Origin of the sequence: Sphingomonas pruni NBRC 15498, assembly GCF_001598455.1 — a bacterium.
GTDB lineage: Bacteria > Pseudomonadota > Alphaproteobacteria > Sphingomonadales > Sphingomonadaceae > Sphingomonas > Sphingomonas pruni.
Genome location: NZ_BCYZ01000008.1, coordinates 1 through 56,064, shown reverse-complemented (window position 1 = coordinate 56,064; position 56,064 = coordinate 1). Strand labels below are relative to the sequence as shown.

Sequence of the window (56,064 nt, the reverse complement as noted above, 5' to 3'; positions counted from 1 at the left end):
GGCGCGTTGGCACGCGCAACGGGGGCGAAGGACGACCCCCAAAAAGGGGCCGTCGTGTCGCGTCTTGTATCGCATTGTTGTCTGGCTATCGCGGCATGCGCAGTTGTTCCAGGCGCGCTGGTCGCGCAACAGGTGCCTCCCTCGGCCCGCACCGACGGCGCGCGAACCGATCCATCGAGCCAGGATCAGGCGAAGCAATCGGGCGAGCCCAAGCCGGTGCCGACGCCGACCAGCGATCCGCTCGGCGACAAGCCGATCGTGCCGGACGATCAGTTCGATAAATCGCTGCCGCCTTTGTCGAGCGACATCAACGCCCCGCTGGAGCCGATCCCGCAGGAAGCACCGTTCACCCCGCAGACCGCGGACAAGGCGCCGCCCAGCGTCACGCCGCCGGCCACGCCCGCACCCGACGTGCCGCCCGGCACGCTCCCGCCGGCGCCCGAGCCCGCGCCCGAACTCGCAGCACCTCTTCCGACGCTCGACAGCTACAATACGACGCCGGTGACCGAAGTCGCTGACATACCAAACGGGAAAAGTGCGGAGATACGCTACGACACCGTCGTCAACGGTCTCGGCGACCTCGGCCTCGACGGCGACTTCAAGACCTTCTCGTCGTTGAAGAAGGGCGGCGGCAAGGCGGCCAATGCGGCGATGGTGGCGGCGCGCGGACGCGAGGACGAGGCATTGGCGGTCAGGCTGATGCACTCGCGCGGCTATTACGATGCGACGGCTTTGTCCTCGGTCGAGAGCATCCCCAATCAGCCTGGCCGCGTCCGCGTGGTGGTGAACGCGGTGCCCGGCAAGCAATATACTTTCTCATCGGTCAACGTCGATTCACAGCCGGTGGTGCCGGGCGACCTGATCACCAGCAACCTGCCGCTCAAGGTCGGTGAGCGGATCGACACTGTCCGCGTCCAGGGGGCCGAGGCCAATGTCACGCTGGAGATGGGGCGCCATGGCTACCCCTTCGTGCGGCTTGGAACGCGCGACATCCTGCTAGACGAGAATGCCTTCACCGGCGACTATACCTTGCCGGTCGATACCGGACCGCGATCGAGCTTCGGCAATGTCAGCACGAGCGGCCGTCTTGCGTTCGGACCCGATCACATCCGCATCCTGCGGCGGTTTGAGGAAGGCGAGCTCTACAATACCGACAAGGTCGACGATCTTCGCAAGGCGTTGGTCGCGACGGGGCTGTTCTCCACGGTGACGGTCGAGCCGGTCGATACCGGCAAGGATGCGGCCGACGGCACCCGTATCGTCGACCTGGCGGTGACGCAGCGAGTCGGGCGGACGCGTTCGATCGCGGCGACCGGTGGCTACAGCACGGGTGAGGGGATCAAGGTGGAAGGCACGTTCACCGCGCGCAACGCCTTTCCCCCCGAAGGCGCGTTCGTCGTCGGCGCCGTCGCCGGGACGCAGGAACAGAGCGGTACTGTCACTTTCCGTCGCTCGAACTGGAAGCAGCGCGACCGCACGCTCGCGTTCGGGCTGAGCGCGGGGCACAACAATTACGATGCCTTCGATGCGGCGACGCTGTCGCTGTACGGCCGCGTATCGTACGATTCGACACCGATCTGGCAGAAGCGGATCACTTATGCCTACGGCTTCGAACTGACCGGGACCAACGAGAGCGTCTACGACTTCAACCGCGGCAAGCGCGAACGCGGGACCTATTTCATCGCCGCGCTGCCGCTCAATATCCAATGGGATACGTCGGACGACCTGCTCAATCCGACCAAGGGCTATCGCCTGAAATTGACGCTGAGTCCGGAAACGTCGGTACGCGGGCCGATCCGCCCCTATGCCCGCACGCAGATCGACGCGAGCGTCTATTATCCGATCACCAGCAGCATCGTCATCGCCGGGCGCGGCCGGGTCGGATCGATCCTGGGCATCGCGCGCGACGACCTGGCGCCATCGCGCCGTTATTATGGCGGCGGCGGTGGATCGGTACGCGGCTATGGCTATCAGCGGCTGGGGCCGTTCGATCCCAATGGCGACCCGGTCGGTGGGCGCAGCGTCAACGAATTCGCGCTGGAGGCACGCTATCGGTTCGGCAATTTCGGCATCGTGCCGTTCGTCGACGCCGGCAATTCCTATGAAAGCTCGATGCCCAAATTCACCGACTGGAAATTCGGGGCGGGCATCGGCGGGCGCTTCTACACCAATTTCGGCCCGATCCGCATCGACGTCGCGACGCCGCTCAACAAGCGCAAGGGTGACTCGCGCATCGCGCTCTACATCTCGATCGGTCAGGCATTCTGATGGTCGAAGAGACGCCCGCGGGGGACACGCCCGAGACCCAGGTCGTCTTGGTCAAGCGGCCATGGTGGCTGCAGCTGGCGCGCGGCGTCGTTTTCGTTTGTGTGGCGATCATCGCGCTGTTAGCGATCGTCTATTTCGGGCTCGATACCGCGCCCGGACATCGCTTCATTGTCTCGCGGCTGGAAAGCTACAAGACTGAGACCGGCCTCAACATCAAGGTCGGGCGGATTCGCGGCTCGATCTACGGCAAGATGGAATTGCTCGACCTTCGGGTCAGCGATCCCCAGGGCATCTTCCTGACCGCACCGACGGCGACGATCGACTGGAACCCGTTCCAGTTCCTGTGGAACCATATCGACGTCAATTCGATGGCCGCGCCGACTGTGGTGATGCACCGATCGCCCTCGTTGCTGCCCAGCGCGCCCAACACGCCGATCCTGCCCGATATAGATATCGATATCGGCAGCCTGAAGGTCGACCGGCTGCTGCTCAAGGCGCCGGTGACCGGACAGCAGCATATCATCCGGCTCGACGGCATCGCGCATATCGCCGACCGGCGCGCGCAACTGATCGCAAATGCCGACGCGGTACGTGGGCCTGGGATTGCCGGCGGCGACAGATTGCGGCTGGTGCTCGACGCGCAGCCCGACGCAAACAAGCTCGGCATCCGGGTCAAGTTCGACGCGCCCGCCGATGGCGTCGCCGCGAGCATGACCGGGATCAAGGCGCCGATGGCGATTCGCATCGGTGGCGCCGGCGACTGGAAATCGTGGAAAGGGAAGGGCGTCGCAGCGCTCGGCGGGCAGTCGCTCGCCAATCTCGATCTCGGCGCGCAGAACGGCACGTTCACGATAAAGGGCGTGACTCATCCCGGCCTATACCTGAAAGGACCGGTCGAGCGCCTCACCGCGCCCGGCCTGAATGTCGACATCGTCTCGACCCTGGAGAAGCGCAAGGCGACGACGCGGATGATGCTCAAGTCCGACGCGCTGGCGGTGGCGGCGAGCGGACTGCTCGATCTCGGCGAGAATAAGTTCGGCAATTTCGTGATCGACGCGCGCCTGCTGACGCCCGGCGCGATGCTGCCAAATCTGTCGGGCCGCGACGTTATGACCCATTGGACGCTCGACGGGCCGTTCGCGACCCCGACGATCGGCTACAATCTCAGCGCCGCCGCGATCGCTTTCAGCGGCACAGGCCTGGAAGGGCTGACCGCGTCGGGCAAGGCGACGGTCGACGCCAGGCATGTGCTGATCCCGGTCAATGCGCGGGCGCGTCGCGTCACCGGGTTGAATGCCGCGGCCGGCATGTTGCTGATCAACGTCAGCGCGGTGGGCGACTTCGCTTATTCGAACGGCAAGCTGCTGTCAGACAATCTGAAGCTGAAATCCGACAAGATCGACGCGACCGCGATCGTCGTCGCCGACCTGCCGAGCGGACATTATACCGGCGCGCTGAAGGGGCGGGTCAACGATTACACGATCGACGGAATCGGTATCGTTGACCTGACGACCGACGCCAAGCTCGTGTCGATGCCCAAGGGCGGTTTCGGCATCACTGGACGGATTGCGGCTCGGACGCGCAAGATATTCAATTCAGGTGCGGAAAGTTTCCTCGGCGGCCAGGCGATCGTCACCAGCGATATCGGCTATGGCACGGACGGGGTCTTCACTTTCTCCAACGTCAAGCTCGCCGCGCCGCGGCTCAGCATCTATCGCGGTTCGGGCAGCTATCGCCCCGACGGCCAGATTGCGTTCATCGGGGACGCGAATTCGAAGGATTACGGCCCGATCAACGCGCGAGTGACCGGAACCGCAGCCGCGCCGGTGATCGTGATCCATGCGCCGCGACCGGGTGTCGGCGTCGGTCTCGCCGGGCTTGAGGCAACTATCCGCGGCAAGGGTGAGGGCTATGCCATCGTCGCCAAGGGCACGACCAATTACGGCCCGTTCGGCGCCAACATATTGGTGCGCAGCGGCAAGACGCTGGCAATCCAGGTCAATCAGGGCAGCACGTTCGCGGGCATGAACCTGACCGGCGCGCTGCAACAGACCGCGGCGGGACCGTTTGCCGGCAAGCTGCAATTCGCGGGATCGGGGATCAACGGCACGGCGACGCTGGGCGCGGAGGGCAAGGTGCAGCGCGCCGACATCGCCGCGCGCGCCTATAATGCCACGATCCCGGGCAATCAGGATTTCACCATCGGCCGCGCGATCGTCAGCGCCAGCGTCGTCCTCTACCCGAACGCGCCGCGCGTGCTGGCCGATATTCAGATCGGCAACATGCGCTACGGCGCCACCGTGTTCCAGGCGGCGCGCGCCAAGATTAATTATTCGAACGGCAGCGGCACAGCACAGGCGGTGCTGGCGGGATCGTCGGGCGTGCCGTTCAGCATGGGTATCAACGCCCGGCTGCAGCCGAAATTGTGGCTGGTCGCAGTGTCCGGCAAGGCCAATGGTATCGGCTTTCGTACGCCGCACGCGGCGCAGATTGAGCCGCTGAACGGCGAATATCGCCTGCTTCCGACGCAAGTCGATTTCGACAAGGGCAGCGCGCGGATCGCCGGCACCTATGGCAAGGGGATGTCGCTGCAGGCGCGGCTCGACAAGCTCGATTTGTCGGTGGCCAACGCGCTGGTGCCGAATCTTAATATCGATGGCAGTGCCACCGGCAGCATCGACTATGTCCAGCCGGCGGGCGTGGCGGTGCCGAGCATCGATACGCGCCTGGCGATCGCCAACTTTACCCGGTCGAACGCGGTGATCGTCTCCGAGCCTGTCGACATCCAGGTGGTCGGCCGGCTGACCGAGGCCGGCGCGGACGCGCGCGCGCTGGTCAAGCGTGGGGCGACCACGGTCGGCAGGCTGCAGGCACGGTTGGCGCCTTTGGGCGGCGGCGCGAGTTGGATGGATCGGCTCTATGCCGCGCCGCTGTCGGGCGGCATCCGCTACAATGGCCCGTCTGACGTGCTGTTCTCGCTCTCCGGTCTGGCGGGCCAGCAGGTCGCGGGCGGCGTCGTCGTCGCGGCGGATTTCTCCGGCCGGCTGGGCGCGCCGCAGCTCAACGGCATCGTGCGCGGCGACAATCTGACCTATATCAATTCGAATTACGGCACCAAGCTGACCCAGATGAAGCTCGCCGGGCGATTCACCAACGACCGGCTCGAGATCAGCCAATTGAACGCCAAGGCCGGCGACGGCACGGTCGAGGCGAGCGGTTGGGTCGGACTGTCCGCCGAGCAGAATTTCCCGATGAACCTCAACGCCAAGCTCAACAATGCGACTTTGGCCAGCGGCGATTCGCTCGGCGCGACGGCGACGGGTACGCTTGCGGTGACCAACGGCCCGCAGGGCGGGCTGATCAAGGGCGACTTGAGGATCCCCAATGCGCGCTACGAGGTCGTCTATCAGGGGCAGGCCGAGGTCGAGGAACTGAAGGGTATCCGCCGCAAGAGCGATCCGCCTCGCCCGCACATCGCGCCCAAGCCGCCGAGCAGCTATGCGCTCGATATCCGCATCCGCGCCGACGACCAGATCTTTGTCACCGGCATGGGCCTCGAGTCCGAATGGCGGATGTTCATGCGGGTCAGCGGCACGTCGACCACGCCGATCGTATCGGGCAATGCGACGATCGTGCGTGGCACATACAATTTCGCGGGCAAGCGCTTCGACATCGATCGCGGCACGGTCCGCTTCAACGGAGGCGCGCTGTCGGACCCGACGATCGATATCTCGGCCTCGACCAACACCAACGGCATCAACGCAATCATCAACATCACCGGTACCGGACAGCGGCCGCAAGTCGCCTTCACCTCGTCGCCGGCACTGCCGCAGGACGAAGTGCTGAGCCGGTTGCTGTTCGGATCGAGCCCGCAGAATCTGTCGGCGACCGAGGCGATCCAGCTCGCCGCCGCGCTCAACTCGCTGCGCGGCGGGGGCGGGGGACTCAACCCGCTCGGCAAGCTGCGCAGCGCGGCGGGGATCGACCGGTTGCGCATTCTGAGCGCCGACCAGGCATCGGGCCGCGGCACCGCTCTGGCGGCGGGCAAGTACATCACCGACAATATCTATGTGGAGATCATCACCGACGCGAAGGGCTTCACCGCAACCCAGCTGGAGATCGCGCTGACCCGCAGCCTCAGCATCCTGTCGCAGACCGGATCGTTCACCGGATCGGGCGCGAGCATCAAGTATCAGAAGGATTTCTGACCGCTTCCCCGCCCGTCATGCCGGGCTTGTCCCGGCATCCACCGTGCAACAACGCCTCAGCTTGGCTGTGGAGGAGTGGACCCCGGCACAAGGCCGGGGTGACTGAGGAGTATTAACCACCTTCGCCCAGCTAACTGACACCTATGTCAACAAGCCTCTTTGCAACCCGCGCAAAATCGAATATCCGGTATGGCGGAGAGGTAAAGCATATGGAGCATTTCGACGTCCTGGTCGTGGGCGCGGGCATTTCGGGAATCGGCGCAGGCTATTATCTGCAGTCGCAGAGTCCCGACCGCAGCTATGCGATCCTGGAAGGGCGGCCGCAGATGGGCGGGACGTGGGACCTGTTCCGCTATCCCGGCATCCGGTCGGATTCGGACATGTACACGCTGGGCTATGCGTTCAAGCCGTGGACCGAGGCGAAGGCGATCGCCGACGGGCCGGCGATCCTGAAATATCTCAAGGAAACCGCGGCCGAATACGGCATCGACAAGCACATCCGCTATAACCACCACGTCAAGAAGGCGTCGTGGTCGACCGAAGACGCGCGCTGGACGGTGGAGGCCGACACCGCCGACGGCCCGGTCACGCTGACCTGCAATTTCCTCTTCATGTGCTCGGGCTATTACAATTACGCCAAGGGCCATTCGCCCGACTTTGCCGGCGCGGAGGACTTCAAGGGGCGCATCGTCCACCCGCAATTCTGGCCGCAGGACCTCGATTATTCGGGCAAGAAGGTGGTGGTGATCGGCTCGGGCGCGACCGCGGTCACGTTGGTCCCCGCAATGTCCGACACAGCCGAGAGCGTCACCATGCTGCAGCGGTCGCCGACCTATATCGTCGCGCGGCCGGCCGAGGATAAATTGGCCAACTGGCTGCGCGCCAAGCTGCCGGGCAAGCTGGCCTATAGTCTGGTGCGCTGGCGCAACGTGTTGTTCGGGCTGTTCTTCTTCAATCAGGCGCGGAAGCATCCGGCCAAAGCAAAGGAGCGGATCATCGACATGGTCCGCGCCGAACTGCCCGGTCAGGACATCGAGACGCATTTCACCCCGCGCTACAATCCCTGGGATCAGCGCCTCTGCCTGGTGCCCGACGGGGACCTGTTCCGCGCGATCCGCGAGGGCAAGGCCGATGTCGTGACCGATACGATCGAGCGGTTCGTGCCCGAAGGACTCCTGCTCAAGTCCGGCAAGACGCTTCCGGCCGACGTCGTCGTGACCGCGACGGGGCTGGAGCTGCAATTGCTGAGCGACGTCCAATTCTCGGTCGACGGCGAGGTCAAGGATCTGTCGCGGACGATCAATTACAAGGGCATGATGTATTCGGGCATCCCGAACATGGCCTCCTCGTTCGGCTATACCAATGCGTCCTGGACGCTGAAGGCGGACCTGACCTGCGCCTATGTCTGCCGGGTGCTCAACACGATGCGCAAGCGCGGCCTGCGCCAGGCGACGCCGCAGCCTTCCGCACCAGTGGGGGAGGAGCCGTTCCTCGATTTCACCTCGGGCTATGTCCAGCGCTCGATCGACAAATTCCCGCGCCAGGGCGACCGCAAGCCGTGGCGAGTCCACCAGAATTACGTCCGCGACCTGATGGCGCTGAAATTCGGGTCGGTCGACGACGAGATGAAATTCTCCAATCCGATGCCGAAGCCGGCGAAGAAGGCGGCTTAGAAAAGAGCCGTTGGAAGTGGCCGTCACCCCAGCGAAAGCTGGGGTCTCAGGCCGTATCGCGATATCGCTTGAGATCCCAGCTTGCGCTGGGATGACGGATTATTTTCGCCGGGGGTGATGATCTGACCTGCGCCGGGGCGACGATCATATTTGCCTGAGCAACGTCACACGGGCCTTGCCATAGATCTTGTCGGCATCGACTTCGAACCCGGCGAGCTCGACCTTTTCGTTCTTCGCGGTTTCGATACTCACCCAACTCGCTGGGCCGATCCAGCCCAGCCGGGCAAACTTGTCGAGCGCCACGATGCCGGCGCCAGTGTCGTACGGCGGGTCCATCAGGATCAGATCGAGCGGCGCGCGCGCCGGACCGAGCGCCAGGACCGATTGTGCGCGGATGTCGGCCTTGGCGCCGAGCTTGGCGATGTTGGCGCGCAGCGCGTCCAGCGCGGCCTTGTCCTGCTCGACGAACAGGCAGGATGCTGCACCGCGCGACAAAGCTTCGAGCCCCAACGCGCCCGAGCCGGCGAACAGATCGGCGACGGCCAAGTCCTCGAAACTGCCGAGCCGGCTCGTCAGCATCGAGAACAAGGCTTCGCGCGTGCGATCCGCGGTCGGGCGAGTCGCGTCACCTTTGGGTGCGACAAGCGGGCGGCCGCGCCACTGTCCGGCAATGATCCGCATCTATCGCGGCTTTCGCGGCGGGCGCGGTCCGCCACGCGGGCGGGAAGGGCCGCGCGAATCCGACGCCCCAGAGGGACGCGCCGGGCCTGAAGGACGGGCAGGACCACGTGAGGAAGTCCCACCGGAAGGGCGAGCGGGACGCTCTGGCCGTTCGGCCGCATCACGATCCCCGCGGTCGTTGCGAAAATTGCGGGAGCGATCGCTGCGCGCGCCGGTCGAGCGTGTCGCCAGCGTTCCGTCGGCGCGCTGGCGCGGGCCGGCTTTGGGTTTGGGCGGGCGCTTGCCCGCTGCCGAGCGCGGCACGTCGTCGGACGAGGAATTGCGTGCGCCACGTTCCTTGAACGGCACTCGGTCGGTCGCATCGCGGGCATGGTCCGAACGACGCGGGCCGTCTTGCGACGGTCGCTGGTGCGTCTCCGAAGAGACCGGGCGAGCGGCGGTGCGAGGCGCCGCAGCCTGCCAGCGTGGCCGCTCTGGTTCGGTACGGGCTCGGGGATTTCCTTGCCGGCTTGGCGGAGCGGGGCGTGGCGCGGCTGAAGGCGTCGGGTTCGAAAGCGCGGCGGTTTGCTTGCGCGCCGGTTGCGGCAGATCGAGCCTCGTCGGATCCTTGCGGAACGAATCGATATCGTGCGCGCGCACTTCGCCGATCGCCCCGACCGGCAGGTCGCCGAGCACGAACGGGCCATAGCGCGTGCGAAGCAGGCGGCTGACTTCCAGGCCGAGATATTCGAGCACGCGCCGCACTTCGCGGTTCTTGCCTTCGGTCAGCTTGAGCTCGATCCAGAAATTTGCGCCGGTGCGACGCTCCATATTGGCATCGATCGATCCATACCGGACGCCCTCGATCTCGACGCCATGGATCAACTCCTCGAGTTGGACCTGGGTCACATTGCCATAAGCGCGGGCACGGTAGACGCGCTCGACGCCGGTCGCCGGCAGTTCGAGCTGGCGCTTGAGCCCGCCATCGGTGGTCAGCAGCAACAGCCCTTCGGTGGCGAGGTCGAGCCGGCCGACCGGGACCAGCCGCGGCAACCCTTTGGGCAAGCGATCATAGATCGTCGGGCGCCCCGCCGGATCGCGTTCGGTGACCAGCAGGCCCTTGGGCTTGTGGTAGAGGAACAGCCGCGCGGCTTCCGCCTCGCGCACCGGATTGCCGTCGACGGTGACGCCGGCGAGCGAGGTCAGCAAAGTCGCCGGCGTCTCGACGACGACGCCGTCGATCGCGATCCGGCCTTCGGAAATCATGCGTTCGACTTCGCGGCGCGAGGCGATTCCGGCGCGCGCCAACATTTTTGCGATCCGTTGATCGTCGGGAGTCTTGGAGGGAGGCATTGGCGCGCCAATATACCGATTGGCAGGGGAACGGGGGAAAATTTACACCGGACCCGTTGCCGGGCGTTAAGCCACGCACACGTAACGACGCGCAGACGAAACGATCTGCGCGCGACTGGGTTGAACGATCATGGTGTTCGGACACGCAAAAAGAGTCATCACCCGCCTCCTCGTCTGCGAGGACGAGCCGCTGATCGCATTCGAAAACGAACATTCGCTGATCGAACAGGGGTTCGAAGTCGTGGCCACGGTCGATCGTGTCGCCGACGCCGTCGCGGTGCTCGGTTCGGGTGCGGACGTGCACCTCGTTCTTGTCGATATCACCCTGGCGGATGGCAGCGGCATCGATGTCGCCCGGGTAGCTCATGCCCGGGGAGTCGCGGTCGTCTTCGTCACCGGCGAATGCCCGGAAGGCGGCCGAGCTTTCGCCCGCGGCTGTCTCGCCAAGCCCTATCGGCCGGTCGACCTGATCGCCGCGATCGCCGCGATCGATGGGCAGATCCAGGGACGGCCGCGCCCGCGCCGCCTGCCGCGCGGCTTCTCGCTGTTCGATCAGGAAGCGGCTGCCCAATAGCCCGTCGCCCCAGCGAAAGATGGGGCATCATGCCGCATTGCGCCATCGCTCGAGATCCCAGCTTTCGCTGGGATGACGGAGTCGGGCTTGATGCGTGGTGACCCAAACGTCTATCTGCGCCGGCATGACCGAACCGCTCAGCACTGCCGCTCCTTCGACCTACCGCATCCATGGCGCCACCGGCGACTGGGAAGTGATCATCGGGCTCGAGGTGCACGCCCAGGTCACCTCGCAGGCCAAATTGTTCTCCGGTGCGGCGACGGCGTTTGGTGCCGAGCCCAACACACAAGTGTCGCTGGTCGACGCGGCGATGCCCGGCATGCTGCCTGTGCCCAACCGTGAATGCATCCGCCAGGCGGTGCGCACCGGCATGGCCATCGATGCCAAGATCAACAAATGGTCGCGGTTCGACCGCAAGAATTACTTCTACGCCGATTTGCCGCAGGGCTATCAGATCAGCCAGCTCTACCATCCGCTGGTCGGGGAGGGTGCGATCGAGATCGAGCTGGAAGGCGAGGCGGAGGCGACCAAGAAGATCGGCGTCGAGCGCATCCATGTCGAGCAGGATGCCGGCAAGCTGATGCACGACCAGCATCCGACGCGGTCCTATGTCGATCTCAATCGCTCGGGCGTCGCGTTGATGGAGATCGTCAGCAAGCCCGACATGCGCTCGCCGGCCGAGGCGGGGGCCTATCTGACCAAATTGCGCTCGATCCTGCGCTATGTCGGATCGTGCGACGGCAATATGGACCAGGGCTCGATGCGCGCCGACGTCAACGTGTCGGTCCGCAAGCCCGGTGACGATTTCGGTACGCGGACCGAGACCAAGAACGTCAACTCGATCCGCTTTGTCATGCAGGCGATCGAGCATGAGGCGTCGCGCCAGGTCGACGTGCTCGAATCGGGCGGCCAGATCGTCCAGGAAACGCGGCTGTTCAATCCCGACACCGGCACGACGCGGTCGATGCGGTCGAAGGAAGACGCGCACGATTACCGCTATTTCCCCGATCCCGACCTGCTGCCGCTCGAGCTCGACGATGCGTTCCTGGAGGCATGCCGCGACAGCCTCCCGGAACTGCCGGACGCCAAGCGCGCGCGGTACGAAGCGCAGGGCATCACGCCTTATCAGGCCGCCGTGCTGACCGCCGAGGTCGAGACCGCGCGCTGGTTCGACGCCTTGCTCGACGAAAGCGCCAAGCCCGTCGCGGCGGCGAACTGGGTATCGTCCGAATTGTTCGGCGCGCTCAACCGGCTGGGCAAGGACATCACCGAATCGCCGGTGACGCCGGGTCAGGCGGCTGAATTGCTGGCGCTGGTCGACAATGGCACCTTGTCCGGCAGCCTTGCCAAGCAGGTGTTCGAGGTGATGCTCGAAACCGGCGATGCCCCCGGCAAGATCGTCGAGGAGCGCGGACTGAAGCAGACCAGCGATACCGGCGCGATCGAGGCGGTGATCGCCGATGTGCTGGCGAAGAATCCGAACCAGCTGGAGCAGTATCGCGGCGGCAAGGAAGCCCTGTTCGGTTTCTTCGTCGGCCAGACGATGAAGGCGATGGGCGGCAAGGCCAATCCCGGTGTGGTCAATGAATTGCTCAAGAAGGCGCTGTCCTGAGAGACGGCGCCGTTTTGAGCCGTAGGAGCTTGCCGCTGAGGGCAGTTGCCGCCGTCTGCCCGGCGAAATAGGCTGACTCTCAAAAGGAGCGAGAACGATGCGGCGACTGATTCCCATGACGCTGGGCCTGTTGGCGACGCCGGTACTAGCCCAGACGAGTCCCGCACCTGCGCCGCAGCCCGCGCCGGCGCCTGCCGTCGCGCCGACGCCCGTGCCCGCTTTGCCACGCGTGAAGATCGACACGACGGCCGGCAGTTTCACGGTCGAGGTCGAGACGGCCAAGGCGCCGGTCACCGCCGCCAATTTCCTGCATTATGTCGACCAGAAGAAGCTCGACGGCATCACCTTCTACCGGACCTGCAAGGTCGCCGACAAATTTGGCTTCGTGCAGTTCGGGACCAACGGCGATCCCAAGCGGACATTGCCGCCGATCAAGCACGAGCCGACCACGATCACCGGCCTGAAGCATCTCAACGGAACGCTGTCGACCGCGCGGCTGGCGCCGGGCTCGGCGCGCGGAGACTTCACCATCAGCGTCGGCGACCAGCCGTCGTTCGATGCCGACCCGACCAAGCCCGACGACGCGCTCAAGACCAATCTCGGCTATGCCGCGTTCGGGCGGGTGGTTGACGGCATGGACGTTGTGCTGAAGATCTTCGACGCGCCGATTGACCCCAATGCAACCGTGCGCGGGTCGTTCAAGGGAGAGGTCCCTGCGGCGCCGGTGCGCGTTCTCGGCGCGCGGCGTGTGAAATAACCCAGCAGCCGCACGCTGTTGGCCGCCGATCCGACTTGGCTGCGGCCAAAACCAGCGATAGCCTTTTGTTTGCCGTCGCCGATTCGGCGCGCGGTTCAAGGGGGAGGTCGCATGATCCGAAAATTCTGCGCCGCGGCGGTTGCCGCGGCGGTGCTGTGCAGTCCGACCGTCGCATCCGCGAAGGACAAGGACGACGATGACACCACCAAATTTTTCATGTTTTACGGAGACGGCCAGCCGGCCGACGTAATTCGCAACGACCTGAACTATTGCATGGCGCTCGCCGGTCGTGCCGGCCCGGCGCCCAGAGGCACGCGCTATGCCGTGGCCATGGGTGGCGGCCTGCTGGCCGGGATTGCCGATGCGATCGCGATGAGTGTCGAGCAGCGCCGGCGGCGTGACTCGTCGATGCGCAACTGCATGGCGCTCCACGGCTATTCGCGCTACGCCCTGCCGGAAGCGCAGTGGAACACGGTCATGCGCAGCGATAACGCTGTCGATCGCATGATCGCCTTCATGACCGGGCCTGTGCCCACCACCGAGAAGCTGCCGCGATGATCCGTATTCTTCCAATGCTCGCGGCGCTTGTCGCCACCCTCATCGCCATGCCCGCCGCTGCCAAAGACAAGGGACCCCCGGCCATCACGCCTGATATGGGGTTCGTTTTGGTTCGCGTCGGCCCGACGTTCGACGCCAAGGGAACGGCGCCCAACGTCATCCTGCAACGCATCGATCCGGCCACCAGCCGTTTGCGCACACCATCCAAGAAAGACGCCAATCCAGTGCCCAAAGGGGAGGGCTGGCGCGTCGTCGTCGGCGGGCGCAAGCCGTTAGGCTCGGAGAAGGTCTCCGGCACCGACGGCTCCGTTTATCTCGTGCCGGTGACGCCCGGCGAATGGGCGATCGTCGGAACCGAATCGACCTGTTTCTGCATGGGGAGCTATCGCTTCACGGTGAAACCCGGCGAGATGACCGACATCGGTACGATCGTCACCGTACTCCCCGAAAGCCCAGCTGCTATCCAGCCGTTCGAACAGTTTCGTGGACAAGAGGCTTCCGCCGACCTGTCCAAACATCCCTATACGATGGCTGACCTGATGTTCGTTGCTCCCGCCGACGATGCCAATCCGCTCCCGGCAGCAATCTCGGCCAACAAGCGAACCAAGGCTCAGTTGATCGAGACGCGGTTCGACAATAGCGGCGGATGGATGGTTAACCGGATGTCGGGCCTGTCGCCTATGGGGCACGAGTCCGCTGAGGCCGCCGCGGCGGTAAGCGATCCGAATATTCCGGCGGGAACGTCGAGCAATCGGTGGCCGGATATCGCTGCGGTCGACAAGGCCGCTTCTACTCCGGCAAAATGACGACATCCGCGATATTTTGAGTAGGGCGCCGTCACGTCGTGGTGGCGGCGCCAGTTCAAAGTAAATGGCGCCGGCTTAAATCCGGAGGCGTTATTGCGCGTCGTCGTCCTGGTTTTTGGTCTCGCCGCCGGTGCCGGCATTACCGGAGAACAGGCCGGGCGCGGTCATGTTGTCGGGCTCGGGTCCGCCTTCGCCGCGTTCGACCGCATCCTTGCGCGCTTCGACTTCCTGCTGGAGGTCGCTGGGCGGGTCGCCCTTGCGTGTGTTGCGCTCTTGTTCGCCGCTGGCGTCGGTACGGGGGTCTCTATTAGTCATCGGGATCATCCTTGCGGGTTGGCTGGGCCGGTCGGCTGTTCGCCGGGGGAGGGCACGTCGATGTCCGGCATCGGTGGCGCGATCTCGGGCGGAGCGGGGGTCGGTTGGGCCGGCTGACTCGGTTCAGGCGGTTGGCTGGGCGGCGGTGTTTCGGGCGGGGGATTAGTGGCCATGTTGGGTTTCCTCTCAACCCATCAACGCCTTTATGCTCCCACAGGTTGCCAAGCGGGTTGCTCCCAGCCCGGCAGTTGCTATAGACGCCGCCGACCGGCGGTCCTCTCGCGGGCGTGGCGGAACTGGTAGACGCGCTGGATTTAGGTTCCAGTATCGCAAGATGTGGGGGTTCGAGTCCCTTCGCCCGCACCAGTCCCCGCGCTTTTGGGCGGGGTTGGCCACCAACAAGATTTCCGGAAAAGAAGAAGGCCTGAAATGCAGACTGTCGAGACGTTGAACGAAGGGCTCAAGCGCGCCTACACGCTGACGATCACCGCCAAGGAGATCGACGCCAAGGTCGACGCCGAGGTGAAGCGCGTGGCCCCGCAGGTCCGCATGCCCGGCTTCCGTCCGGGCAAGGTACCCGCCAATCTGGTTCGCAAGATGCACGGCGAGGCGCTGACCCAGGACGCGCTCAATGCCGCTATTCAGGAAGGCATCCAGACCCTGATCGGCAAGGAAAAGCTGCGTCCGGCGATGCAGCCCTCGGTCAAGCTCGAGAATGACTATGAGAAGGGCAAGGACGCCGAGCTCAAGATCGAGCTCGAAATCCTCCCCGACGTGCCGACGCCGGCGATCGACAAGCTCAAGCTCGACCGCCTGACGGTTCCGGCCGGCGAGGACGAAGTCCAGGCGCAGCTCGAGAAGTTCGCCGCGCAGCAGAAGAATTGGGAAGACACCAAGGACGGCTACAAGGCCAAGACCGGCGACCTCGTCACGCTCGACTTCGTCGGCAAGGACAAGGATGGCGTCGCGTTCGAAGGCGGTACCGGCACCGACATGGCGGTCGAAATCGGCTCGGGCCGTCTGATCCCCGGTTTCGAGGATCAGGTCGTCGGCGTGAAGGCGGGCGACGAGAAGACCATCAAGGTGACCTTCCCCGACGATTATCCCGCCGAGGAGCTGAAGGGCCAGCCGGCGACGTTCGACCTCACCGTCAAGTCGGTGAAGACAGCCGGCGAGACCAAGATCGACGACAGCCTGGCCAAGTCGCTCGGCCTCAACGATCTCGAGCAGCTCAAGGGCCTGCTCAAGGGCCAGATCGAGCAGGAACTCAACGGCCTGACCCGCACCCATATGAAGCGCAAGCTGCTCGACCAGCTTGCTGCCGGCCACGATTTCCCGGTGCCGCCGTCGATGGTCGCCGCCGAGTTCGACCAGATCTGGGAACAGCTCAAGCACGAAGCGACGCATGAGCCTGATCCCGAGGCGGCGCTGGCCGAGATGGAAGCCGAGCGTGAGGATTATCAGGCGATCGCCGAGCGTCGCGTGCGTCTTGGCCTGCTACTGTCCGAGATCGGTCAGGCCAATGGCATCGAGGTCACCAACCAGGAAATGAGCCGGCTGATCAGCCAGGCGGCCGCGCAATATGCGCCGCAGGACCAGCAGCGCTTCGTCGAATATATCCGCAACGAGCCGATGGCCGCCGCCCAGTTGCGCGCGCCGCTCTATGAGGACAAGGTCGTCGACTTCCTGTTCTCGACCGCGGACATCACCGAGCGCGAAGTGACTCGCGCCGAGCTCGAGGCAGCGATCGAGTCGGAAGACGGTTTCGCGACCGGTACGCACCATCACGACCACGACAATCACAAGCCCAAGGCGAAGAAGGCCACCGCCAAGAAGGCGCCGGCTGCCAAGGCGGATAAGGCCGATAAGGCTGATGCAGCCAAGGCCGAGGAGCCGGTGAAGAAGGCGGCGACGAAGAAGGCGCCGTCAAAGTCGGACGAAAAGGTCGAGGCGCCCGCAGACGAGCTGAAGGCCGAAGAGCCGGTCAAGAAGGCCGCGACCAAGAAGGCTCCGGCCGCCAAGGCGGAAGCCGCCGAGGAAGCTCCCGCCAAGAAGCCGGCCGCAAAGAAGGCGCCGGCGAAGAAGTGACATTGTTATCCCTCTCCCCTTGTGGGAGAGGGTTGCGCAGACTTGGGTCGCGCCCTTGCGCGGCCCTAGTCGGAGCTGGGTGAGGGGTAGGCGGTCGCCCTTGCGACCGCGCGAAGCTGCGCTTCGCTTCCCCTCATCCAACTGCGACTAGCGAGCGAGCTCGCAAGTCTCCGTATCCTTCTCCCACAAGGGGAGAAGGTTTGGGGGCGCGAATGACAGAACCACGTATCGCAGTCCTGCTACCCTGCTATAACGAGGAAGCCGCGATCGCGCAGACCGTCGCGGGGTTCCGCGCCGCGCTGCCGAGCGCGACGATCTACGTTTACGACAACAATTCGAAGGACCGCACAGTCGAGGTCGCGCGCGCGGCCGGCGCGGTGGTGCGATCCGAGCGGATGCAGGGCAAGGGCAATGTCGTCCGCCGCATGTTCGCCGATATCGATGCGGACGTCTATGTGATGGCCGATGGTGATGCGACCTATGATGCCGAGGCCGCGCCGCAGCTCGTCCGGCGGTTGATCGACGAGCAGCTCGACATGGTGGTCGGCAGCCGGGTGACGCAGCAGGATGCCGCATATCGCCGCGGGCATGTCATGGGCAACAAGCTGTTGACCGGCATGCTCGCTCAATTATTCGGACGGAGTTTCACCGATATTCTATCGGGTTACCGCGTTTTCTCGCGGCGGTTCGTGAAGAGTTTCCCGGTGCTTTCGGGTGGGTTCGAGATCGAGACCGAGATCAGCGTCCACGCGCTCGAACTGCGAATGCCGGTGGGCGAGGTCGAGACGCGCTATTTTGCGCGGCCCGAGGGATCGGCGTCGAAACTGTCGACCTATTCGGACGGCTTCCGCATCCTCAACACGATCGTGACGCTGTACCGAATCGAGCGGCCATTACTGTTCTTCGGCGCGATCGGCGGACTGCTCGCGCTGTTGGCGCTGGCGCTCGGCATTCCGCTGGCGATCACTTATTACCATACGCACCTTGTGCCGCGCCTTCCGACAGCGATCATGGCGACCGGACTGATCATCCTGGCGGCGTTGTGCTTCTTCGCCGGGCTGATCCTCGACACGGTGGTGCGAGGTCGGCGCGAGGTCAGGCGGCTCGCGTATTTGGGTCATCCAGCGCCCGGCGAGCGGTACCCGTAAAATCCTCCCCCGCCAGGGGGAGGTGCCGCCGAAGGCGGCGGAGGGGGAGGACGCCATGCGGCTCGGTGGTTCCGAATACGGGAAGCGAAACGCCAAGCGCTTACGCAAGGAAATGACGCCGCCCGAAATAGGGTTGTGGCTCGCGCTAAGGAAGAACGAAGCGAAATTGCACTTCCGCAAGCAACACGCTGTCGACGATTATGTACTCGATTTTTATTGTGCGCGCGCGAAGCTCGCGATCGAAGTCGACGGCGAGGCGCATGCGTGTGGAGATCGTCCCGAACGCGATGCTGTTCGCGACGCTTGGCTAGCATCGCAGGGTTTGATGGTGCTGCGCTATCCTGCCACGGAAGTGTTGATCAACCTTGATGGCGTGGTTCGGCAGATCGTCTCAATCGCGCTTGAGCGCAGGGGCCAATTCGAGAGGTAGCGCCGTCCGCCCCCTCCGTCGCCTTCGGCGCCACCTCCCCCTGGCGGGGGAGGATTATAGACCGTCAAAAATCGCTGACCCCGAACCGCGCGACACCCTGGTTGTGCCCCGGCGGATCGAGCACGCTGATGTCGAGATCGAGCGGCTGGCCGATCCAGTGCGCGAGCGTGGTATGATCGGCGACATCGTCGTCGGTCAGCGGATGGACCAGGGCGCGTAACCCGGTCGTTTCGATCGCGCGCGACACCATGGTGCCAGCGCTGGCCGAGAAATGGATCTCGAACTGCGCGATCGGATGGGGGCCGACCGGACCGTCAGTCATCCGGCCGATGAACAGGATCGGCGCGACGACGTCGACCATCATGTCGGCGAAGGTCCCGCGCAGCGCTTCGGCGGCGGCGCGTTCCGACGCATCGTAATAGATATGCGCATGCCATGGCGCGTTATCGTTCATCGCACGATCCCCAACCGGATCAGGCTTTCGCCCGACGCCAAGATCGCTTCCTCGTTGGACCGGAATTGCCAGCCCAGCACCTCTCGCGCCTTGGCGTTGCTCGCCGCCGCGCGGATGCCGAGGCGCGGACTCGCCTCGCGCGCGAGCGGATTGAACAGCGCCATTATCCGCATCAGCCAGTCGGGAACCTTGCGCAGCTTGGCCTTCGCCGCCGTCTCGCCCATCCCCTGTTGCAGGATCACCGACATGTCGTAGATCGACACCGGATCGCCCGCGACGGCGAGGAAGCGTTCGCCTTTCGCCTCTGGCGCGGTCATCGCCTTGATCTGCATCCCCGCGACGTCGCGCACATCGACCACGCCGAAATAGAGCCGCGGCGCCCCGGGCAATCCGCCTTCGAGCATGCGCTTGATGATCTCGATCGAAGTCGACAGATCCTCGTTGAGCACCGGGCCGAAAATGCCGACCGGGTTGACCACCGCGAGTTCGAGGCCGTTCCCTTCGCGCTCGATGAAATCCCACGCCGCGCGCTCGGCCAGCGTCTTGGATTTCATATAGGGCTGGACCGCCGGGCCATCGACGTTCGTCCAGTCCGCCTCGGTATACGGGGCGGCCTGGTCGCCATGGCCATAGCCGATCGCCGCGAACGACGAGGTCAGGACGAGGCGCTTGACCCCCGCGTCGCGCGCGGCGCGCAGGACCCGGAGCGTGCCGTCGACCGCCGGGCGGATCAGGTCATTCTCATCCTTGGGCTGGGCGAGCGGGAAGGGGGAGGCGACGTGCTGGACATAATCGCAACCCGTGACTGCCTGAGCCCAACCTTCATTCTGGTTGAGGTCGGCCGCGACGAAGCTCAGCCGGTCGAGATTTTTCGCCCCGGCCTGCGCAAGCGTGTCGCGAACCTTTTGCTCCTTGGCCAGCGACCGCACGGTCGTTCGAACGTCATGTCCCGCGGCGAGCAACTGCAGGATGACGTGCCCGCCGACGAAACCCGACCCGCCCGTGACTAGAATGGTGCTCATCGCATCGCCTCCTTCTTTTACAAGAGACGTGCGCCCACCGCGATGGCGATGCAAGACGCCGAAAATCGCGCTGTGTCGTCGTTCACCATCGCGCCCCCTTGCGCCCCGCCGGACGAGCGCCGATGTAGGGCGCAAGCAAGGCATAAGGACCCGAGAGACTTAACATGCATAATCCGTTCGAAACCGGCCAGTTCGCTCCTCCGGGCTTTCGCGTCGATCCCGTCACCGGCGGCCTCGTGCCGATCGTCATCGAACAGTCGAACCGCGGTGAGCGCAGCTTCGACATCTATTCGCGGCTGCTGCGTGAGCGGATCATCTTCCTGGTCGGCCCGGTCGAGGACCATATGGCCTCGCTGATCACGGCGCAGTTGTTGTTCCTGGAATCGGAGAATCCGAAGAAGGACATCTACATGTACATCAACTCGCCGGGCGGCGTCGTCACGGCGGGCATGGCGATCCACGACACGATGCAATATATCCGTCCACGCGTCGGCACGGTGTGCATCGGCCAGGCGGCGTCGATGGGCAGCTTCCTGCTCGCGGCGGGCGAGCCCGGCATGCGGGTCGCGCTGACCAACGCGCGGATCATGATCCACCAGCCGTCGGGCGGCGCGCAGGGCATGGCCTCGGACATCGAGATCCAGGCCAAGGAAATCCTGCGCATCCGCCAGCGGATGAATGACCTGTATGCGAAATATACCGGTCAGCCGATCGACGTGATCGAGCGTTCGATGGACCGCGACAATTTCCTCGAGGCCGAGGAAGCCAAGGCATTCGGGTTAGTCGACGAAGTGTTCGACAAGCGCCCGGCGCCGGCCGACGACCAGGCGCAGGCGGCTTGAGGTTGCGGCAGGGGCGGGGGAATGTTCGTTCCGCTGCCTCTGCTGATTCTGGCGGGACTGGTCTTTCTGGTCTTGCTGGGGATGGCGTTGCGGCCGAGGGGTCGATCGGACGATTTGATCGCGCCGCCACGGTCGCGCGTGCAGCCAGTGGCGGTCCGAGCCGGGCAAAAGCTGGAATTATCCAGCGAAACACGGGTGGAGGTCGAACGGTTGCTGGCCGGGGGCCAGGTAATCGATGCGGTCAAATTGGTCCGCGAAGCGACTAGTTCGGGACTGAAAGATGCCAAGGACGTGGTCGACGAAATGCGGCGATTCGTCCCGCGATCGCGATAACGCGGTTAAGGCGGTGTGTTTTTTATTGTGGGTTTACGGCGGCGCGCTAACATGCTCGCCCTCAAACGGTACGCGCCCGTATCCGCGCGTGACGAGGTGATTGAATGCCAAAGTTAGATGGCGGCGATTCGAAGAGTACGCTTTATTGCTCGTTCTGCGGGAAATCGCAGCACGAAGTGAGGAAGCTCATCGCCGGCCCGACCGTGTTTATCTGCGACGAGTGCGTGGAGCTCTGCAACGACATCATCCGCGAGGAAACGAAGTCGGCATTGGTCTCCAAGAAGGACGGCGGCGTCCCGACACCGCAGGAAATCTGCGACGTGCTCGACGATTATGTGATCGGCCAGAAGCAGGCCAAGCGCGTGCTTTCGGTCGCGGTGCATAATCATTACAAGCGGCTCAACCACGGTGCCAAGGGTGCCGATGTCGAGCTCGCCAAGTCGAACATCCTGCTGGTCGGCCCGACCGGCTGCGGCAAGACGCTGCTCGCGCAGACGCTGGCGCGCATCCTCGACGTGCCGTTCACCATGGCCGATGCGACGACGCTGACCGAGGCCGGCTATGTCGGCGAGGATGTCGAAAACATCATCCTCAAGCTGCTCCAGGCGTCCGACTATAATGTCGAGCGGGCGCAGCGCGGCATCGTCTATATCGACGAGATCGACAAGATCAGCCGTAAGGCCGAGAATCCTTCGATCACCCGCGATGTGTCGGGCGAGGGCGTGCAGCAGGCGTTGCTCAAGTTGATGGAAGGCACGACGGCGAGCGTTCCGCCGCAGGGCGGCCGCAAGCATCCACAGCAGGAATTCCTGCAGGTCGACACGACCAACATCCTGTTCATCTGCGGCGGCGCGTTCTCGGGGCTGGAAAAGATCATCGGCGACCGCTTGCAGGGCAAGTCGATCGGGTTCGGCGCGCATGTCGCCGCGCCCGACGAGCGCCGCACCGGCGAAGTGCTGAAATCGGTCGAGCCTGAGGATCTGCTCAAGTTCGGCCTGATCCCCGAATTCGTCGGCCGTCTGCCGGTGATCGCGACGCTGGAAGATCTCGACGAGCCGGCGCTGGTCAAGATCCTGTCCGAGCCCAAGAACGCGCTGGTCAAACAGTATCAGAAGCTGTTCGACATGGAGGACGTGAAGCTGGGCTTCACCGACGATGCGTTGTCGACCGTGGCGCGCAAGGCGATCGACCGCAAGACCGGCGCGCGCGGGCTGCGCTCGATCCTGGAGGGCATTTTGCTCGACACGATGTTCGACCTGCCGGGCATGGACGGCGTCGACGAAGTGATGATCGACAAGGACGTGGTCGAGGGCCGCAAGGATCCGATCCGCGTCTATGCCAAGAAGGAAAAGGAAAAGGCCGGCGACGCCGCCTGATCCAGATTTCCGATGGTGATATACGATACGGGCGCCGATCGTTTCGACCGGCGCCCGTTTTCGTTGGAGGGGGGGCGATGCTCGAACTGAGACCGAATTGCGAGTGCTGCGGCCGCGACTTGGCGCCCGACAGCCTTGACGCACGCATCTGCACGTTCGAATGCACTTTCTGCGCGGATTGTGTCGATGGCGAGCTCGGTGGCGCGTGTCCCAATTGCGGCGGTAACTTCGCGGCCCGGCCGATCCGTCCGGCGGCGATGCTCGCATGCTATCCAGCGTCGACCAAGCGGGTGTTCAAGCCCGAAGGGTGCAAGGCAGCATGATCCGAGTCGCGACCAGGGCGGATCGTGACGCCGTCGCCGTGACGCTCGCGCGCGCCTTCGCCGAAGACCCGGCGACCTCATACATCTTTCCCGACCGCGCCGATCGCGTGAAGCGGCTGCCGCGCATGTTCCGGTTGATCTTCGACGAGGATGCGGGCGGCATGCCGCTCGTCACCGGGAGCGGCGAAGCGGCGACCCTGTGGCGACGGCCGGGACAGGCCGAGATCGGCAAGCTCGAGATGCTCAAGCAATTGTTCCCGTTGATCGGCGCGTTCGGGTCGTCGCTGGCGCGTGCGATGCGCGTGGGCGATGCGATCGACGCGCATCATCCTTCGGGGACCTATTGGTATCTGCACATTGCCGGAGTCGATCCCGCGCACCAGGGCAAGGGCCTGGGCTCCGCATCGATCCGTCAGGGGCTCGCCAAGGCGCGCGAGGACGGCGTGCCGGCGTTCCTCGAAACCGCGACCCCGCGCAATGTCAGCCTGTACCAGTCGCTCGGCTTCGAAGTGATCGACGAATGGCATGTCCCCAAGGGCGGCCCCAAATTCTGGTCGATGCTCAATCCGAAGCCATAAGGCGTATCGCGCATCCTGCTGTCATCCCCGCTTGCGCGGGGATGACAGATTGACGCCGCGGTTAACAAACTCCCGGCACGAACCTTTTCACGCGCGCCGCATAGTCGTCATAAGCCGCGCCGAACTGCGTCCTGAGCAAACGCTCTTCATGACTGACTCGCATCCAGGTGCCGAGGGCATAGATTGGTATGGCGACGATCAGGTTGCGCGTGTGGCCGAACGCGATCGCCATCGCGATCATGAAGCCGAATAGGGCGACATAGATCGGGTTGCGGACGACCGCGAAAGGCCCCGACTGGACCAATGTGTGATCGGCGCGAGTCCGCGCGACCAATGCCCAATTCTTGCCCATCGCATAGGACGAGGCATCGAACAGCCACACCGCGCCGAGCATCAGGGCCAATACGATCACGGCCTCGGTAATCGCCATGGCGGATAATGGGTCGAGCTCGACCCGCACCGGGCCGAATCCCGAAATGCCGATGCCGATCCCCTGAACCACGATCCACAGCCAGGTGATCGAGGCGCGCTGCGACACGGGGGCGGCGCCAGCTTTTCCGGCGCGATGCCGCGCCGCCATCAATGCGACGAAAAAGGCCAGGAAGCCGACCATGATCGCGGCGATACCGGGCAGGGCGACGGCGTCGTTCGGGAAAGCGTGCTGCATCGCACGCACTATGCCGGAAGCGTGTTATATGCGCAATACACTTATTGGCGTTTGCGCAAGCCTGCCTGATAATCCTCGACCGCGCGCGATCGTTTTAGCACGCGCGCATAGGGGTCGACCACCACATGCGCGCCCGCGGGCACGTCAATCGTCGCGGTGCCGTCCGGCATGTCGACCTTCATCAGCCGATCATCGACCAGGACTTCGATCGGCATCGGGAAGGGGAGCTTGTCGGGTGTCAGCCAGAACAGGTTGAGCTTGTCGCCGCTCCGCGCCTCGACCAGCTCGGGCAGATCGGCCTTGCGCAGATAGACGTCGAAGAACCAGTCCAGGTTCTTGCCGGTGACTTTCCGGACATTGTCCTCATAGTCGCGGGTCGAGCCGAAGCGTGGCGTGAAATTGCCCGGCTTGGGATCGGGGCGGCCATAGACTTCGAGCCGCGTCACGTCCCAGAATTGCTTGTCGCCGATCAGCCAGCGCAGGGTGTGGAGCATCCACGCCCCCTTGTAATAGATATCCCCGCCGGGGCCGCCCTTGCTCGGCTCGTATACCTCTTCCTCGGTGATCCAGCGGCCGCGTGTGATCGGCACCGCGTCGACGATCTTGTTGCGCTGATCGTCCATCATCGTCGCGTAGCGGGCATAGCCTTCGCGCCACAGGCCGTAAGCGGGCTGCATATACTCGCCATAGCCTTCGTGGATCCAGTAATCGTCCCAATTGGCCGCAGTCACCTGGTTGCCGAACCATTCATGACTGAATTCGTGCTGGAACAGCCAGTCGAACCCTTCGGGCGCCTTTTTGTAGGCGTTGCCGTAAGCATTGATCGTCTGGTGCTCCATGCCGAGATGCGGCGTCTCGACCACCCCGACCTTCTCGTCGCCGAACGGGTAGGGGCCGATATTGCTTTCGAAGAAATCGAGCGTGGGGGCGAATTCGGCAAACAGCTTCTTCGCCTGTTCCTCTTCGCCGGGCAGGTACCAGTAGAACATCGGAATGGTGTTGCCGAAGCGGCTCTTATACTCGCCCGAAATCACTTCGTAGGGCGCCACGTTGAGCGCGATCGCATAGGTGTTGGGATGCTTGATTTCCCAGTTCCACGTCTCGCGTCCGTCGGCCCCGGTGTCGATCCCCTTGAACACACCGTTGGAAGGGGCCTTCAGCCCTTTCGGGACGGTGATGTGCAGCGCCACCTTGCCCGGCTCCCCCTCGGGGAAGTCGAAGCAGGGCCACAATATGTCGCAGCCATAGCCTTCGCTCGTGGTAGCGAACCACAGGCGGCCGTCCCTGGTCTTCGACCAGACCACGCCGTCGTCCCAAGGCGCATTGACCGCGACGTGCGGCACGCCGCCGTAAACGATCGTCGCAGTGATCCGTTCGCCCGCCGAATAAGTGCGCGGGAGGTTGATCGTCAGCCGGCCCTCGGGATTCGACCATGCGCTCGCCGGCAGCTTTTTCCCGTCGATCGCGATCGCGCTCGGTCCGAGGTTCTTGTCGAGATCGATCACCAATTTGTCGGCCGGCGCCTTGGGCGTGAAGCTTTCCACCGCAACCGCCTTGAGTTGCTCGGTTTCCGGCAGCACCTCGAACGACAGATCGGCGCTGTCGAACCGCATTTTCGCCTGGTCGGGATCGACCGGCCCACCCGATCGCTGGGTCTGCGCGGTCAGCGGGGGCTCACCTTTCTTGGGCAGGCTGGCCGCGCCGGCGGTGGCAGCGGCGATCAGGCTTATCCCCACCAATCCGGGTGCGAAAAGGCCTGGGAGATTGATGGAACGCTCACGCTTCCCATATAGAAAGACAAAAGCGCCCCGGTTGGGCGCCCCCGGAGTATCCATGACTACCCAATCCTTCCCCGTATTGCCGCTGCGCGACATCGTGGTGTTTCCCCATATGATCGTGCCGCTGTTCGTCGGCCGCGACAAGTCGGTTGCCGCGCTGGAAAGCGCGATGGCCGCCGACAAGGAGATTTTCCTGGTCGCACAGCTCGACCCCGCGCAGGACGACCCCCAGCGCGACGACCTGTACGACATGGGCGTCGTCGCGACGATCCTGCAGCTGCTGAAGCTCCCCGACGGCACTGTCCGCGTGCTGGTCGAGGGCAAGGCGCGCGCCACATTGAAGACCTTGTCGGGCGCCGGCGACCATCTCACCGCCGAGATCGAGCGGATCGAGGAAGAGCCCGTGAAGGGCGTCGAGATCCAGGCGCTGATGCGCTCGGTGGTCGAGCAGTTCGAATCCTATTCGAAGCTTAATCGCAAGCTGCCGGCGGAGACCGCGGTGCAGCTGAGCGAGATCGAGGAGCCGTCGCGGCTGGCGGATTCGATTGCCGGCAATATCGCGATCAAGGTCGCCGAGAAGCAGGCGTTGCTGGTCGAGCTCGACCAGTCGAAGCGGCTCGAAATGGTCTATGCCTTCATGGAAGGCGAACTCGGCGTGTTGCAGGTCGAGAAGAAGATCAAGTCGCGGGTCAAGCGCCAGATGGAGAAGACCCAGCGGGAATATTATCTCAACGAGCAGCTGAAGGCGATTCAGCGCGAGCTGGGCAATGAGGCGGACGAGGGCGATGGCGACGAGATCGCCGAGCTGACCCAGAAGATCGCCACGCTCAAGCTCAGCAAGGAGGCGCGCACCAAGGCGACCGCCGAGCTGAAGAAATTGAAGACGATGGCGCCGATGTCAGCCGAAGCCACCGTCGTGCGCAATTATCTCGACGTCCTGCTCGGCCTGCCCTGGGGCAAGAAGTCCAAGCTCAAGAAGGACATTGCTGCGGCCCAGGCCGTGCTCGACGAGGACCATTATGCGCTCGAGAAGGTCAAGGACCGGATCGTCGAATATCTCGCGGTCCAGGCGCGCACCAACAAGCTGAAGGGGCCGATCCTGTGCCTCGTCGGGCCTCCCGGCGTCGGCAAGACCTCGCTCGGCAAGTCGATTGCCAAAGCGACCGGGCGCGAGTTCATCCGCCAGTCTTTGGGCGGCGTGCGCGACGAGGCCGAGATCCGTGGCCATCGCCGCACCTATATCGGCTCGCTGCCGGGCAAGATCGTCTCGAACCTGAAAAAGGCTGGGACAAGCAATCCGCTGTTCCTGCTCGACGAGATCGACAAGCTCGGCCAGGACTTCCGTGGCGATCCCGCCTCGGCGCTGCTCGAGGTGCTCGATCCGGAGCAGAACAACAAGTTCAACGACCATTATCTCGAGATCGACATCGACCTCTCGGACGTGATGTTCGTGACCACCGCCAACTCGTTGAACTTGCCGCAGCCGTTGCTCGACCGCATGGAGATCATCCGTCTCGAGGGATATACCGAGGACGAGAAGGTCGAGATCGCCGAGCGGCATCTCATCGCCAAGCAGGTCGAGGCGCATGGGCTGAAGGATGGCGAGTTCACGCTAACCAGCGAAGGTCTGCGCGCGCTGATCCAGCACTATACGCGCGAAGCCGGCGTCCGTACGCTCGAGCGTGAGATCGCCAAGCTGATCAGAAAGGCGCTGCGCCAGATCCTCGAGGGCAAGGTCGAGAGCGTGACGATTACGCCCGACAATCTCCACGAATATGCCGGCGTCCTGAAATATCGCCACGGCCTGTCGGAAAAGGAGCATCAGATCGGCGCGGTCACCGGGCTTGCCTGGACCGAGGTCGGCGGCGAGTTGCTGACGATCGAAAGCGTCACGGTGCCGGGCAAGGGCATGGTCAAGACGACCGGCAAGCTCGGCGACGTGATGAAGGAAAGCGTCCAGGCAGCGATGAGCTTCGTCCAGGCGCGGGCGCCGTCCTATGGCATCAAGCCGAGCCTGTTCGCGCGCAAGGACATCCACGTCCACCTGCCCGAGGGCGCGGTGCCCAAGGACGGTCCGTCGGCGGGCATCGGCCTTGTCACCTCGATCGTCTCTACGATGACCGGCGTGCCGGTGCGGCGGGAAGTTGCGATGACCGGCGAGGTCACCCTGCGCGGCCGCGTGCTACCGATCGGCGGCCTCAAGGAAAAGCTGCTCGCCGCCCTTCGTGGGGGTATCGAGACGGTGCTGATCCCCAAGGATAATGAAAAGGATCTCGTCGAGATCCCGGCCAATATCCGCCAGGGGCTGAAGATCATTCCGGTCGAGCATGTCGACGAAGTGCTGCGGCTCGCGCTGACCGAGCCGCTCGAAGCGATCGACTGGACCGAGGCCGACGAGCTGGCGGCGCAACCGCCGGCGAACATCGCCCCGGCAAGCGAGCTGCCGCACTAGGGTTGGTCGGGGCGGCGCAGCCGACCCGCAATCGTTCAACCCGTGCTGAAACGGGACGCGACGAAACCATCCGCCGCAAATTCGATCGTTACGGTCGGCTTTGCGGCGGATTTGTTTTGACTCGTTCCCCCCGAGCGGCGTTACTGCGCGCCCGGCCTCGGGCCGCGAGTCTTATTCCAGTAGCAAACGCGTAACGCACTCTAAACGGGGGTTTCGAGGACGATGAACAAGCAGGAGCTGATCAGCGCCGTTGCCGACACGGCAGGCCTCAGCAAAGGCGATGCCAGCAAGGCCGTGGAAGCCGTATTCGACGTGATCGGCGGCGCGCTCAAGAAGGGCGACGAGGTTCGCCTGGTCGGTTTCGGCACTTTCTCGGTTTCGAAGCGCAAGGCCTCGACCGGCCGCAATCCGCGCACCGGCGAGCCGATGACGATCAAGGCGTCGACCCAGCCCAAGTTCAAGGCCGGCAAGGGTCTGAAGGATTCGGTCAACTGATTGCTGCCCGCCCTTTCGGGGGCTGGACAAGATCGCGGTGATCGTCTTAAGGCGATGACAACGGGGCGGCGCCAAACGTCGCCCCATTCCTTTTGCGATGCCGGGATTGGTTCGCGATCGGGCGCGTAGCTCAGCGGTAGAGCACACCCTTCACACGGGTGGGGTCACAGGTTCAATCCCTGTCGCGCCCACCACGTTTTCAAGCACTTAGCTCGAAGCGTGGTCCATCGTATGAAACACGTATGAAATAGATAGGGCCCACGCCTTGACCCCATCCGTGCGACCGGTGGGGTCGATTGCGTGGGCTTTTTGTCGCTTCGGTCTGCGCCTCGGCAGGTCACGGCGGGCGTTTCGGCGGGTCGAGGCCGACTCGGTTTCGCAACCGGTCGCCGGCCGGTTTAAGCGTTTCACGCTAGTCCGGCGTACCATCCGGCATAGCTCGTGTTGCGGACGAGGTGGCGATTGAGGTCCGGCGCTCCATCGTCCCACCAGACGGGTCCGCGTTCGCCCAACGCGCGCTTTGCCGCATCGACGCGCGCTCGCGCGTCATGCTCGGCATCGGGGTCGTTGTCCCGCTTGGCCGCAGCGACATCGCGGCGCGCCGTCATCAAGGCCGAGACGAGCCGGCTGCGCTCGCGCTCGCTCAGGTGCGGATTGGCGCGCCGCCACAATCGGCCTCGCACGACGAAGTATCGGCGATCGGGCGTGACGGGATGCTCCATCCGCCCTCAACGCACACGGACGACGTCCAGGCTCCCTTGCGGGAGGGAATGAAGCACGTCCGCGGCAGGCGTCGTCGGATCGAGCCATCGGGCCCAATCGCTTCGGGGGAGCACCACGATCTGGCGGTCGTGATAGGGGGCGACATCGGGGCCGGGTTCCGTCGTCAGCATCGTGAAGGCCTCGCCGACCTTGGGGTCTGTGCGCCAGATGCCGGCAATGCAGAACCAGTCGTGGTCCTTGAGGGTGAAGAGCCACTTGTCCTTGAGCTTCTTCCTGGGCGCACCCTCGACCGCTTCCGGCTCGGTAAACTCGTAGAAGCCGTCGGCGATGATGAGGCACCGATTGTCGCCGAATGTCCGGCCTTCGGAGCGGAAGTTATAGACGGGTTTGCCGGTCGGGCCCGGCCACGACCATCGTCGCTGTACCAGTTGTGCGATACCCGGCGCCGAACCGCTGCGGACGATCGGCGCGACATCGGTGATCTTGATATCATCGCGCGCTTCGACATTGGGCACGCCGTCGGGGAAGTCGATCTTGATCTTGAGATCGCTGAAGTCGCCGGCGATCGTGTCGAGATCGACATTCAGGCGATAGTCGTTGCACATTCCGGCGATCCCTTTGGCGCCTTTGTAGTGGCGGCGCGTTCCTGCTATGTTCTTACCATTCGAGTCGTGGCGACTGGACGACGTCGCATGCGTTGAGGTTGAACGTAGTCGGTGGCGGTGCTGCCGGGAAGGTCGAGCGATGACGAACAAGACGACCCACGCTGATCGGATTGGCGCCCCAGGTGCGGTCGTGCGCTATGGACGCGATCGCGCGCTGGAAATGGTCAATCTGATTTGGGGGCTGGAACCGGCCTGGCCCGAGGAGCGGCCGTTCGAAGTCATTCGTGCCGAGGGGCGCACGTTCGACCGAAATCGCTGCCTGGTGCCCGCCTCGGAGTTCTTTCACATCCGTAAGGGTCAGCGCTTTCGCTTCACCAGGATCGATGGCGAGCATTTCTATCTGGCCGGCATTTGGCGTCCGGCGACGCCGCGCTGGCAGAGCGCCTATGCGGCGCTGACGGTCGAGGCGAACGAAGATGTGCGGCCCTATGCCGAGCGGCAGATGGTGGTCATCCCGCGCGGCCGCCAAATGGACTGGCTTGATTACAAAGTGCCCGAAATCGAAATTCTGATGGCGCTTCCCGAACACACCTTCAAGGCCGAACTGTGGGAGGGCGAGCCTGCGCCGCAGGCAGAATTGGCGCTCTGACAATCGAGGAACGGTGATGTCAATGATGGAGGCGCTTGCGCCTGCCGGTTGTAATTTGGCCGCGATCAATGCGGTGCCGGTGACGGTCGCCGATTTCGCCGCCTGCCCGGAAGGGTCGGCAGCGTCGGTTCGTCGTGCGGCGCTCGAGCGGTGGCAGGCCGCTCACGATCCGGAGCACCAGCTCGATGCCGAGCATTTGATGGACGCGGCGGCGCTGGCCCAATTGATCGAGACCGATCACGGGTTCGGGTTCGACGACGCCAGCTTCGGTGAGCTGGTCGAGTTCGTGGCGGAGTTGCCCTGGTGAACGCGATAGTCGGCGACCTGTTCGGGTCGCCCCTGGTCCCCGGCTTTGCAAGCGCGCCCGACATCATATCGCGAGGTGAGGAGCAGGCGCTGATCGCACATATCGACACGAGTGCCCTCGATTCATTCAAGTTTCAGGGGTGGCTCGGTAAGCGCCTGACGGCCTCGTTCGGATCGCGCTACGACTTCGAGCGCGGCCGGATGGAGCCGGCCGATCCGCTTCCGGACTGGCTGCTGGACGTGCGCGAGCGCGCAGCGTCATTCGCCCGGCTTGCACCGGATGCCTTGGTGCAGGCGCTGGTGATCCGATACGATCCCGGTGCCGGGATTGGCTGGCACCGCGATCGCCCGGTCTATGAGGATGTTGTGGGGATCTCGCTCGGCGAGCCGGCGACGCTCCGGCTGCGCCGGCGTAAGAGGAGCGGTTTCGAACGTGTGTCGGCGCCGCTCGAACCGCGGTCGATCTACCACCTTGCGGGCGAGGTCCGGCACGAGTGGGAGCACAGCATCGTCGAGATGGAGCGACCGCGCTGGTCGATTACGTTTCGCTCGCTTGCCGTTGATCGATTTGCGTAGATGCTCTGTCAGATTGCATAAGTCCTACTCTATCGCCCTGGAGAGGACGGACTGAATGGCGCTGCTATTGGCAAAGCCGATCATCTGGAATCGCGACGGCTATGTCCGGCCATCAGGCGTCAAGGTGCATTCCGGCTTCCCCAAGGCCAACGGCTTCGGTCACGAAGAGTGGAATAACGCGCCCGGCATGCGTTTTGTCGAAGACGGCGCTGAGCACCGCGTTTTCCATACCGAGGGCGTCGGGAATGCGCCGGTCGAGGATGAAGCGGGCCGGATTGTTGTGTTCATGTACGCGTCGCACGACAATGTGCAGGAGTTGGTCGGTGTCGCGGCCAATGCCACTTGGCTCAAGAACGATGAACCGCAGCGACGCCGCCTGGTGGATCAGCTCGACTTAAAGCGGCTCGGCGATGACGTTTGGGCGGTACCGCGCGTTCGGACGCTTCACGCCAATCGAGCAGCATTCGACAAGGTATGGCGGGGTGATCTGAACTGGATTCCCAACTGGCGATGCCCGGCCGAGACGTTCTTTTGGCTCCAAACGCCGGCGCCGCTCGATTCGCAACGGCTGCGCGGGACTCAAAAGTTGCTCACCATGTTCGACAGCTACACCGTTCTGGACGAGCGACAGGCCCTCATGATGCTCGACTCGGTGCCGGCGGCGCAGCGGACCCCGCAGTGGCAGAGAGTACGCGCTGAAATTGAGACAAGCGATGAAGAAGCTGTAGCCGGAGATCTGTCGACGCTTGCCAAGCGGAAGGATCTGAAACCGACAACTAGGCTTCAATTGGTCGAAGCGCGCCTCGGGCAGGGTCGATTCCGGCGCGATGTCGAGCGGCTGTGGAACGATGCCTGCGCTGTGTCGGGGAGCGCACTGGGGCCGGTGCTGATGGCATCCCATATTCTCGCATGGAAACAGAGCAACGATCGCGAACGTCTTGATGCAAATAACGGATTGCTGTTGACGGCGGAACTCGACGCCTTGTTCGATCGCGGCCTCATTTCGTTCGACGATGACGGAAAAATGCTCGTGTCACGCCTCGTGCCGAAGAGCGATCGTGAACTATTCGGATTGCCCCGGTCGCTCCGCAGGCAACCATCGAGGCGGCAAATCTCGTATCTGCGCAAGCACCGACGGCATTGGGGATTGGCATGATGACCGCGAAGCTGTGGAAGAAACATCGGTGGTCGCTTGACGAATGATCGATCGAGGCGGAACATAATAGGAACATATGATTCTATGAGTCCTGATGGAAACCGCTGCCTGCCTCGATCCTATCGCCGATCTCCGACGGCGTATCGCCGCGCTCGACGCGCCGGCGCGCGTCGGTGGTGTAGTGGCGTTCGGCGTCGAGGCGATCGACCACCGGCTGGCTGACAAGGGGCTGGCAGTCGGCGGATTGCATGAGGTCGCCGCTGCGGCGCCAAGCCTTGCCGAGGATGCCGCGACGACGTTGTTTCTCGCCGGGATCGCGGCGCGCGCAGCGCCGCTGGCGCCGGTGTTGTGGGCACTTACGCGGTTCGATCTTTACGCCCCGGGTCTTGAACAAGCCGGGCTCTCGCCTGATCGACTGGTATTTGCCCAGGCGCGCGATGAGCGCGAATTGCTTGCGGTGATGGAGGATGCGCTTCGCCATGGCGGGCTGTCGGCCGTCGTCGGCGAAACGCGTCGCGTCGATATGACCGCGTCGCGGCGGCTTCAGCTGGCCGCCGCCGACGGCAAGACGCCAGCCTTGCTTCTGCGGCGTCGGAAGAAGCTCGGCGCGTGTCCGTTGGGTGAACCCTCTGCCGCGACGACGCGGTGGCGGATCGGTTGCGCGTCGTCGGCACCGCTCGGCATTGCCGGGGTCGGTCGTTCGCGCTGGTTCGTCGAACTCGTTCGTCAGCGCAATGGAAATCCTTTCAGTCTGGTCGTGGAGGGCTGCGATGCGCAGGGTCGCCTCGGTCTTCCTGCCCCATCTGCCGATCGAGCGGTTGGGGCAGGAGATCAAGCTCGCGCTGCCTGAGGCGCGCGCGCGGGCGCTGCCGGTAGACGACGATCCCGGGGCGTGTTCGGCGCCGCGGGGCGGTGGATGGCGGCCCGGTGCTCGCTGGGCGCAGGATGGCGATGCGACGCATCGCCGACCGCCCGCGCGCGAGCTCGGTCGGCGGTCGGAGGCAGCGGGCCATCCGTTCCGGACGTTGCGTGGCGATGATGGGGTCCGAGCGGCTTCTCGGCCGATCGCGCCCATGTTCGCTGCCTCGCGCCCGTTTGCGCTCGGCATCCAGCAGGGCCAGCGCCACGTCATCTATGCCGCCAATGCCGACGCGATTGCCATTGGGGTCGCGCCCGGCATGCCGGTCACCCATGCGCGCGCCCTCGTTGCCGACCTCGACTTGCGGCCGGCGGATTGCACCGCGGACCGTGCGGCGCTCGAGCGCCTTGCCTTGCATGCTGTCCGCCATTGGACGCCTACCGCGTGCGTTTCCGCACCCGACGGTCTGTTTTTCGACCTGACCGGGACCACGCATCTGTTCGGTGGCGAGCGGCGGTTCTGTGATCGCTTGCAGCGTTTCTGCGCGCGGCTCGGGCTCACCGCACGGATCGCGATTGGCGACACGCCGGGTGCCGCGCATGCGCTCGCGCGCTATGGGCATGCTGCGATCACGATCGTGCCGCCGGGCGGCACGATCGAAGCGATCGCGCCCTTGCCGGTCGCCGCGTTGCGGCTCGATCCATCGGCTCTGGTGGCCGCGCAACGGTTCGGGCTGGATCGTATCGCCGATCTGCTGCCTATGCCGCGTGGGCCGCTCGCGCGCCGCCTCGGGCGCGCCGCGATCGAGCGGCTGGATCAGGCGATCGGGCGTATGGCCGAGCCGATCGAAGGCGTCGTGCCGTTCGAAGCACCGACCGCCGAGCGTCGCCTGCTGGAGCCGATAGGTACGCCTGAGGCGATCGGACGGGTCATGACCGATCTGGCTGACGATCTTGCCGCCACGCTGCGCGCGCGCGGGCTGGGGGCCAGGCAGGTCTCGCTGATCCTCTTGCGCATCGATGGCACCGAGCACGTGCTCGCCATCGGGCTGGCGCGTGCCAGCCGCGATCCACGCCACCTGTCGCAGCTTCTACACCTTCGGCTCGAGACCATCGAGCCGGGCATGGGGATCGAGGCCGGACGACTTGTCGCCAGCCATGTCGAGCCGCTCGGTGCCGAGATGCTCGGGCCTGCGCTCGCCGGAGGGGAGATGGCGAACGATCTCGCGCCGCTCGTCGACCAGTTGGCCGGGCGGATCGGTCATCGCGCCCTGTTCAAGGCGTCATCGGTCGAGAGTGACGTGCCCGAGCGGGCGGTCACGCAGGTGCCGGCATTGAGCAAGCCGATCGGCTGGCCGGCTTGGAAGCGCCCGGCGCGACTGCTCGCTCGTCCTGAGCCGTTGGCGAGCGTGGTGGCGCTGCTCCCCGATCATCCGCCGCGTCGCTTTGTGTGGCGGGGCGAAATGCACGATGTCGTTGCCGGTGACGGACCCGAGCGGATCCACGGAGAATGGTGGGTGCGCGACGGCGAGGTCTGGGCTGTCCGCGACTATTACCGCGTCGAGGACAGCAAAGGCCGGCGCTTCTGGGTGTTCCGGCGCGGCGACGGTGTTGAACCGGAAACCGGTGATCTCGGCTGGTGGATGCACGGGGGGTTCGGATGACCGGCCTCGTGCTAGACCTTGCGCATCGACACCAGCATCTCGCGGCCCGTCCCTATCGCCTGTTCCCGACCGGCTGCCGATACCTCGATGCCCTGCACCTCGACGAACGTCGTGGCGAGGCTCGACAGCCAGTGTGGCTTGGGCATCCAATGGATCGGCTGGCCGACGGTCATCCAGTCGGGAATGCCATCCTTGAACACGCGCGTGTCGAGGTAGAACCGCGACTCGATCAGCTTGCGCGCGTCGTCGATGGCGCTCTGCTCCGCAGTATAGGCGCGCGAAAAGGCGAAATTTGCCTGCAATTGGGGCACGATGTCATTGACACGCCGGACGCGCCACGCCGCTGTCTTGGCTTCTGTAGCGGTGATCTTGTCAGCGGCCAGGTCGTCTATGATCGCGGCGATTTCCTCATTCTGTCGCACGATACCGCGATTGCTGCCCTTCGCGCGCATCCCGACAGCGAGGACGCCGCGCAGCCCGTCACCCTTGAGCTTGCGGTCCGCTGCCGACGTCTCCTGGTAGAGATTCCAGCACCGCTCGATGAACAGCCATGCGCGGTCTTTGCGGAGAAGGCCGATGTCGCGATAGGCAACTGCGCCGTCATTGATGACGAGCGTCGGAAAGGTCGTGCGGCTATGCGCGGCCACGATCGCCTGGAACTCATAGAGTCGGTCGAGCGCCGCCTTGGCTTCGGGGCAGGTAGGATCAAAACCGGCCTTGTTGAGCATCCCGCCATAGCCGCGAAGGTCGAGCCAGAAGGCGAGGGACACGATCGGCGAGCCGCCAGAAGTCGTTGCGCACGCCGGCATGACTTATCCCCCCTCAGGCACAAACTAGTCGGGGTCGGGTCCAGGCGCCAGTTCGCTTGGCGGGGATGGTCCGGCCGTGGCTAGCTATGTCGAGCTCCAGGTCACCAGCCACTTCTCGTTTTTGCGCGGCGTATCCGCGCCGGAAGAGCTCTTCGCGGCGGCGGCGTTGCTCGGACACACCGCGCTCGGCATCACCGATCTCGGCACCGTCGCCGGAATGGTGCGTGCCTGGGAAGGACAGAAGGCGACCAAGGTCCGGTTGATCCCCGGGTCGCGGGTCGTACTCGACGACGGCCGCCAGTTGCTGCTCTATCCCACCGATCGCGCCGCCTGGTCGCGGATGACCCGACTGCTGACGGTGGGCAAGGCGCGGGCGGGAAAGGGCGGCTGCGATCTGCGCTGGTCGGATGTCGCAGATTGGGCGCAGGGGCTGATCGCGATCCTGCTCCCGGATATGCCGGCTGCACGCGTGGCGCGCGACCTCGCCGAGCTGCGCGATGTGTTCGGCGCGCGCGGCTATTGCGCGCTCACCTTGCGGCGGCGGCCCGACGACATGGTGCGTGTACATTGTCTTGCAGACGCGGCGCGGGCGGCCGGTGTTCGCGCGGTCGTCACGGGCGACGTGCTCTATCATGCGCCCGAAGCGCGCTTGCTGCAGGACGTCGTGACCGCGATCCGCGAGGGCACGACGATCGACCGGCTTGGCTTCCGGCGCGAGCGTCACGGCGATCGGCACCTGAAGTCGCCCGACGAGATGGAACGCCGCTTCGCGGCGTTCCCGGACGCGATCCAGGCAACGGCCGATATCGCCGCGACCTGCTCCTTCGACCTTGGCGAGCTGAGCTATCAATATCCGCACGAACGCGTGCTCGACGGCCTGACCGCGCAGCAGGCGCTGGAGCGCCTCTCGCACGAGGCTGCCGAGCGCATGTTTCCCGACGGCGTGCCCGAGGCGCACGCGAAACAGATCGCGCACGAACTCGCGCTGATCGGTAAGCTAGCTTACGCGCCCTACTTCCTGACCGTGAACGCGATCGTGCAGGAAGCACGGCGGCGCGGCATTTTGTGCCAGGGACGAGGATCGGCAGCCAATAGCTGCGTGTGCTTCGTGCTCGGTATTACCTCGATCGATCCCATCCGCCACGAATTGCTGTTCGAACGCTTCGTGTCGGGCGAACGGCCCGAGCCGCCTGATATCGACGTCGATTTCGAGCATGAGCGCCGCGAGGAGATCATCCAGTGGATTTACGAGACCTACGGCCGCGATCATTCGGCGCTGACGGCGGTCGTGACCCGCTATCGCGCGCGCGGCGCGATCCGCGAAGTCGGCAAGGCGATGGGCTTGCCCGAGGATTTGACCGCGTCGCTGTCTGGTCTGGTCTGGGGCTGGTCAGCAGAGGGGGTCGGTGAAAAGCAGGCAAAGGAACTCAACCTCAATCTCGGCGACAGACGTCTTCGCTTGGCGCTTGATCTTGCGAGTAAATTAATCGGTACGCCCCGGCACCTGTCACAGCATCCCGGCGGATTCGTGTTGACGCACGACCGGCTCGACTACCTCGTACCGATCGAGCCAGCGGCGATGGTCGACCGTCAGGTGATTGAATGGGACAAGGACGATATCGACGCCCTGAAGTTTATGAAGGTCGACGTACTGGGTCTCGGCATGCTCGGTTGCATGAACCGTGCTTTTGCTCTGCTCGAGCAGGATAAGGGCATCCGGATCGCCATGGCCGATCTGCAGGACGACGATCCCGAAGTCTATAAGATGATCCAGCAAGCCGATACGCTCGGCGTGTTCCAGATCGAGAGCCGCGCGCAGATGTCCATGCTGCCGCGCATGAAGCCCAAACAGTTCTATGACCTGGTGATCGAGGTCGCGATAGTCCGGCCCGGACCGATCCAGGGCGACATGGTGCACCCCTATCTTAGGCGGCGTGAAGGCAAGGAACGGCCCGAATATCCCAAGCCCGAACTGCGCGCGGTGCTGGAGAAGACCTTGGGCGTGCCACTGTTCCAAGAGCAGGTGATGAAGGTCGCGATCGTCGGCGCGGGCTTCATGCCCGCAGAGGCCGATCAGCTTCGGCGCGCGATGTCGACGTTCAAGCTGACCGGTGGCGTCGGGCATTTCTACGACAAGCTGGTCGGCGGTATGGTATCGCGCGGCTATCCACAGGATTTTGCCGAGCGCACGTTCAAGCAGATCGAAGGGTTTGGGAGCTATGGCTTTCCCGAGAGCCACGCCGCCTCGTTCGCCAAGATCGCCTATGCGAGCTCGTGGATGAAGCATCATCACCCCGACGTGTTTTGCGCAGCCCTCCTCAACGCGCAGCCGATGGGGTTCTACGCACCCGCGCAGATCGTCCAGGATGCCCAGGCGCACGGCGTCGAGGTTCGGCCGGTCTGCGTGAACGCCAGCCGCTGGGATTGCACGCTGGAGCGGGGCGAGGGGCGTCATCTCGCCGTCCGGCTCGGGTTTCGGCAGGTGCGCGGCCTTGCCAATATCCACGGCGCCGCGATCGTCTCGGCGCGCGGCGATGTGCCCTATGCGTCGGTCGAGGAAGTCTGGCGCCGCGCCGGGATCCCGCGCGCCGCGATCGAGCGGCTGGCCGAAGCCGATGCCTTTCACGGACTCGGCCAGGATCGGCGCCAGGGATTGTGGAAAGTGCGGGGGCTGGGCGAGGCGCCGCTGCCGCTATTTGCGGCGGCCGATACCCGCGAGGCCCAATTCAGTCCCGAAGGCCTCGAGCCGCTGGTCGCGCTGCGTCCGCTGACCGACGGGCGCGAAGTGGTCGAGGACTATCGAACGCTGCAGCTGTCGCTGCGCGGCCATCCGGTGTCCTTCCTGCGCGATGACCTCACGCGGCGCGGTATCCGGCCCTGCGGCGATCTTCGGTCGATCCGCGACGGGCGGCATGTCGAGGTCGCCGGTGTGATCCTGGTCCGGCAGAAGCCCGGCAGCGCCAAGGGCGTGCTGTTCATCACCATCGAGGACGAAAGCGGGGTCGCGCAGGGCATCATCTGGCCGGACCGGTTCGAAAAGTACCGGCGCGTCGTGATGTCGTCGTCGATGGTGAGCCTCAAAGGGCGCCTCCAGAAAGAAGGCGAGGTCATCCACGTCATCGTCGACCGGATCGAGGATCTGACGCCGCTGCTCCGCCAGATCGGGTCGATGGAATTTCCGCATCGCACCGGACGAGGCGATGGCGCAACGCATGGCGGGTCGCCCGATCGCGGTGAACCAGGCTGGGTGCCGCGCCCGGCCGCACACTATCATCCGCCCTTCGCCGGCGGTGCCGATCCCGAGGATGTAATCCCGATCCGCAGCCACGATTTCCACTGATGCCGACACAGCTCCCGCGCCATCAGCGCGTGATCATCGACCTCGCCATTCGTGTGCTGCGCGCGGCCATGACACGATCGACGACCAGCAAGGTCGACACGGTCGAGGTACGGCTGGCGCTGCGCTGTCTGCTCCATCATTGTCCCGAGCGCTGGCCGCTCGAAATGTTCTGGGACGCCGCGTCGGGCGAAAACGCGATTGGTCGAGCGCAGGGATGTACCGCCGGATTCAACGCCATCGTTCGTCAGCTTCGTCTGGCCAGGGCGTGGGATGACCGCGCAGATGATCGCTGACTGGACTAGCCTCCAGAATTTCCGAGGGCAGCGTCAGGGATTCGATTGAGGGCGCATAGCGGGCACACTGGTTCTGTCCTCGGCTATGCGATCAGCGATCTTGATTTAGTCGATCGAGGGTCGACGCGGAAGCATTCGCTCCCTCCGGAAGTGAGCTGTACCTCGCACACACGCGCCACGCCCCGTCCGGCTCCTTTCGCCAAACGTCTGAAAGCCAGAATGAACCAGAACGATCGAGGCCTTCGAGCTGGGCCTGCTGCGTAGCGATCGAAGACATGACCGCGATGTCCGCCGTCAGCCCACGCACCTGGACTTGGGCATAGGTGAAGGCCGAGCAACGATATTGGTCTACCGTTGCCAGCCACGCCGCCCTTTCCATCCTCCGTTGCGGCCAGGCAGAGGCGATCAATGCAAAATCATCTGCCAGGCAATCCTCGAGGGTCGCACGATCCAGTGCAATCCACGCTTCCATCCATTGTGTAGCCCGACGTTCGATCTCTGAAGACAAATCCGACATTCACCATCCTCTTAGGGCCGTGCTCACTGCAATTTATCGTGTTCTTGCAACCACAAAATTGCTCGATGCAATATTTGATTGCGACCGCTCGCGACATCGGGGGGTGAAGGCACAATTTGCGATCTCGGGGACGATGCCCGCGTCAGGCTCCTGGGAGCGACGGCTAACGCGGTTCGAACTCGGCACTGCTGATGGCGGCAGCCTGGGCGGCGCGGTCATGGCAATTTCCTTCCCAATTCCTATATCTCCCGTATACTTCAACTAGATGAGGCCCGCATGGCGAGCGGATGGGCGCCCGACAGCGCCGTTCAAGACCAAATAGAAGACAGCATCGCCGATGCTCTCGCACACGCCCGTTTGCGCTTGCCGAGCGGCGAAGGCCTCGAAGAATGCGAGGCCTGCGGGGAGGAGATACCCGAGAAGCGCCGGCTTGCGCTTCCGGGTGTGCGCACGTGCATCGCGTGCCAGTCTCAACGTGATCGGCACCACGTCGCGTTCAGCGGCATCAATCGCCGTGGCAGCAAAGACAGCCAGCTGCGATAAGCTTCGCTATCCCAGCCACCTGACTACCTCGATACAGCGACGTCCGATGGTGCGACATACCGACGGAAGTTCCCGCCCTTGCCTGAGCAGCGGACCCTCTCGACGCGGGCAAGGAGAAGGTGTTCATTCCTCCAATCGACGCCGAGCAATTGTCGTTCTCGGGCTGTCGGATGTCGGAAGGCGAGTTTCCAGACAAGGCGCGACTGCTCTAGAATGTCAGGTGGGGAAGTGCGTCGCTGACGTTGCCAATTTGCGGTTGGCAGGGTCGTCAGTTGCCTCAGCACGACGGCCTACAGCTCGGGCTCCATCTCCTTCTCCCACCAGCCCCGCGTATTCACGCCAGCGGCGCCAGCCAAGACTTCCAGCTCTGCGATTTCGTCACCGCTCAGTCCGACCTTGGCGGCTCGCACGAACCCGTCGACCTGAGCGGGGTGCGTAACGCCGATAATCGGCGTCGTACCCTTCGAGATTGCCCAGGCGATCGCGACTTCGGAAGCGGCGACGCCGCGCTCCTCGCCCATCGAGGCAAGCCGGTCGGTCAGGGCCTTCAGTTGGGGCAGCATGCCATTATAGATCTTGGCACGCTCGGTACCCTCAGGAAGAGGCGCCTCGGGGCTGTATTTACCGCTCAGCGCACCCTGCTCGAGTACCATATAGGCGAGGAAGGGAATCTCCTGATCGCGGCAATAGTCCAAAATGCCGGCGCGCTCGCTGCCGCGGTGGAGGAGGCTGTAATGGCCCTGGATGGCGTCGACAGTGAAACCGGCTCTTCCGAGAATCCGGGTAGCCTGTTCGATTTCACTCAGATCATGGTTCGAGAGACCAACATGCTTGACCTTCCCGCTTTCGAGCAGCGGGACGACGAGCGGTGTCCATCGGGCGACGTCCAGCGGATTATGGATCCAGTACAGGTCGATGAATGCGAGACCAAGCCGGGCCAGGCTTTGGTCCAGCATGTCGGCGACGGGATTGTCGCCGGGGCCCGCTGCCTGAGGCGTGAACTTCGTGGAGAGTCGATAGTCGCTGCGCGGGAAACGGCTCAAGACCCGTCCCAAGATAGTTTCGGCACGACCCATGCCGTATACGGCCGCCGTATCCCACAGGTTCAAGCCTGCCGCGAACGCCCTGTCGGCGATTAGATCGAGGCCCGCCTGCCCAAAGCCGCTGCCGAAATAGCCTTCCCCGGCCTTGCCGCTATCACCCCAAGCCCAGGTACCCAGTGCGACCGTCGGCGTCGTGAGAAAATCCATCATCAAATGCGCTCCAGATATCTTTACCGCTCGCTTTCCTTTAACTCGCGAGGGCATTCCTCTCTGGAACTGAGCGCCGATTAAGCGGTAGCCCGATCCGCTGAAATTTCTGCCCAATCCCGCAAATGGAGCGGAAAATGGTGGCGGCCGAATTGTGCACATGCCAATGTCGCACCATGCAGTTTCTGTCTGAAATTGTTTCTATTATCGACCGACACACGCCCAATGATGGCTTTCATGCCACGATGATGGAACGCGTGACGCTTGCTCGATCCTCCACGGTCACGATGCCGATGCCGAATGTTTATCGGCCGCAACTCTGCCTCGTCGTCCAAGGGCGAAAGGACATCATGCTTGGCGATCACGTCTTTAGATACGCGCCGGGTCGGTACGGGATCGTCACCTACGAGCTGCCGGCGGTCGGTCATGTGGTCGAAGCGAGGCCCGACCACCCCTATCTTTGTCTCTACCTCGACTTCGATCCGGTGATGCTCGGAGAGTTGGCGTTGCGCGTTCCACCCGCTCCCGGCATTGCGGCCCCGCCGATTGGCAAGACGGTGTCGGACGCCAGCGACGGCCTGCTGGACGCGACGCTCCGCCTGCTTCGCTTGCTCGACGACCCGGTCGCGCAACCCATACTCGGGCCGCTCGCAGAGCAGGAAATCCTTTACCGTCTCCTCGCCGGCGCGGATGGCGCCAGGATGCGCCAAGTCACCGCCGGGCAGGGCCCGCTCGCGCAGATCGCCCGCGCGATTGCCCTGATCGGGAGGAATTTCCGCGGACGGCTGAATATCGATCGTCTCGCCGACGAAGTCGGGATGAGCCCTTCGAGCTTCCATGCGCACTTCCGCTCGGTCACGGCCATGACGCCACTGGCGTTCCAGAAGCAGCTTAGACTCCAGGATGCTCGCAGCCTCATGCTCGTCAATGGCCTTGACGTCGCCTCCGCGGCGCTGAGCGTCGGATACGAGAGCCCCTCACAATTCAGTCGTGAGTATCGCCGCCAGTTTGGCGAACCGCCGGCTCGCGACATAGCCCGCCTGCGAGCCTCCCCGAACCTGGTGGCGGTGGCTTGAGCAGGAGCGGCAGCTTTCGCGACCTGCTATCAACGAACCCGACGGCTGCAGTTGTCGCACGGCCCGCCTGAGCCATCTGCCGGAGCCATCGCTCTGGCGGCCCTCGCAGGGGAAACCGGCTCGCAAGTCTTCTCAACGGAATCGCGTTTTCTACAGCCCCCTAAGGCCGTCGCAGTGCCTCCAACGTGAGCCGCGTTACCGTCATAAGCATGGTCCGATAGTCCGAGCGATCGAACCTTACATGCTCGACTCTATACTCGGCGTGCACTCCGATCATCATGCTGAGTATGGTTGCCGCAGTATGATTGGCCATCTCGACGGCTACGCCGAGCTCCTCAACGATCTCGTCGCGGATCATATCGCGAATGTGCGCGTGGAAGTCCGCGTAGATGGGACGCACGACGTCGTTACTGCTCTGCTCCAACATCATGCGCGCGAAGAATTCCGCGGTCGGATTGTCGTCGAAGACGTTATCCAGCTTCTCCACCAAGGCCAAGGTGCCGACGTGGCCACCAGTCGGGACCAAGACCTTAGCCTTCTCAAGAGCCTCATCGAGGCACGCCTTGAGCAGCCCGCTCTTCGTCTGGAAATGAAAGAACACGGTTGCCTGACTGTAGCCTGCCGCTTCTGCGATGTGCTCGGTCGACGTCGCCTTGAAACCTTGACGCCCGAATAGCCGGATAGCGGCCTCCAGAATCCTGCGGCGGGCCTCCTCTGGATTTTTCGAGACGCCGCGGGTTCGGCGAGGCGCGGCGCCGTCCGACGCTTTCGTAGCTCTCGAATCTTGCTGAGCGATCACCTTCATCCTCGCTGCATCGCATCTTGACCCATACTCCGCAACATGACACTGAGTGTTCACTCAACTGAGTGACGACTCAGAATAAGGGTTTTGGGAGGGGCGATGAGGCTCTACAGTTTTCAGTCTGAAGGCAGCGTGCGCACTGGCGTCGAGATTGCTGACGCCATGCTTCTCGACCTCGCTGCAGCTGACCGTGCGGGCGGCGGCGACGGCAGTCGGTATGCATCGATGCTCAGGATCATCGAAGAAGGGCCCTCGGCGCTGTGCGCCATGCGCGCCCTAATTGAAACGGCGACTCCCGCGCATGCCATCGCACTCGATTGCATTCAGCTCCTCTCACCGCTGCCCGTACCCGCCCGGCTTCGGGATGCCGGGATGTTCATCGAGCATCTCGAGATCATCAGGCGCGAACTCGCGAAATTAGCGGCGAGGGGCGCTGCCGACCCCGAGGCTGCCGCATTGACGCTCCTAGAGACCGACCAGTTCAAGCTACCGGAGGTCGTCTATCGTCGCTGCTGCTACTACAATGGCAATCATCACGCTGTAATCGGGCCGGACGCTCCCTTGGCATGGCCGAGCGAGTCCGAGGTCCTGGATTACGAGTTGGAGATCGGCGTCGTCGTCGGGCGTCCCGGCTATGACCTGACTCCCGAACAGGCAGAGGGATGCGTCTTCGGATACACCCTCATGAACGATTGGTCCGCGCGCGATCTCCAGATCGATGTCGCCAAATCCGGCGCGGGACCCTGTATGGGCAAGGACTTCGCGACCAGCCTCGGCCCCTGCATCGTAACGGCTGACGAGATCGGTGACCCCCACGACCTCGAGCTCAGCGCCTGGGTCGACGGGGAGCAATGGTCGGCAGGCTCGACCCGCAACATGCATCACGGTGTGTTCGAAGCGCTCAGTCAGTTCAGCCGTATCTCACCGCTCGTGGCGGGCGAGGTAATCGGCTCCGGGACGTGCGCCTACGGCTCGGCGACCGAGCAGGGGAGGCGCCTCCAGCCCGGACAGTCCGTCGAACTACGGGCCACCGGCATCGGCTCGCTCCGCAACACGATCACGCGCTGAAGACCCCGCAGAGGGCGTCGCGATTTAGGGAGGGAAGAATGAAGAGCGTTATCGTTACGGCATCGATCGGTGCGGCCATGTTCGCCGGAGCCCCGGCTTCAGCGCAGTCCGCGCCCGGCGCTGGCACCACACCGCCGCCACAGGACACGACCGCGTCGAACTCCAACGATCAACTGGCCGACATCGTCGTCGTCGCCAAGAAGCGCGAGACCAACCTGCAGGACACATCCGGGGCGATCACTGCCTTCGGCGGCGACGCAGTCACGAAGCTCGGCATCACGGACGTATCGGGTCTCAAGGGACTCGTCCCGAATGTCTCGATCGGCGAACCGAGGTTGACCGCGAACTCGATCATCTCGATCCGGGGTATTGCCGGCCAGGACGGCGGCATCGGTCAGGACGAACCGGTGGCCGTCTATCTGGACGGAGTCTATCTCGGGCGGCCGCAGGGCCAGTTCTTCTCGCTGGTGGACATCGAGCGAATCGAAGTGCTGAAGGGTCCGCAGGGCACACTCTACGGCCGCAACTCCACTGCAGGTGCGATCAGCATCATTACAAGGAAGCCGAGCGCCCAATTCGGCGGCACGATTGAGGCGGGCGCCGGTAATTTCGGCTACTACCATGCCCGCGGGGCAGTCGAAGGCGGTCTCGCGCCTCGCCTGAGTGCTCGACTTTCGTTCAGCTACTCCACCTTCGGCGGGGATCTCACCAACACATTGACCGGGAGGCGTGAGCGGGCCAGCGAGGAAGGGCTGCTGCGGCTGGTCGCGCGCTACGACGCTGCGGCGGCCGGCGGTCCGACCATCGATCTGACCGCCGACTACGGTCGCACGGCCGCGGATACCGTGCTCAAGAATCTCACCGTGAACGGCGGCTCCTACGGAAATCCGGACACGGTCTCGCTCGACTTGCCCGACCGCAGGTTGCATCGAGACGTCGGCGGTGTCGGGCTGACGATCGGTCAGAAGCTTTCGGACACCGTCAAATTGACCTCCGTGAGCGGCTACCGACATCTCGGTTTCAACGTCCGCTACGACGCCGACGCTACCGATGCAGCCACGTTCCTTACTGCGGTCGCTCTTGGCCGCATTCCCGCTCCCCTCGCAATCCTGCGCGACAGCGCGTCTTTTCAGTCCGTGCGGTCGGACGCTTATAGCGAGGAGTTGAGGCTCGCGGGTGACGCCGGCGCATTCAAATGGATGGTTGGCGCCTTTGCGTATGATGAGAAAAGCGATTTCGGCTTCCGGGTGAATTTCCTCGCGCAAAGCGCCAACATCTTGTCCAGCAGCACTTCCGCGAGAAACACCTCGACCTCGTTCGCCGGCTTCTCGCACCTCGAGTGGAAGCTGAGCGACCTGTTCGAGCTCGAAGGCGGCTTGCGCTACAGCTATGAGCGAAAGCAGATGCGACGCGCGATCGTCGCGACGTCGCCTGTGCCATCGAACACCGTAGAGAACCTGTCGAAAAGCTGGGGCAATCTGACGGGCGATCTCACGCTCAACATCAGGCCTACAACCGGCGTCCTCGGCTATATTACCGTTGCCCAGGGCTTCAAGAGCGGCGGCTTTAACGCCACCCAAGCCGGTTCTCCCGCCTTCAATCCGGAAAAGGTCGTTTCCTACGAGGTCGGGATCAAGACCGACTTTCTCGACCGGCGGGCACGTCTCAACCTCTCCGTCTTCCACATGAATTATGACGACCTGCAGGTCCGGTTCGCTGCGGGGATCGGCCAGATCACCATCCAGAACGCAGCCAAAGCGACGATCGACGGGGTGGAACTCGAGGTTCTCGGTCGTGCAGCGCCCGGCCTGACGCTGGGCTTCACCGGCGCCTATCTCAACGCCCGCTACGACCGCTACACGCTGGGTGCTCTCGATTTTAGCGGCAACCGCCTCAACCAGGCCCCCCGCTGGTCGCTCCGCGCATCGGCCGACTACGATACGGTGCTAGGTCGCGCGGGACAGTTGAGCCTGCACGCCGGCTATTCCTGGCAAAGCCGCGAATATTACCGCGCGCAGAACGACCTTCTTAACAGCAACCCAGGCTATGAGAATCTCGAGGCCAGGATCGGCTTCTCGCCCGCTGGGATCAAGGGTGCGACGATCGAGGTCTGGGGCAAGAACCTCACCGACGATCGCTACGTAGGGGCGGTCGTGCCGCTGGCTAACGACCTGGTGTTCATCGGTAGCATCAACCGGGGGCGGACGTATGGCGTCGATCTCCGCTTCAAATTCTGACCGGATGCCGGGACCGCGCGCGTTCGCGACCCTCGGCTTGCTCACGCTCGCTTACGCCTTCAACTTCATGGATCGCTTCGCTCTGGTCGCGATGGTGGAGCCGGTCAAGCGAGACCTGGCCCTGAGCGACGCTCAGATCGGCCTGCTGCTCGGCTTTGCCTTTTCGCTGGTCTACGCGGCGCTCGGCGTTCCGATGGCCGCGTTGGCGGACCGTTGGGGCCGCGTCCAGGTGATCTCCTTGTCGCTCGCCCTTTGGAGCGTCATGACGATGGCGGCGAGCCGCGCCATCGGCTTCGGTTCCCTTGCCGCCACGCGCGTCGGTGTCGGGGTTGGCGAAGCGGGTGGTACGCCGCCCGCCCATTCGATCCTGGCCGACACGTTCAAGGGCCGATGGACCCCGGTGGGGATGGCTATCTACTCGACGGGCTCGGGCATCGGCCTTGCCCTCGGCCTTGCGCTGGGAGGCGTGCTGGCGAACGCGCTCGGTTGGCGAACGGCGCTCGCGGCCATCGGCGCGCCGGGCCTTATCCTGGCCATCGTCATCTGGCTGGCCGTGCCGCGAGAGGCCCCCGCCCGGGCGATCACGCCTTTGATTTCGCCGCACGATGTGCCGGGCAGTTCCGGCCGATCGCTGTTGATGCTCGCAACCGCGATGGGCTTCGCGGCGTTCGGCGGCTTCGCCGCTTTGGCCTGGCTACCACCCTTGGGACTGCGCATCCACGGGCAGGGCGGTGCCACCGCCCTTGGTGCGGCTCTTGGTGCCGGCAACATGCTTGGAATTCTTGGGGGTGGCCTGGCGGGAATTGTCGCCGACCGTTCCAGGCGCGTGCCGTTGCCGCGACTCTGCGCGATCATCAGCATCTGTACGGCAGCGCTGCTGGTCGCTGCTTGCCTGACCGAGGGCCGACAAGCGTTTGTATGGTTGTCGTGCGCGATGGCGTTCTCTCACAGCCTGTTGCTCGCGCCCGTCATGTCGGAAGCTCAGAGACAGGCCGTGCCCGGCCGCCGCGCGACCGCCTCGGCGGTCGTCCTGCTATTGATCAACACGCTCGGGGCGGGTGGCGGCCCGTGGGTCGTAGGCATTTTAGCGGATGCGTTGGGACCCGCCGCCGGGTTGCGACACGCGCTCGCCTGGGCGGCCCTTGGTTACCTGCCGGCTGCCGGACTTTTTCTTTCACTTCCCCGACGAGAATCTCAGCATGTCGCCTGACGACCTTTTCATCATCGGCAACGGTCGAACGCCGTTCACTTCAGATCCCGCGTCGAGCGTAAAGCAACTGGCCGCGATCGCCATCGGTATGGCGCTTTCAGACGCGGGCGTCGGCAAGAGTGACATAGCCGCGGCATTCTTTTCGAACGCCGGACAGGGCGCGCTCGGCGGTCAGCATATGATCCGCGGGCAGATCGCGTTGCGCGACTTCGGCTTCGAGCAGATCCCGGTTATCAACGTCGAGAATGCCTGCGCGAGCGCGACCACTGCGTTACTGCAGGCCTTGACGACACTGAGGGCCGGCGATGCCGACGTGGTGCTGGCTGTCGGGTCGGAAAGGCTTTCGACCGGCAACCCCGCTGCTGAAAAGGCCTTCTTCTCCGGGGCGACGGACGTGGAGACGCCGCTGCCCTACGGCGACGCATCGCAGCGGCGGTCGGTCTTCATGGACATATACGCGAAGCTCGCGAGCGAACACATGTCCAGGTTCGGCACCACCAGGGAGGCCTTCGCCGCAGTCGCTTCGAAGAACCTGACGCATGCCGGTTCGAACCCTGACGCTCAACGGCGCCAGCCAATGAGCGTCGAGCAAGTTCTCGCCGCGCGCGAGGTCGTGTGGCCTCTCACGCTTCCGATGTGCGCCCCGATCGGGAACGGCGCCGCCGCCGCCATCGTCTGCAACCGAGACGCTTTATCGAGATTTCCCGACGCGCATCCTGTGCGGGTGCTGGCCGGGGTGCTCGGGTCCGGGTCACTATCGGCGGAAGCCGCCGCCGCTGCCCCCATCACTCGACGTCTCTCGTCACTCGCTTACGAACTGGCCGGTCTTGGCCCGCGCGACATGGGCGTCGCTGAGGTGCACGACGCCACTGCCGCCGGCGAGATCATCCAGATCGAGGCGCTCGGGCTCGTGCCCGAGGGTGAGGGCGGGGCAGCCACGTTGCGGGGCGAGACCACGATAGGAGGACGCATTCCCGTCAACGTGTCGGGCGGCCTGGAGTGTAACGGCCATCCGATCGGCGCAACGGGTCTCGCGCAGGTCCACGAGGTCGCGAACCAGCTCCGTGGGCGCGCCGGCGATCGCCAGGTTGAGAACGCGTCTTTCGGCCTCGTGGAGAATGGCGGCGGGTTCCTCGGCTGCGAGGAAGCAGTGGCGTCAGTTCTGATACTCGGTCGGGCGGGGTGATCATGAATCTAGGACTCTTGGCGGAGCGGGTCGCAGCGCGGACACCGCGCGCGACAGCCGTGATGTCCGCGGACGGCACAGCAATGGATTTCGCGACCCTTGCACGCCGTGCCCGGTCGCTCGCGTATCAATTTCGCGCTCGCGGGATATATCCCGGCGAGCGCGTGGCGCTGGCGATGAGCAACCACGATTCCTTTTTCGAGATCCTGCTTGGCGCATGGCAGGCCGGGCTGATCGTTGCGCCGATGAATTCCCGGCTGTTGCCGGCCGAAGCGGAAGCCCTCATGGCAAACTGTGGGGCCCGCCTGTGTATCGCCACGCCAGAGCTGGCGCAGGGAATCGCAGCGGTCTCGTCTCGAGACATCCTGGATGTCGATAGCGATACCTATAGGCGGGCGTCGGCCGGCGAGGACGCCAATCCGGCGGTCGAGCTGCCAATGGGCGCTGGCGCCTGGCTTTTCTATACGAGCGGCACCACCGGGCGTGCCAAGGGCGCGACGCTCACACACCACAACCTTCAGGCGATGATCGACAGTTTCCTCGCCGACAGCGGTTGCGCGGTCGACGAGGCGATGCTCCACACCGCTCCGCTATCGCACGCCGGCGGGCTGCTGGGACTGGCGTTCCTCCAGCAGGGGCTGCCTCAGGTCGTGATGCCGACCGGCGCGCTCGACGCTCCCGCCGTGCGACGAGCACTGCTCCTCCATCGACGCTCTTCGCTGTTCGCCGTGCCAACCTTGCTCAACCGGTTGGCCGACCCTGACTTCCTCGGTGAGGCATCGCGAGGGCGCGTCGCGAAGATCATGTTCGGCGGTGCGCCGATGTATGCGCAGGATCTCAAGCGCGCGATCGCTGCCTTGGGTGCGATGCGGCTGTGGGGCGGATATGGCCAGGGAGAGGCGCCCTGTACCATTGCTCACATCCCGTCGGAACTGCTCGCGGACTCTGGCGAACATGACCGGGAGGAATTGCTCGGGAGCGTCGGCATTCCGCGCACCGGCGTCGAGCTGCGGATCGCCGACGAGTCGGGGCAGGCGCTCCCGGTGGGTGAGGCAGGCGAAGTCCAGGTTCGCGGGCGCGTGGTGATGGCCGGCTACTGGAACGATCAGTCGGCGACCGACAAGGCGTTCCAGGATGGTTGGCTCCGCACGGGTGATATCGGCCGCGTCGGCTCGACCGGTCTTCTCACGCTTGTCGACCGGGCGAAGGACATGGTGATTTCCGGCGGCTCTAACATCTATCCGCGCGAGATCGAGGAAACGCTACTGCGTCATCCGGCCGTCCGGGAGGCGGCAGTCGTTGGTTGCCCAGATCGCGAGTGGGGTGAAGTCCCCGTTGCCTTCGTCGTGTTGCGAACCCCCGCTACCGCGGCAGAGCTGGAGAAGTTCTGCCTAGCGTCGATCGCTCGCTACAAGCGGCCGCGCGAATACCGCTTCGTCGAGGAGCTGCCCAAGAGCAGCTACGGCAAGATTCTGAAAGCCGAACTGCGGGCGACGCTCGATGCGCGCCACTTGGCCAATCCCAAGGAGATCCAATGATGCGCCTCGTCGACCTGACCGCTACCCTCGATCCAGCCAATCGCGACAAACTGCCTCCGGCGCTTGCCCATGTCGCGGGAGTGATCGCGCCCCGCATCGACTACCTCAATCCAGCCGAAGAGGGTGGCAAGAACGAGTTCTGCGCCAGCCTTGGATGCTCTCACGACGATTTACCCGACGGCGAGGGCTGGGGTGCTGAACGGCTCAACGACCTTTCGTCGCATTGCGGCACGCATGTCGACGCTCCGTTGCACAGCGGCACGCGCAGCGGAGGGGCACCCGCTCGCACGATTACCGACATCACGCTCGACGAATTGTTCCGCCCCGCGATGGTGCTGGACGTTCGGGAATGGGCGCGCGGAGGGGAGCCGATCACGATTGAGATGCTCGACCGGGCGATCGACGCCGTCGGGAGGCCCATCGAGCGAGGAGATGCCGTGCTCGTCCGAACCGGGCAGGAGCGCTACACGATGGACGACCCCGAGTTCTTCAATCAACCGGGGATGTCGCGCGAGGGGACGCTCCACCTAACCAGCCTTGGTGCGACGATACTTGGGACCGATGCGGTCGGTTGGGATTTGCCGTTTCCCGTGATGAGCGCTCGGTTCCGCAGCGGCGGTGACAAGACGACGCTGTGGGATGGACACAAGGCGATCACGCAGCGGGAGGCCTTCATCGTCCAGCAACTCGTAAACCTGGGCGAATTGCCTGCAACAGGTTTCCGGGTGGCGTTCTTCCCGATCAAGCTCGCGCGATGCAGCGCCGCGCCGGCGCGTGTCGTGGCTTTCGTGCCGACTGATCATCCGGGAGGGCAATAGCTGGCGCGCCGCGCGCAAGCCGAATTGCTGCAACGGAAGGGCGAGCCGTCCTTCCGGTAATTGAGGATTTCGACCATCACCGGCTGGCGGTTGCCGATGGCTTGCCTCAGCGTTTCGCTGATCCCAGGCTCTGTCTCGGGACCGCGCAGGAAGCGGCAGTTCCGGCCGAGAATCTCTTCGCGATCATAGCCGGTCAGCAGCATGAACGGCGCGTTGCAGGCGATGATCGGATTGTCGGGCAGGCGCGGATCGCTGATGACGGCGGCGACGGCGCTTGTTTCGATCATCTCCACGACAGACATAGCGCAAATCTAACAAGTCGGTGGTCTTACTCCAAGCGCAGACGACGTTGGGCCCAGGCCGCATGTAATTCGTTTGCTTGAACAATCGTAGCGGACTGCCAAGCTCACCCGCGAGATCGTCCAAGCATCAAATGCGAACCACAAGCTTCAGGCAGGAGACGCCGCGGCGCTGGCGTTCGAGGGCGCCAGGAATGGCCGTCAGCCCATCACCGGCCACCTCGACGTCAGGTGCCGGAATATAGCGGCCCGTGGCCAGCGCGGCGGGAAGATAGTGTTCGAATATCATCGGTCCGATGTCATTTCCGACCGGCGAGCCGCCCCATATGAATTTGGTGCGAACGCCCCTCTGGCGGGCGCGCAGCATCAGACCGAGATTGTCCAACACGATCCGAGCCAGGACGGGAACCAGCTTGCGCCAACGGCCGGCGCCGGCGGGGACATCGTCGAACGATACTGGCGGCGTTGCCAGGGCGACGAACCGGCGACCGTCGCTCGCGGCCGCCAACGCGTCGATGCAAGCGCGCGCGGAGCCGGAACCGATCGCTATGGCACCACAGGTCCGCCGGCCCCGCATGGCACCGATCACCGAGGCAGTTGCGTAAGGATCGCATCGGTCGATGACGGCGCGCGCTCCGAGCTTTTTCAGATAGGCGTGATTGGCGGGTGAGGCGGTGGCGACGACGTCGTAACCCGCGGCCACCGCGAGCTGGATGGCGTTGCAGCCGACGCTGGTCGAGCCGCCCCAGACCAGCAAGGTTTCGTTCTTTCGCGCGGGCGTTTCTGAAGGCGGGCTCATTGCGAGCTTGTCGCTCTCGAACAGGCCGGCTGCCGCCGTGCAGATCGCCAGGGGCAGGGCCGAGGCGGCCTCGAGCGGTATCGATGCGGGGACCGGACTGGTCATGTGCTCGAGCAAAACGACGTAGGACTGGAACGCCCCCTCGGCGGACCGATGCCCTTTCTCTGCGCCGGCAGCGAAGCCAATGACGCGGTCCCCGATGGCAAAACGTGTCACCCCAGATCCGAGAGCAACCACTTCTCCGGCCACGTCGGTACCGACAATCGCCGGATAGCGAATCCAGGGCGTGATGAGGTCGCCGACGGTTTGGATCAGTCGCTCGAACGGATTTACGGCGATCGCACGGGTCTGGACCACGATCTCGCCTGTGCGGGGTTCCGGCATTGGTGCCGAATCGACGGCGAAGGGGCCGCGCTTTCTCGTGATCCAAAGAGCGCTGTTGTGCGTCACGTTCATCCTCGGCTGTCGGGTTCGGTTCGTCTCGTTCCTCGCAAATATGTTGGAGTTGCCGTACAGAACATGCTGTTACGGCCACATTTCTATCGCCATCGTTCAGGATTCGTCAGTGGACCCGATGTCCGACATTCTCGGTATGCTGCGGCCCAGCGCCTATGGCCTGCGTGGGCTGGATGCCGCCGGCGGCTGGGCGATCGACTTTCCCTCGGCCGCAGGGATCAAATGCTATGCGCTCCAATCGGGATCGTGCTGGCTCGAAGTCGACGGCGCGCCGTCGATCATGCTCGGTGCCGGCGATCTTGCACTTCTGGCGGGCCGGGAGAAGTTCAGGCTCTATAGCGATCCGACAGTACCGGCCGTCAATGGCTTCGTCTTCTTTCCATCCCTCGCTCCGGGCGAAACCGCGGTTCTCAATGGCGGCGGCGAGGTCACTGGGATGGGCGGTTTTTTCGAGATCGAGAGCAACCATGCCGGTATTTTGCTCAGTCTCCTACCTCCCTTCGTCCATATCCGGGCCGGCGCCACGGACGGCGAGCTGATCGCGCCGATCGCCAGACTGATGAGCGAGCTGCGCTCGCCACGGCCAGGTGGCGAACTTCTCGCCCGGCATCTGATCCAGGCGTTGCTGATCGAAGCGCTCCGCCTCCATCTCGTGGATGGACCGGAAGGCGCGCAGGGCTGGCTATATGCGTTGAGCGACCCGAGGATTTGCGCGGCGATGACGGCCATGCACGCCAAGCCTGCCCGACGCTGGACGTTGGAGGGACTGGCCGGCACCGCCGGAATGTCGCGAACGAGCTTCGCAATCCGCTTCCGTGACCTGCTGGGCGAGCCTGTCATGGAATATTTGACGCGGTGGCGCATGCTGCTTGCCGCAGACGAGTTGCGCACCGGGCGGAAATCGATCGCGGGAGTCGCCGCGTCGGTCGGATATGAATCGGAGAGCGCGTTCGGTGCGGCTTTCAAGCGCGTCTTCGGCCAACCTCCTCGCCGCTTCGCCAAGGCGCGGCCGGACGAACATCGCGTTTGGAATTCATAGCGAACGCCACGCCGATTTCTGGCGGTGCGGCTGTAACGAGCATCTCGTTCGGATGTCCCGTTCTCGCTCTGGACAGCCGATTGAGTCCGCACGTCGGCGTACCGCCTGCTTGGCCCTTCAGTTGGCGGCCGCAAACGCCAGCCGTTCGAGAACAGCGTCGATGGCTGAGGCGACGCGATCAAGTGCGTCGAGGCCGAACGGTTTCATAAGCGAGCCGAAGGTGTCGTACGCGACATGCGCCTTTCCGTCGTTCGCTTCGAACACCAGGATTTTCGCGGGCAAGTAAAGCCCGACCTTCGCGCCGCCCGCCGACAGCAGCTTTTGCGCCGTCAGCGGGTTGCCGACGATGAAGCACCGCGCCTTCATCGCCACACCCGACAGCGAGAGCACCTCCCCCCAGTTGAGATGCCCGACTTCGATGAGGCCGCTGCTGCCAGCGAGCGAGGCGCACTGTTCCGCATAGTCTTCCCAGCTTTGACTGTTGGCGAGCCGTTCCATCAGTTCGCCGGTGCTCGCCTTGCCCAGGGCTGCCGCGAGGTGCTCGACGGTTGTCTCGAAATCCTTGGCGGAGACGATGTCGACATGGTCGGTCGCGATTTGAACAGTGGTCATAGCACGTTCCTTTCAGATTGAAGGTCAAGCAGCGGGCCGAAGTTCCAGCCGATCCCAGATTTCGACCAATGCCTCGGTCAGCTCGCGCATCATTGCTTCGTCATGCGTTGGCCCGGGGGTGAAGCGCAGGCGTTCGGTGCCGCGGGGGACGGTCGGGTAATTGATCGGCTGGACGTAGACGCCATATTCGGCGAGCAGGATGTCGCTGATCCGCTTCGCGTTGACCGGATCGCCGACCATCAGCGGCACGATATGCGTATCGCCGGGGAGCACGGGCAAGCCTGCTTCGGTCATCATCGCCTTGAGCATCGCGGCCGACGCCTGCTGGCCCTCGCGCTCGACGCTCGATTGCTTGAGGTGGCGGACCGACGCCAGCACGCCCGCGACCAGTACCGGCGACAGCGAGGTGGTGAAGATGAACCCCGGCGCGTAGGAGCGGATCACGTCGATGATCGTCTGGTCGGCGGCGACATAGCCGCCCATCACGCCGAATGCCTTGCCGAGCGTGCCTTCGATGATCGTGATGCGGTCGGCGACCTCGTCACGCTCCGAAATGCCGCCACCGCGCGGGCCGTACATGCCGACGGCGTGGACTTCGTCGAGATAGGTCAGCGCGTTGTACTTGTCCGCCAGGTCGCAGATCGCACCGATCGGGGCGATGTCGCCCTCCATCGAATAGACGCTCTCGAACGCGATCAATTTGGGCGCGTTGGGATCCTCGGCGGCCAGCAATTCCTCGAGATGGGCAAGGTCGTTGTGCCGGAACACGCGCTTCTCGCAGCCTGAATTGCGGATCCCCGCGATCATCGAGGCATGGTTCAATTCGTCCGAGAAGATCACGCAGCCGGGCAGGATCTTGCCGAGC

At 64.2% G+C, this 56,064-nt stretch carries 51 protein-coding genes, 2 tRNA genes and 1 pseudogene; 37 read left to right on the top strand and 17 right to left on the bottom strand.

Translation table 11 applies throughout. From position 1 onward, the window contains the following. The first annotated feature begins 54 nt into the window (after positions 1 to 54). From SPR01S_RS03805 to SPR01S_RS03795, 3 genes are all read left to right on the top strand, one after another. Entirely contained in the window at positions 55 to 2,268 is a 2,214-nt protein-coding gene (locus SPR01S_RS03805) for an autotransporter assembly complex protein TamA (RefSeq protein ID WP_084250918.1), read from the top strand. Beyond that, positions 2,268 to 6,476, top strand: coding sequence for a translocation/assembly module TamB domain-containing protein (locus SPR01S_RS03800; RefSeq protein ID WP_066585159.1), 4,209 nt, complete (start codon positions 2,268 to 2,270; stop codon positions 6,474 to 6,476). The genes SPR01S_RS03805 and SPR01S_RS03800 overlap by 1 nt, the downstream gene beginning before the upstream one ends. A gap of 209 nt (positions 6,477 to 6,685) precedes the next feature. Next, the gene (locus SPR01S_RS03795) at positions 6,686 to 8,149 is read left to right on the top strand and encodes a flavin-containing monooxygenase (RefSeq protein ID WP_066585157.1); all 1,464 of its coding nucleotides are present in this window, start codon (positions 6,686 to 6,688) and stop codon (positions 8,147 to 8,149) included. A gap of 144 nt (positions 8,150 to 8,293) precedes the next feature. On the opposite strand, the gene rsmD is transcribed toward SPR01S_RS03795, so the two are convergent. Both rsmD and SPR01S_RS03785 read right to left on the bottom strand, forming a co-directional pair. Beyond that, positions 8,294 to 8,830 carry a 16S rRNA (guanine(966)-N(2))-methyltransferase RsmD gene (rsmD, locus tag SPR01S_RS03790; RefSeq protein ID WP_066585153.1) on the bottom strand — a complete coding sequence of 179 codons (537 nt, stop codon included), beginning with the start codon at positions 8,828 to 8,830 and terminating at the stop codon, positions 8,294 to 8,296. Beyond that, entirely contained in the window at positions 8,831 to 10,162 is a 1,332-nt protein-coding gene (locus tag SPR01S_RS03785) for a pseudouridine synthase (RefSeq protein WP_066585150.1), read from the bottom strand. It lies immediately after the preceding gene. Positions 10,163 to 10,292: 130 nt separating this feature from the next. Here SPR01S_RS03785 and SPR01S_RS03780 point away from each other — a divergent pair, with 130 nt between their 5' ends. The 5 genes from SPR01S_RS03780 to SPR01S_RS03760 all read left to right on the top strand — a co-directional run bounded on the left by SPR01S_RS03780 (position 10,293) and on the right by SPR01S_RS03760 (position 14,469). Then, the gene (locus SPR01S_RS03780; RefSeq protein ID WP_066585147.1) at positions 10,293 to 10,736 is read left to right on the top strand and encodes a response regulator; all 444 of its coding nucleotides are present in this window, start codon (positions 10,293 to 10,295) and stop codon (positions 10,734 to 10,736) included. Between the two features lie 124 nt (positions 10,737 to 10,860). Continuing rightward, on the top strand, positions 10,861 to 12,348 hold the full coding sequence (gene gatB / locus SPR01S_RS03775; RefSeq protein WP_066585143.1) for an Asp-tRNA(Asn)/Glu-tRNA(Gln) amidotransferase subunit GatB: 1,488 nt from the start codon (positions 10,861 to 10,863) through the stop codon (positions 12,346 to 12,348). A 97-nt stretch (positions 12,349 to 12,445) separates the two neighbouring features. Then, the gene (locus SPR01S_RS03770) at positions 12,446 to 13,105 is read left to right on the top strand and encodes a peptidylprolyl isomerase (protein WP_084250911.1); all 660 of its coding nucleotides are present in this window, start codon (positions 12,446 to 12,448) and stop codon (positions 13,103 to 13,105) included. 111 nt (positions 13,106 to 13,216) lie between these two features. Continuing rightward, on the top strand, positions 13,217 to 13,663 hold the full coding sequence (locus tag SPR01S_RS03765; RefSeq protein ID WP_066585141.1) for a hypothetical protein: 447 nt from the start codon (positions 13,217 to 13,219) through the stop codon (positions 13,661 to 13,663). Further along, a complete protein-coding gene (locus SPR01S_RS03760) occupies positions 13,660 to 14,469 on the top strand; it encodes a hypothetical protein (protein ID WP_157081914.1) in 810 nt (269 codons plus the stop codon). Before SPR01S_RS03765 ends, SPR01S_RS03760 begins: the two co-directional genes overlap by 4 nt. 90 nt (positions 14,470 to 14,559) lie before the next feature. Here the strand turns inward: SPR01S_RS03760 and SPR01S_RS03755 are convergent, their stop codons facing one another. Then, positions 14,560 to 14,784, bottom strand: a complete 225-nt coding sequence (locus SPR01S_RS03755; RefSeq protein WP_066585136.1) for a hypothetical protein — start codon at positions 14,782 to 14,784, stop codon at positions 14,560 to 14,562. Positions 14,785 to 15,065: 281 nt separating this feature from the next. Between SPR01S_RS03755 and SPR01S_RS03750 the strand changes: the two genes are divergently transcribed. The 4 genes from SPR01S_RS03750 (at position 15,066) to SPR01S_RS03735 (ending at position 18,450) form a co-directional block, all read left to right on the top strand. Continuing rightward, a tRNA-Leu gene (locus SPR01S_RS03750) sits at positions 15,066 to 15,150 on the top strand. 63 nt (positions 15,151 to 15,213) lie between these two features. Next, positions 15,214 to 16,872, top strand: coding sequence for a trigger factor (gene tig / locus SPR01S_RS03745; RefSeq protein ID WP_066585133.1), 1,659 nt, complete (start codon positions 15,214 to 15,216; stop codon positions 16,870 to 16,872). 212 nt (positions 16,873 to 17,084) lie between these two features. Beyond that, entirely contained in the window at positions 17,085 to 18,020 is a 936-nt protein-coding gene (locus tag SPR01S_RS03740; protein ID WP_066585131.1) for a glycosyltransferase family 2 protein, read from the top strand. 55 nt (positions 18,021 to 18,075) lie between these two features. Then, positions 18,076 to 18,450 (top strand): endonuclease domain-containing protein, encoded by a 375-nt coding sequence (locus SPR01S_RS03735; protein ID WP_084250917.1) that lies wholly within the window; start codon positions 18,076 to 18,078, stop codon positions 18,448 to 18,450. A 64-nt stretch (positions 18,451 to 18,514) separates the two neighbouring features. On the opposite strand, the gene SPR01S_RS03730 is transcribed toward SPR01S_RS03735, so the two are convergent. Both SPR01S_RS03730 and SPR01S_RS03725 read right to left on the bottom strand, forming a co-directional pair. Beyond that, the gene (locus tag SPR01S_RS03730; RefSeq protein WP_066585128.1) at positions 18,515 to 18,904 is read right to left on the bottom strand and encodes a DOPA 4,5-dioxygenase family protein; all 390 of its coding nucleotides are present in this window, start codon (positions 18,902 to 18,904) and stop codon (positions 18,515 to 18,517) included. After that, positions 18,901 to 19,926, bottom strand: coding sequence for an SDR family oxidoreductase (locus SPR01S_RS03725; protein ID WP_066585126.1), 1,026 nt, complete (start codon positions 19,924 to 19,926; stop codon positions 18,901 to 18,903). The genes SPR01S_RS03730 and SPR01S_RS03725 overlap by 4 nt, the downstream gene beginning before the upstream one ends. A 164-nt stretch (positions 19,927 to 20,090) precedes the next feature. On the opposite strand from SPR01S_RS03725, the gene clpP reads away from it, so the two are divergent. The 5 genes from clpP (at position 20,091) to SPR01S_RS03700 (ending at position 23,378) form a co-directional block, all read left to right on the top strand. Further along, on the top strand, positions 20,091 to 20,768 hold the full coding sequence (gene clpP, locus SPR01S_RS03720; RefSeq protein WP_066585124.1) for an ATP-dependent Clp endopeptidase proteolytic subunit ClpP: 678 nt from the start codon (positions 20,091 to 20,093) through the stop codon (positions 20,766 to 20,768). A 21-nt stretch (positions 20,769 to 20,789) separates the two neighbouring features. Next, positions 20,790 to 21,101 (top strand): ribosomal protein L7/L12, encoded by a 312-nt coding sequence (locus SPR01S_RS03715; RefSeq protein ID WP_066585121.1) that lies wholly within the window; start codon positions 20,790 to 20,792, stop codon positions 21,099 to 21,101. Between the two features lie 104 nt (positions 21,102 to 21,205). After that, positions 21,206 to 22,477 (top strand): ATP-dependent Clp protease ATP-binding subunit ClpX, encoded by a 1,272-nt coding sequence (gene clpX, locus SPR01S_RS03710; RefSeq protein ID WP_066585118.1) that lies wholly within the window; start codon positions 21,206 to 21,208, stop codon positions 22,475 to 22,477. 77 nt (positions 22,478 to 22,554) lie between these two features. Beyond that, positions 22,555 to 22,800 (top strand): DUF1272 domain-containing protein, encoded by a 246-nt coding sequence (locus SPR01S_RS03705; protein WP_066585116.1) that lies wholly within the window; start codon positions 22,555 to 22,557, stop codon positions 22,798 to 22,800. Beyond that, positions 22,797 to 23,378 (top strand): GNAT family N-acetyltransferase, encoded by a 582-nt coding sequence (locus SPR01S_RS03700; RefSeq protein ID WP_066585114.1) that lies wholly within the window; start codon positions 22,797 to 22,799, stop codon positions 23,376 to 23,378. The genes SPR01S_RS03705 and SPR01S_RS03700 overlap by 4 nt, the downstream gene beginning before the upstream one ends. A gap of 61 nt (positions 23,379 to 23,439) precedes the next feature. On the opposite strand, the gene SPR01S_RS03695 is transcribed toward SPR01S_RS03700, so the two are convergent. Further along, on the bottom strand, positions 23,440 to 24,045 hold the full coding sequence (locus SPR01S_RS03695; protein WP_066585113.1) for a methyltransferase family protein: 606 nt from the start codon (positions 24,043 to 24,045) through the stop codon (positions 23,440 to 23,442). 41 nt (positions 24,046 to 24,086) lie between these two features. Further along, positions 24,087 to 25,784 carry a M1 family metallopeptidase gene (locus SPR01S_RS03690; RefSeq protein ID WP_245661852.1) on the bottom strand — a complete coding sequence of 566 codons (1,698 nt, stop codon included), beginning with the start codon at positions 25,782 to 25,784 and terminating at the stop codon, positions 24,087 to 24,089. Positions 25,785 to 25,878: 94 nt separating this feature from the next. Between SPR01S_RS03690 and lon the strand changes: the two genes are divergently transcribed. From lon to SPR01S_RS03675, 3 genes are all read left to right on the top strand, one after another. Next, positions 25,879 to 28,275 carry an endopeptidase La gene (gene lon, locus SPR01S_RS03685; protein WP_066585108.1) on the top strand — a complete coding sequence of 799 codons (2,397 nt, stop codon included), beginning with the start codon at positions 25,879 to 25,881 and terminating at the stop codon, positions 28,273 to 28,275. Between the two features lie 222 nt (positions 28,276 to 28,497). Continuing rightward, complete coding sequence (locus SPR01S_RS03680; protein WP_066585106.1) at positions 28,498 to 28,770, top strand: HU family DNA-binding protein; 273 nt, start codon at positions 28,498 to 28,500, stop codon at positions 28,768 to 28,770. Between the two features lie 119 nt (positions 28,771 to 28,889). Then, positions 28,890 to 28,964 (top strand) — tRNA-Val (locus SPR01S_RS03675). 213 nt (positions 28,965 to 29,177) lie between these two features. On the opposite strand, the gene SPR01S_RS03670 is transcribed toward SPR01S_RS03675, so the two are convergent. Continuing rightward, complete coding sequence (locus SPR01S_RS03670; RefSeq protein ID WP_066585104.1) at positions 29,178 to 29,492, bottom strand: hypothetical protein; 315 nt, start codon at positions 29,490 to 29,492, stop codon at positions 29,178 to 29,180. Between the two features lie 6 nt (positions 29,493 to 29,498). Then, a complete protein-coding gene (locus SPR01S_RS03665) occupies positions 29,499 to 30,098 on the bottom strand; it encodes an SOS response-associated peptidase (RefSeq protein WP_066585095.1) in 600 nt (199 codons plus the stop codon). Positions 30,099 to 30,237: 139 nt separating this feature from the next. Between SPR01S_RS03665 and SPR01S_RS03660 the strand changes: the two genes are divergently transcribed. The 6 genes and pseudogenes from SPR01S_RS03660 to SPR01S_RS03635 all read left to right on the top strand — a co-directional run. Further along, the gene (locus SPR01S_RS03660; RefSeq protein WP_066585093.1) at positions 30,238 to 30,747 is read left to right on the top strand and encodes an SOS response-associated peptidase family protein; all 510 of its coding nucleotides are present in this window, start codon (positions 30,238 to 30,240) and stop codon (positions 30,745 to 30,747) included. A gap of 16 nt (positions 30,748 to 30,763) precedes the next feature. After that, positions 30,764 to 31,054 (top strand): hypothetical protein, encoded by a 291-nt coding sequence (locus tag SPR01S_RS03655; RefSeq protein WP_157081909.1) that lies wholly within the window; start codon positions 30,764 to 30,766, stop codon positions 31,052 to 31,054. After that, positions 31,051 to 31,629, top strand: coding sequence for an alpha-ketoglutarate-dependent dioxygenase AlkB (locus tag SPR01S_RS03650; protein ID WP_369405258.1), 579 nt, complete (start codon positions 31,051 to 31,053; stop codon positions 31,627 to 31,629). Before SPR01S_RS03655 ends, SPR01S_RS03650 begins: the two co-directional genes overlap by 4 nt. Before the next feature lie 55 nt (positions 31,630 to 31,684). Further along, positions 31,685 to 32,785 carry an HNH endonuclease gene (locus SPR01S_RS03645; protein ID WP_066585089.1) on the top strand — a complete coding sequence of 367 codons (1,101 nt, stop codon included), beginning with the start codon at positions 31,685 to 31,687 and terminating at the stop codon, positions 32,783 to 32,785. A 94-nt stretch (positions 32,786 to 32,879) separates the two neighbouring features. Beyond that, positions 32,880 to 33,635, top strand: a complete 756-nt coding sequence (locus tag SPR01S_RS03640; RefSeq protein WP_066585088.1) for an ImuA family protein — start codon at positions 32,880 to 32,882, stop codon at positions 33,633 to 33,635. Then, positions 33,520 to 34,779: pseudogene (locus SPR01S_RS03635) on the top strand (Y-family DNA polymerase); the annotation flags it as partial. The gene SPR01S_RS03640 and the pseudogene SPR01S_RS03635, both read left to right, overlap by 116 nt. A 539-nt stretch (positions 34,780 to 35,318) precedes the next feature. Here the strand turns inward: SPR01S_RS03635 and SPR01S_RS03630 are convergent. Next, positions 35,319 to 36,116, bottom strand: coding sequence for a hypothetical protein (locus tag SPR01S_RS03630; RefSeq protein ID WP_066585086.1), 798 nt, complete (start codon positions 36,114 to 36,116; stop codon positions 35,319 to 35,321). A 76-nt stretch (positions 36,117 to 36,192) separates the two neighbouring features. Here SPR01S_RS03630 and SPR01S_RS03625 point away from each other — a divergent pair, with 76 nt between their 5' ends. Both SPR01S_RS03625 and SPR01S_RS03620 read left to right on the top strand, forming a co-directional pair. Continuing rightward, positions 36,193 to 39,456 (top strand): error-prone DNA polymerase, encoded by a 3,264-nt coding sequence (locus tag SPR01S_RS03625; RefSeq protein ID WP_066585076.1) that lies wholly within the window; start codon positions 36,193 to 36,195, stop codon positions 39,454 to 39,456. Then, positions 39,456 to 39,749: a hypothetical protein gene (locus SPR01S_RS03620; protein WP_066585074.1), complete on the top strand. Its 294-nt coding sequence runs from the start codon at positions 39,456 to 39,458 to the stop codon at positions 39,747 to 39,749. Before SPR01S_RS03625 ends, SPR01S_RS03620 begins: the two co-directional genes overlap by 1 nt. A gap of 91 nt (positions 39,750 to 39,840) precedes the next feature. Here the strand turns inward: SPR01S_RS03620 and SPR01S_RS03615 are convergent, their stop codons facing one another. Then, positions 39,841 to 40,266, bottom strand: coding sequence for a nuclear transport factor 2 family protein (locus SPR01S_RS03615; protein ID WP_084250909.1), 426 nt, complete (start codon positions 40,264 to 40,266; stop codon positions 39,841 to 39,843). 276 nt (positions 40,267 to 40,542) lie between these two features. Here SPR01S_RS03615 and SPR01S_RS21125 point away from each other — a divergent pair, with 276 nt between their 5' ends. Then, positions 40,543 to 40,809 carry a DksA/TraR family C4-type zinc finger protein gene (locus SPR01S_RS21125; protein ID WP_084250908.1) on the top strand — a complete coding sequence of 89 codons (267 nt, stop codon included), beginning with the start codon at positions 40,543 to 40,545 and terminating at the stop codon, positions 40,807 to 40,809. A 290-nt stretch (positions 40,810 to 41,099) separates the two neighbouring features. On the opposite strand, the gene SPR01S_RS03605 is transcribed toward SPR01S_RS21125, so the two are convergent. Beyond that, positions 41,100 to 42,062, bottom strand: coding sequence for an aldo/keto reductase (locus tag SPR01S_RS03605; protein WP_066585069.1), 963 nt, complete (start codon positions 42,060 to 42,062; stop codon positions 41,100 to 41,102). A 134-nt stretch (positions 42,063 to 42,196) separates the two neighbouring features. Between SPR01S_RS03605 and SPR01S_RS03600 the strand changes: the two genes are divergently transcribed. Next, a complete protein-coding gene (locus SPR01S_RS03600; RefSeq protein ID WP_218016696.1) occupies positions 42,197 to 43,135 on the top strand; it encodes an AraC family transcriptional regulator in 939 nt (312 codons plus the stop codon). 160 nt (positions 43,136 to 43,295) lie between these two features. Here SPR01S_RS03600 and SPR01S_RS03595 read toward each other — a convergent pair whose 3' ends face one another. Next, entirely contained in the window at positions 43,296 to 43,940 is a 645-nt protein-coding gene (locus tag SPR01S_RS03595; RefSeq protein WP_066585066.1) for a TetR/AcrR family transcriptional regulator, read from the bottom strand. Between the two features lie 96 nt (positions 43,941 to 44,036). On the opposite strand from SPR01S_RS03595, the gene SPR01S_RS03590 reads away from it, so the two are divergent. From SPR01S_RS03590 to SPR01S_RS03565, 6 genes are read left to right on the top strand one after another with little or no spacing between them, the layout of a single operon-like run. Continuing rightward, positions 44,037 to 45,005 (top strand): fumarylacetoacetate hydrolase family protein, encoded by a 969-nt coding sequence (locus SPR01S_RS03590; protein WP_066585063.1) that lies wholly within the window; start codon positions 44,037 to 44,039, stop codon positions 45,003 to 45,005. A 38-nt stretch (positions 45,006 to 45,043) separates the two neighbouring features. After that, positions 45,044 to 47,242 (top strand): TonB-dependent receptor, encoded by a 2,199-nt coding sequence (locus SPR01S_RS03585; protein WP_066585061.1) that lies wholly within the window; start codon positions 45,044 to 45,046, stop codon positions 47,240 to 47,242. Then, positions 47,214 to 48,452 carry an MFS transporter gene (locus SPR01S_RS03580; RefSeq protein ID WP_084250907.1) on the top strand — a complete coding sequence of 413 codons (1,239 nt, stop codon included), beginning with the start codon at positions 47,214 to 47,216 and terminating at the stop codon, positions 48,450 to 48,452. Before SPR01S_RS03585 ends, SPR01S_RS03580 begins: the two co-directional genes overlap by 29 nt. Beyond that, complete coding sequence (locus tag SPR01S_RS03575) at positions 48,442 to 49,638, top strand: thiolase family protein (protein WP_066585055.1); 1,197 nt, start codon at positions 48,442 to 48,444, stop codon at positions 49,636 to 49,638. Before SPR01S_RS03580 ends, SPR01S_RS03575 begins: the two co-directional genes overlap by 11 nt. Before the next feature lie 2 nt (positions 49,639 to 49,640). After that, positions 49,641 to 51,176, top strand: a complete 1,536-nt coding sequence (locus SPR01S_RS03570; RefSeq protein WP_084250906.1) for a class I adenylate-forming enzyme family protein — start codon at positions 49,641 to 49,643, stop codon at positions 51,174 to 51,176. Then, a complete protein-coding gene (locus SPR01S_RS03565) occupies positions 51,173 to 51,994 on the top strand; it encodes a cyclase family protein (protein WP_066585049.1) in 822 nt (273 codons plus the stop codon). Before SPR01S_RS03570 ends, SPR01S_RS03565 begins: the two co-directional genes overlap by 4 nt. Here the strand turns inward: SPR01S_RS03565 and SPR01S_RS03560 are convergent. Together SPR01S_RS03560 and SPR01S_RS03555 are read right to left on the bottom strand one after the other, a co-directional pair. Then, entirely contained in the window at positions 51,976 to 52,296 is a 321-nt protein-coding gene (locus SPR01S_RS03560; RefSeq protein ID WP_169803367.1) for a PAS domain-containing protein, read from the bottom strand. The genes SPR01S_RS03565 and SPR01S_RS03560 overlap by 19 nt on opposite strands. A 127-nt stretch (positions 52,297 to 52,423) precedes the next feature. Beyond that, complete coding sequence (locus SPR01S_RS03555; protein ID WP_066585047.1) at positions 52,424 to 53,548, bottom strand: zinc-binding alcohol dehydrogenase family protein; 1,125 nt, start codon at positions 53,546 to 53,548, stop codon at positions 52,424 to 52,426. Between the two features lie 118 nt (positions 53,549 to 53,666). On the opposite strand from SPR01S_RS03555, the gene SPR01S_RS03550 reads away from it, so the two are divergent. Continuing rightward, positions 53,667 to 54,587 carry an AraC family transcriptional regulator gene (locus SPR01S_RS03550; protein ID WP_245661855.1) on the top strand — a complete coding sequence of 307 codons (921 nt, stop codon included), beginning with the start codon at positions 53,667 to 53,669 and terminating at the stop codon, positions 54,585 to 54,587. Between the two features lie 117 nt (positions 54,588 to 54,704). Here SPR01S_RS03550 and SPR01S_RS03545 read toward each other — a convergent pair whose 3' ends face one another. Both SPR01S_RS03545 and hemA read right to left on the bottom strand, forming a co-directional pair. Further along, positions 54,705 to 55,199, bottom strand: a complete 495-nt coding sequence (locus tag SPR01S_RS03545; RefSeq protein WP_066585043.1) for a DUF302 domain-containing protein — start codon at positions 55,197 to 55,199, stop codon at positions 54,705 to 54,707. Positions 55,200 to 55,223: 24 nt separating this feature from the next. Further along, a partial coding sequence (hemA, locus tag SPR01S_RS03540; protein ID WP_066585038.1) for a 5-aminolevulinate synthase occupies positions 55,224 to 56,064 on the bottom strand: 841 nt, incomplete at its 5' end.

Excerpts from the sequence above, each read along its gene's own strand:
- SPR01S_RS03800 (WP_066585159.1), top strand. The coding sequence starts at position 2,268 with ATGGTCGAAGAGACGCCCGCGGGGGACACGCCCGAGACCCAGGTCGTC.
- SPR01S_RS03795 (WP_066585157.1), top strand. The coding sequence starts at position 6,686 with ATGGAGCATTTCGACGTCCTGGTCGTGGGCGCGGGCATTTCGGGAATC.
- rsmD (WP_066585153.1), bottom strand. The coding sequence starts at position 8,830 with ATGCGGATCATTGCCGGACAGTGGCGCGGCCGCCCGCTTGTCGCACCC.
- SPR01S_RS03785 (WP_066585150.1), bottom strand. The coding sequence starts at position 10,162 with ATGCCTCCCTCCAAGACTCCCGACGATCAACGGATCGCAAAAATGTTG.
- SPR01S_RS03780 (WP_066585147.1), top strand. The coding sequence starts at position 10,293 with ATGGTGTTCGGACACGCAAAAAGAGTCATCACCCGCCTCCTCGTCTGC.
- gatB (WP_066585143.1), top strand. The coding sequence starts at position 10,861 with ATGACCGAACCGCTCAGCACTGCCGCTCCTTCGACCTACCGCATCCAT.
- SPR01S_RS03770 (WP_084250911.1), top strand. The coding sequence starts at position 12,446 with ATGCGGCGACTGATTCCCATGACGCTGGGCCTGTTGGCGACGCCGGTA.
- SPR01S_RS03765 (WP_066585141.1), top strand. The coding sequence starts at position 13,217 with ATGATCCGAAAATTCTGCGCCGCGGCGGTTGCCGCGGCGGTGCTGTGC.
- SPR01S_RS03760 (WP_157081914.1), top strand. The coding sequence starts at position 13,660 with ATGATCCGTATTCTTCCAATGCTCGCGGCGCTTGTCGCCACCCTCATC.
- SPR01S_RS03755 (WP_066585136.1), bottom strand. The coding sequence starts at position 14,784 with ATGACTAATAGAGACCCCCGTACCGACGCCAGCGGCGAACAAGAGCGC.
- tig (WP_066585133.1), top strand. The coding sequence starts at position 15,214 with ATGCAGACTGTCGAGACGTTGAACGAAGGGCTCAAGCGCGCCTACACG.
- SPR01S_RS03740 (WP_066585131.1), top strand. The coding sequence starts at position 17,085 with ATGACAGAACCACGTATCGCAGTCCTGCTACCCTGCTATAACGAGGAA.
- SPR01S_RS03735 (WP_084250917.1), top strand. The coding sequence starts at position 18,076 with ATGCGGCTCGGTGGTTCCGAATACGGGAAGCGAAACGCCAAGCGCTTA.
- SPR01S_RS03730 (WP_066585128.1), bottom strand. The coding sequence starts at position 18,904 with ATGAACGATAACGCGCCATGGCATGCGCATATCTATTACGATGCGTCG.
- SPR01S_RS03725 (WP_066585126.1), bottom strand. The coding sequence starts at position 19,926 with ATGAGCACCATTCTAGTCACGGGCGGGTCGGGTTTCGTCGGCGGGCAC.
- clpP (WP_066585124.1), top strand. The coding sequence starts at position 20,091 with ATGCATAATCCGTTCGAAACCGGCCAGTTCGCTCCTCCGGGCTTTCGC.
- SPR01S_RS03715 (WP_066585121.1), top strand. The coding sequence starts at position 20,790 with ATGTTCGTTCCGCTGCCTCTGCTGATTCTGGCGGGACTGGTCTTTCTG.
- clpX (WP_066585118.1), top strand. The coding sequence starts at position 21,206 with ATGCCAAAGTTAGATGGCGGCGATTCGAAGAGTACGCTTTATTGCTCG.
- SPR01S_RS03705 (WP_066585116.1), top strand. The coding sequence starts at position 22,555 with ATGCTCGAACTGAGACCGAATTGCGAGTGCTGCGGCCGCGACTTGGCG.
- SPR01S_RS03700 (WP_066585114.1), top strand. The coding sequence starts at position 22,797 with ATGATCCGAGTCGCGACCAGGGCGGATCGTGACGCCGTCGCCGTGACG.
- SPR01S_RS03695 (WP_066585113.1), bottom strand. The coding sequence starts at position 24,045 with ATGCAGCACGCTTTCCCGAACGACGCCGTCGCCCTGCCCGGTATCGCC.
- lon (WP_066585108.1), top strand. The coding sequence starts at position 25,879 with ATGACTACCCAATCCTTCCCCGTATTGCCGCTGCGCGACATCGTGGTG.
- SPR01S_RS03680 (WP_066585106.1), top strand. The coding sequence starts at position 28,498 with ATGAACAAGCAGGAGCTGATCAGCGCCGTTGCCGACACGGCAGGCCTC.
- SPR01S_RS03670 (WP_066585104.1), bottom strand. The coding sequence starts at position 29,492 with ATGGAGCATCCCGTCACGCCCGATCGCCGATACTTCGTCGTGCGAGGC.
- SPR01S_RS03665 (WP_066585095.1), bottom strand. The coding sequence starts at position 30,098 with ATGTGCAACGACTATCGCCTGAATGTCGATCTCGACACGATCGCCGGC.
- SPR01S_RS03660 (WP_066585093.1), top strand. The coding sequence starts at position 30,238 with ATGACGAACAAGACGACCCACGCTGATCGGATTGGCGCCCCAGGTGCG.
- SPR01S_RS03655 (WP_157081909.1), top strand. The coding sequence starts at position 30,764 with ATGTCAATGATGGAGGCGCTTGCGCCTGCCGGTTGTAATTTGGCCGCG.
- SPR01S_RS03645 (WP_066585089.1), top strand. The coding sequence starts at position 31,685 with ATGGCGCTGCTATTGGCAAAGCCGATCATCTGGAATCGCGACGGCTAT.
- SPR01S_RS03640 (WP_066585088.1), top strand. The coding sequence starts at position 32,880 with ATGGAAACCGCTGCCTGCCTCGATCCTATCGCCGATCTCCGACGGCGT.
- SPR01S_RS03630 (WP_066585086.1), bottom strand. The coding sequence starts at position 36,116 with ATGCCGGCGTGCGCAACGACTTCTGGCGGCTCGCCGATCGTGTCCCTC.
- SPR01S_RS03620 (WP_066585074.1), top strand. The coding sequence starts at position 39,456 with ATGCCGACACAGCTCCCGCGCCATCAGCGCGTGATCATCGACCTCGCC.
- SPR01S_RS03615 (WP_084250909.1), bottom strand. The coding sequence starts at position 40,266 with ATGTCGGATTTGTCTTCAGAGATCGAACGTCGGGCTACACAATGGATG.
- SPR01S_RS21125 (WP_084250908.1), top strand. The coding sequence starts at position 40,543 with ATGGCGAGCGGATGGGCGCCCGACAGCGCCGTTCAAGACCAAATAGAA.
- SPR01S_RS03605 (WP_066585069.1), bottom strand. The coding sequence starts at position 42,062 with ATGATGGATTTTCTCACGACGCCGACGGTCGCACTGGGTACCTGGGCT.
- SPR01S_RS03600 (WP_218016696.1), top strand. The coding sequence starts at position 42,197 with ATGGTGGCGGCCGAATTGTGCACATGCCAATGTCGCACCATGCAGTTT.
- SPR01S_RS03595 (WP_066585066.1), bottom strand. The coding sequence starts at position 43,940 with ATGAAGGTGATCGCTCAGCAAGATTCGAGAGCTACGAAAGCGTCGGAC.
- SPR01S_RS03590 (WP_066585063.1), top strand. The coding sequence starts at position 44,037 with ATGAGGCTCTACAGTTTTCAGTCTGAAGGCAGCGTGCGCACTGGCGTC.
- SPR01S_RS03585 (WP_066585061.1), top strand. The coding sequence starts at position 45,044 with ATGAAGAGCGTTATCGTTACGGCATCGATCGGTGCGGCCATGTTCGCC.
- SPR01S_RS03580 (WP_084250907.1), top strand. The coding sequence starts at position 47,214 with ATGGCGTCGATCTCCGCTTCAAATTCTGACCGGATGCCGGGACCGCGC.
- SPR01S_RS03575 (WP_066585055.1), top strand. The coding sequence starts at position 48,442 with ATGTCGCCTGACGACCTTTTCATCATCGGCAACGGTCGAACGCCGTTC.
- SPR01S_RS03570 (WP_084250906.1), top strand. The coding sequence starts at position 49,641 with ATGAATCTAGGACTCTTGGCGGAGCGGGTCGCAGCGCGGACACCGCGC.
- SPR01S_RS03565 (WP_066585049.1), top strand. The coding sequence starts at position 51,173 with ATGATGCGCCTCGTCGACCTGACCGCTACCCTCGATCCAGCCAATCGC.
- SPR01S_RS03560 (WP_169803367.1), bottom strand. The coding sequence starts at position 52,296 with ATGTCTGTCGTGGAGATGATCGAAACAAGCGCCGTCGCCGCCGTCATC.
- SPR01S_RS03555 (WP_066585047.1), bottom strand. The coding sequence starts at position 53,548 with ATGAACGTGACGCACAACAGCGCTCTTTGGATCACGAGAAAGCGCGGC.
- SPR01S_RS03550 (WP_245661855.1), top strand. The coding sequence starts at position 53,667 with ATGTCCGACATTCTCGGTATGCTGCGGCCCAGCGCCTATGGCCTGCGT.
- SPR01S_RS03545 (WP_066585043.1), bottom strand. The coding sequence starts at position 55,199 with ATGACCACTGTTCAAATCGCGACCGACCATGTCGACATCGTCTCCGCC.